This is a genomic window from Petrotoga sp. 8T1HF07.NaAc.6.1 (assembly GCF_016772115.1).
Taxonomy (GTDB): Bacteria; Thermotogota; Thermotogae; order Petrotogales; family Petrotogaceae; genus Petrotoga; species Petrotoga mobilis.
On the sequence record NZ_AUPG01000011.1, the window covers coordinates 1 to 57,671 of the forward strand.

General features: G+C 33.6%; 52 protein-coding genes, 1 tRNA gene, 1 other RNA gene, 1 pseudogene and 1 CRISPR repeat array (1 of these 56 running past the window's edge). Of the genes and pseudogenes, 23 read left to right on the top strand and 32 right to left on the bottom strand.

The window, feature by feature from the left end:
• Nucleotides 1–64 precede the first annotated feature (64 nt).
• Nucleotides 65–1,291 (top strand): adenosylhomocysteinase, encoded by a 1,227-nt coding sequence (locus NAAC61_RS07945; RefSeq protein ID WP_202695658.1) that lies wholly within the window; start codon nt 65–67, stop codon nt 1,289–1,291.
• 29 nt (nt 1,292–1,320) lie between these two features.
• Here the strand turns inward: NAAC61_RS07945 and glyA are convergent, their stop codons facing one another.
• Nucleotides 1,321–2,592 (bottom strand): serine hydroxymethyltransferase, encoded by a 1,272-nt coding sequence (gene glyA / locus NAAC61_RS07950; protein WP_121515257.1) that lies wholly within the window; start codon nt 2,590–2,592, stop codon nt 1,321–1,323.
• Nucleotides 2,593–2,874: 282 nt separating this feature from the next.
• Between glyA and NAAC61_RS07955 the strand changes: the two genes are divergently transcribed.
• From NAAC61_RS07955 to NAAC61_RS07995, 9 genes and pseudogenes are all read left to right on the top strand, one after another.
• Nucleotides 2,875–4,116, top strand: a complete 1,242-nt coding sequence (locus NAAC61_RS07955) for an aminotransferase-like domain-containing protein (RefSeq protein WP_012209271.1) — start codon at nt 2,875–2,877, stop codon at nt 4,114–4,116.
• Nucleotides 4,117–4,140: 24 nt separating this feature from the next.
• On the top strand, nt 4,141–5,229 hold the full coding sequence (buk, locus tag NAAC61_RS07960) for a butyrate kinase (protein ID WP_012209272.1): 1,089 nt from the start codon (nt 4,141–4,143) through the stop codon (nt 5,227–5,229).
• Nucleotides 5,226–6,127 (top strand): annotated as a pseudogene (locus tag NAAC61_RS07965) (bifunctional enoyl-CoA hydratase/phosphate acetyltransferase). Before buk (NAAC61_RS07960) ends, NAAC61_RS07965 begins: the two are co-directional and overlap by 4 nt.
• 20 nt (nt 6,128–6,147) lie before the next feature.
• Nucleotides 6,148–7,215: a butyrate kinase gene (gene buk / locus NAAC61_RS07970; RefSeq protein WP_012209274.1), complete on the top strand. Its 1,068-nt coding sequence runs from the start codon at nt 6,148–6,150 to the stop codon at nt 7,213–7,215.
• 17 nt (nt 7,216–7,232) lie between these two features.
• A complete protein-coding gene (locus NAAC61_RS07975; protein WP_121515260.1) occupies nt 7,233–7,913 on the top strand; it encodes a cobalamin biosynthesis protein CobQ in 681 nt (226 codons plus the stop codon).
• 235 nt (nt 7,914–8,148) lie between these two features.
• Entirely contained in the window at nt 8,149–8,382 is a 234-nt protein-coding gene (locus tag NAAC61_RS07980) for a 4Fe-4S dicluster domain-containing protein (protein WP_012209276.1), read from the top strand.
• 5 nt (nt 8,383–8,387) lie between these two features.
• Nucleotides 8,388–9,452, top strand: coding sequence for a 3-methyl-2-oxobutanoate dehydrogenase subunit VorB (locus NAAC61_RS07985; protein WP_012209277.1), 1,065 nt, complete (start codon nt 8,388–8,390; stop codon nt 9,450–9,452).
• 15 nt (nt 9,453–9,467) lie between these two features.
• Nucleotides 9,468–10,223: a thiamine pyrophosphate-dependent enzyme gene (locus NAAC61_RS07990; protein ID WP_103064491.1), complete on the top strand. Its 756-nt coding sequence runs from the start codon at nt 9,468–9,470 to the stop codon at nt 10,221–10,223.
• Nucleotides 10,224–10,284: 61 nt separating this feature from the next.
• Complete coding sequence (locus NAAC61_RS07995; RefSeq protein ID WP_012209279.1) at nt 10,285–10,827, top strand: 2-oxoacid:acceptor oxidoreductase family protein; 543 nt, start codon at nt 10,285–10,287, stop codon at nt 10,825–10,827.
• 50 nt (nt 10,828–10,877) lie between these two features.
• Here NAAC61_RS07995 and NAAC61_RS08000 read toward each other — a convergent pair.
• The 9 genes from NAAC61_RS08000 to NAAC61_RS08040 form a co-directional block, all read right to left on the bottom strand.
• Nucleotides 10,878–10,968, bottom strand: a tRNA-Ser gene (locus NAAC61_RS08000).
• A gap of 79 nt (nt 10,969–11,047) precedes the next feature.
• Entirely contained in the window at nt 11,048–12,061 is a 1,014-nt protein-coding gene (tsaD, locus tag NAAC61_RS08005; protein ID WP_103064492.1) for a tRNA (adenosine(37)-N6)-threonylcarbamoyltransferase complex transferase subunit TsaD, read from the bottom strand.
• On the bottom strand, nt 12,058–13,287 hold the full coding sequence (clpX, locus tag NAAC61_RS08010; protein WP_202695659.1) for an ATP-dependent Clp protease ATP-binding subunit ClpX: 1,230 nt from the start codon (nt 13,285–13,287) through the stop codon (nt 12,058–12,060). The genes tsaD and clpX overlap by 4 nt, the downstream gene beginning before the upstream one ends.
• Before the next feature lie 79 nt (nt 13,288–13,366).
• Nucleotides 13,367–14,257 (bottom strand): cysteine synthase A, encoded by an 891-nt coding sequence (cysK, locus tag NAAC61_RS08015; RefSeq protein WP_237729839.1) that lies wholly within the window; start codon nt 14,255–14,257, stop codon nt 13,367–13,369.
• An 87-nt stretch (nt 14,258–14,344) separates the two neighbouring features.
• The gene (epsC, locus tag NAAC61_RS11065) at nt 14,345–14,956 is read right to left on the bottom strand and encodes a serine O-acetyltransferase EpsC (protein ID WP_012209283.1); all 612 of its coding nucleotides are present in this window, start codon (nt 14,954–14,956) and stop codon (nt 14,345–14,347) included.
• Between the two features lie 134 nt (nt 14,957–15,090).
• On the bottom strand, nt 15,091–16,161 hold the full coding sequence (locus tag NAAC61_RS08025; RefSeq protein ID WP_012209284.1) for a hypothetical protein: 1,071 nt from the start codon (nt 16,159–16,161) through the stop codon (nt 15,091–15,093).
• A gap of 5 nt (nt 16,162–16,166) precedes the next feature.
• Nucleotides 16,167–20,333, bottom strand: a complete 4,167-nt coding sequence (locus tag NAAC61_RS08030; RefSeq protein ID WP_103064496.1) for a PolC-type DNA polymerase III — start codon at nt 20,331–20,333, stop codon at nt 16,167–16,169.
• Complete coding sequence (gene ruvC, locus NAAC61_RS08035; protein ID WP_012209286.1) at nt 20,320–20,811, bottom strand: crossover junction endodeoxyribonuclease RuvC; 492 nt, start codon at nt 20,809–20,811, stop codon at nt 20,320–20,322. Before ruvC ends, NAAC61_RS08030 begins: the two co-directional genes overlap by 14 nt.
• The gene (locus NAAC61_RS08040; RefSeq protein ID WP_202695661.1) at nt 20,811–22,052 is read right to left on the bottom strand and encodes an aminopeptidase P family protein; all 1,242 of its coding nucleotides are present in this window, start codon (nt 22,050–22,052) and stop codon (nt 20,811–20,813) included. The genes ruvC and NAAC61_RS08040 overlap by 1 nt, the downstream gene beginning before the upstream one ends.
• A gap of 140 nt (nt 22,053–22,192) precedes the next feature.
• On the opposite strand from NAAC61_RS08040, the gene NAAC61_RS08045 reads away from it, so the two are divergent.
• Together NAAC61_RS08045 and fliS are read left to right on the top strand one after the other, a co-directional pair.
• Complete coding sequence (locus NAAC61_RS08045) at nt 22,193–22,807, top strand: hypothetical protein (protein ID WP_012209288.1); 615 nt, start codon at nt 22,193–22,195, stop codon at nt 22,805–22,807.
• A 5-nt stretch (nt 22,808–22,812) separates the two neighbouring features.
• Entirely contained in the window at nt 22,813–23,250 is a 438-nt protein-coding gene (fliS, locus tag NAAC61_RS08050) for a flagellar export chaperone FliS (protein ID WP_121959371.1), read from the top strand.
• Between the two features lie 49 nt (nt 23,251–23,299).
• Here fliS and NAAC61_RS08055 read toward each other — a convergent pair whose 3' ends face one another.
• From NAAC61_RS08055 to NAAC61_RS08065, 3 genes are read right to left on the bottom strand one after another with little or no spacing between them, the layout of a single operon-like run.
• Complete coding sequence (locus NAAC61_RS08055; protein ID WP_103064498.1) at nt 23,300–24,130, bottom strand: carbon-nitrogen hydrolase family protein; 831 nt, start codon at nt 24,128–24,130, stop codon at nt 23,300–23,302.
• A gap of 39 nt (nt 24,131–24,169) precedes the next feature.
• On the bottom strand, nt 24,170–24,709 hold the full coding sequence (locus NAAC61_RS08060; protein ID WP_202695662.1) for a glycosyl hydrolase-related protein: 540 nt from the start codon (nt 24,707–24,709) through the stop codon (nt 24,170–24,172).
• A gap of 1 nt (nt 24,710) precedes the next feature.
• Nucleotides 24,711–25,133, bottom strand: a complete 423-nt coding sequence (locus NAAC61_RS08065; RefSeq protein WP_202695663.1) for a hypothetical protein — start codon at nt 25,131–25,133, stop codon at nt 24,711–24,713.
• Nucleotides 25,134–25,376: 243 nt separating this feature from the next.
• Between NAAC61_RS08065 and NAAC61_RS08070 the strand changes: the two genes are divergently transcribed.
• From NAAC61_RS08070 to uvrB, 10 genes are all read left to right on the top strand, one after another.
• Entirely contained in the window at nt 25,377–26,423 is a 1,047-nt protein-coding gene (locus NAAC61_RS08070; RefSeq protein WP_202695664.1) for a dipeptidase, read from the top strand.
• 72 nt (nt 26,424–26,495) lie between these two features.
• Nucleotides 26,496–27,191 carry a hypothetical protein gene (locus NAAC61_RS08075; protein ID WP_012209301.1) on the top strand — a complete coding sequence of 232 codons (696 nt, stop codon included), beginning with the start codon at nt 26,496–26,498 and terminating at the stop codon, nt 27,189–27,191.
• Between the two features lie 31 nt (nt 27,192–27,222).
• Nucleotides 27,223–27,813, top strand: coding sequence for a thymidine kinase (locus NAAC61_RS08080; protein ID WP_012209302.1), 591 nt, complete (start codon nt 27,223–27,225; stop codon nt 27,811–27,813).
• A 3-nt stretch (nt 27,814–27,816) separates the two neighbouring features.
• The gene (locus NAAC61_RS08085; protein ID WP_202695665.1) at nt 27,817–28,641 is read left to right on the top strand and encodes an aldo/keto reductase; all 825 of its coding nucleotides are present in this window, start codon (nt 27,817–27,819) and stop codon (nt 28,639–28,641) included.
• A 76-nt stretch (nt 28,642–28,717) separates the two neighbouring features.
• Nucleotides 28,718–28,817, top strand: an RNA gene (gene ffs / locus NAAC61_RS08090) — signal recognition particle sRNA small type.
• Between the two features lie 99 nt (nt 28,818–28,916).
• Complete coding sequence (locus NAAC61_RS08095) at nt 28,917–29,594, top strand: methyltransferase (protein WP_202695726.1); 678 nt, start codon at nt 28,917–28,919, stop codon at nt 29,592–29,594.
• 1 nt (nt 29,595) lies between these two features.
• Complete coding sequence (locus NAAC61_RS08100) at nt 29,596–30,348, top strand: energy-coupling factor ABC transporter ATP-binding protein (protein ID WP_121515273.1); 753 nt, start codon at nt 29,596–29,598, stop codon at nt 30,346–30,348.
• Nucleotides 30,339–31,145 (top strand): ATP-binding cassette domain-containing protein, encoded by an 807-nt coding sequence (locus NAAC61_RS08105; protein ID WP_202695667.1) that lies wholly within the window; start codon nt 30,339–30,341, stop codon nt 31,143–31,145. Before NAAC61_RS08100 ends, NAAC61_RS08105 begins: the two co-directional genes overlap by 10 nt.
• A gap of 24 nt (nt 31,146–31,169) precedes the next feature.
• Nucleotides 31,170–32,393, top strand: coding sequence for a hypothetical protein (locus NAAC61_RS08110; protein ID WP_202695668.1), 1,224 nt, complete (start codon nt 31,170–31,172; stop codon nt 32,391–32,393).
• A 44-nt stretch (nt 32,394–32,437) separates the two neighbouring features.
• Nucleotides 32,438–34,414, top strand: coding sequence for an excinuclease ABC subunit UvrB (uvrB, locus tag NAAC61_RS08115; protein ID WP_121515276.1), 1,977 nt, complete (start codon nt 32,438–32,440; stop codon nt 34,412–34,414).
• Nucleotides 34,415–34,512: 98 nt separating this feature from the next.
• Here uvrB and NAAC61_RS08120 read toward each other — a convergent pair whose 3' ends face one another.
• The 5 genes from NAAC61_RS08120 to NAAC61_RS08140 form a co-directional block, all read right to left on the bottom strand.
• The gene (locus NAAC61_RS08120; protein ID WP_202695670.1) at nt 34,513–36,801 is read right to left on the bottom strand and encodes a methyl-accepting chemotaxis protein; all 2,289 of its coding nucleotides are present in this window, start codon (nt 36,799–36,801) and stop codon (nt 34,513–34,515) included.
• Between the two features lie 72 nt (nt 36,802–36,873).
• On the bottom strand, nt 36,874–37,230 hold the full coding sequence (locus NAAC61_RS08125) for a hypothetical protein (RefSeq protein WP_202695672.1): 357 nt from the start codon (nt 37,228–37,230) through the stop codon (nt 36,874–36,876).
• A 17-nt stretch (nt 37,231–37,247) separates the two neighbouring features.
• On the bottom strand, nt 37,248–39,068 hold the full coding sequence (lepA, locus tag NAAC61_RS08130) for a translation elongation factor 4 (protein WP_202695676.1): 1,821 nt from the start codon (nt 39,066–39,068) through the stop codon (nt 37,248–37,250).
• 60 nt (nt 39,069–39,128) lie between these two features.
• Nucleotides 39,129–40,700, bottom strand: coding sequence for a dynamin family protein (locus tag NAAC61_RS08135; protein ID WP_202695680.1), 1,572 nt, complete (start codon nt 40,698–40,700; stop codon nt 39,129–39,131).
• A 165-nt stretch (nt 40,701–40,865) separates the two neighbouring features.
• The gene (locus NAAC61_RS08140; RefSeq protein ID WP_202695682.1) at nt 40,866–41,426 is read right to left on the bottom strand and encodes a hypothetical protein; all 561 of its coding nucleotides are present in this window, start codon (nt 41,424–41,426) and stop codon (nt 40,866–40,868) included.
• A gap of 124 nt (nt 41,427–41,550) precedes the next feature.
• On the opposite strand from NAAC61_RS08140, the gene NAAC61_RS08145 reads away from it, so the two are divergent.
• Nucleotides 41,551–42,801 carry a hypothetical protein gene (locus NAAC61_RS08145; RefSeq protein ID WP_202695684.1) on the top strand — a complete coding sequence of 417 codons (1,251 nt, stop codon included), beginning with the start codon at nt 41,551–41,553 and terminating at the stop codon, nt 42,799–42,801.
• A 64-nt stretch (nt 42,802–42,865) separates the two neighbouring features.
• Here the strand turns inward: NAAC61_RS08145 and NAAC61_RS08150 are convergent, their stop codons facing one another.
• The 14 genes from NAAC61_RS08150 to NAAC61_RS08215 form a co-directional block, all read right to left on the bottom strand.
• Nucleotides 42,866–43,177 carry a hypothetical protein gene (locus NAAC61_RS08150; protein ID WP_121567397.1) on the bottom strand — a complete coding sequence of 104 codons (312 nt, stop codon included), beginning with the start codon at nt 43,175–43,177 and terminating at the stop codon, nt 42,866–42,868.
• A complete protein-coding gene (locus tag NAAC61_RS08155; protein WP_202695686.1) occupies nt 43,174–44,058 on the bottom strand; it encodes an RAMP superfamily CRISPR-associated protein in 885 nt (294 codons plus the stop codon). The genes NAAC61_RS08150 and NAAC61_RS08155 overlap by 4 nt, the downstream gene beginning before the upstream one ends.
• A complete protein-coding gene (locus tag NAAC61_RS08160) occupies nt 44,058–44,408 on the bottom strand; it encodes a hypothetical protein (protein WP_121959386.1) in 351 nt (116 codons plus the stop codon). The genes NAAC61_RS08155 and NAAC61_RS08160 overlap by 1 nt, the downstream gene beginning before the upstream one ends.
• A 4-nt stretch (nt 44,409–44,412) precedes the next feature.
• On the bottom strand, nt 44,413–45,303 hold the full coding sequence (locus tag NAAC61_RS08165; protein WP_121959387.1) for an RAMP superfamily CRISPR-associated protein: 891 nt from the start codon (nt 45,301–45,303) through the stop codon (nt 44,413–44,415).
• A complete protein-coding gene (gene csx7 / locus NAAC61_RS08170) occupies nt 45,296–46,075 on the bottom strand; it encodes a type III CRISPR-associated RAMP protein Csx7 (protein ID WP_202695687.1) in 780 nt (259 codons plus the stop codon). Before csx7 ends, NAAC61_RS08165 begins: the two co-directional genes overlap by 8 nt.
• A 6-nt stretch (nt 46,076–46,081) precedes the next feature.
• Nucleotides 46,082–46,507, bottom strand: coding sequence for a hypothetical protein (locus tag NAAC61_RS08175; protein WP_103064520.1), 426 nt, complete (start codon nt 46,505–46,507; stop codon nt 46,082–46,084).
• Nucleotides 46,507–48,090: an RAMP superfamily CRISPR-associated protein gene (locus NAAC61_RS08180; protein WP_202695690.1), complete on the bottom strand. Its 1,584-nt coding sequence runs from the start codon at nt 48,088–48,090 to the stop codon at nt 46,507–46,509. The genes NAAC61_RS08175 and NAAC61_RS08180 overlap by 1 nt, the downstream gene beginning before the upstream one ends.
• On the bottom strand, nt 48,068–49,672 hold the full coding sequence (locus NAAC61_RS08185) for a Cas10/Cmr2 second palm domain-containing protein (RefSeq protein ID WP_202695692.1): 1,605 nt from the start codon (nt 49,670–49,672) through the stop codon (nt 48,068–48,070). The genes NAAC61_RS08180 and NAAC61_RS08185 overlap by 23 nt, the downstream gene beginning before the upstream one ends.
• A 71-nt stretch (nt 49,673–49,743) precedes the next feature.
• On the bottom strand, nt 49,744–50,871 hold the full coding sequence (locus NAAC61_RS08190; RefSeq protein ID WP_202695694.1) for a putative CRISPR-associated protein: 1,128 nt from the start codon (nt 50,869–50,871) through the stop codon (nt 49,744–49,746).
• A gap of 48 nt (nt 50,872–50,919) precedes the next feature.
• Complete coding sequence (locus tag NAAC61_RS08195) at nt 50,920–51,324, bottom strand: hypothetical protein (protein ID WP_202695696.1); 405 nt, start codon at nt 51,322–51,324, stop codon at nt 50,920–50,922.
• A 38-nt stretch (nt 51,325–51,362) separates the two neighbouring features.
• Entirely contained in the window at nt 51,363–51,923 is a 561-nt protein-coding gene (locus tag NAAC61_RS08200) for a hypothetical protein (protein WP_121959392.1), read from the bottom strand.
• Nucleotides 51,924–52,137: 214 nt separating this feature from the next.
• Nucleotides 52,138–54,069 (bottom strand): DNA/RNA helicase domain-containing protein, encoded by a 1,932-nt coding sequence (locus NAAC61_RS08205; protein WP_202695697.1) that lies wholly within the window; start codon nt 54,067–54,069, stop codon nt 52,138–52,140.
• A gap of 459 nt (nt 54,070–54,528) precedes the next feature.
• Nucleotides 54,529–54,744: a hypothetical protein gene (locus NAAC61_RS08210; RefSeq protein WP_202695698.1), complete on the bottom strand. Its 216-nt coding sequence runs from the start codon at nt 54,742–54,744 to the stop codon at nt 54,529–54,531.
• Between the two features lie 234 nt (nt 54,745–54,978).
• A CRISPR array of direct repeats spans nt 54,979–55,816; the repeat unit is 31 nt; unit sequence GTTTTTATTCCTTAAAGGTAGGATAGACACT.
• A gap of 481 nt (nt 55,817–56,297) precedes the next feature.
• Nucleotides 56,298–57,671, bottom strand: partial view of a UvrD-helicase domain-containing protein gene (locus NAAC61_RS08215; RefSeq protein WP_202695699.1) — the 3' portion only. It continues 99 nt past the right edge of the window; 1,374 of the gene's 1,473 nt are visible here — the last part of the coding sequence; its start codon lies beyond the right edge, outside the window — the gene reads right to left on this strand; it ends in the stop codon at nt 56,298–56,300.

Genomic DNA, 57,671 nt, shown 5'->3' on the forward strand with positions numbered 1-57,671 from the left:
CGGGGAATGGGCGCTATATCTAATGTTTTAGAGTATAATTTTTAAAAATAAGGGGAGGACTACTATGACTTCACTAGCAGAAAGCGGCAAAAAGAAAATAGAATGGGTAAAAAAGCACATGAAAGTCTTAAACTATTTAAAAGATCTATACCAAACAGAAAAACCCTTTGAAGGTGTAAATGTAGCTATAAGCATCCATTTAGAGGCGAAAACAGCCTATTTAGGAATAGTATTACACGAATTAGGTGCCAACGTTGCTATAACAGGGAGTAACCCCTTATCCACACAAGAAGATGTCGTAGAAGCTCTGAAAGAATATGGACTCAACGTACATGCAGAAAGAACTTTAGATGAATCAGTCTATTGGAAAAATATCGATAAAATATTAGAAACTAATCCTAACATAATTTTAGACGACGGAGCAGATTTGGGAATAACCTTGATAGAGAAACACCCTGAAAAAGTAAGCAATCTCTGGGGAATCTGTGAAGAAACCACCACAGGTGTAAAAAGATACAAATCCCTTTTCAAAGAAAATAAATTACCTGTACCTGTGATTTTAATAAACGACTCTTACATGAAATATTTGTTCGACAACAGATACGGTACAGGCCAATCAACGTGGGACGGGATTATGAGATCAACTAACCTTTCTGTTTCTGGTAAAATAGTAGTTGTAGCAGGGTACGGTTGGTGTGGTAAAGGTGTTGCCATGAGAGCAAAGGGATTAGGCGCTAACGTTATAATAACCGAAGTTGATCCAATAAAAGCTAACGAAGCGATAATGGATGGATTTAGAGTTATGAAAATGGATGAAGCAGTAAAATACGGGGATTTTTTTGTAACGGTAACAGGTGACATCGATGTAATAACGAAGAGGCACTTTTTAGAAATGAAAGAAGGTGCGATTCTTTCCAATGCCGGACATTTTGACGTTGAAGTAAAGGTAAAAGATTTGGAAGAAGTTGCGGTAGACAAAATCAACGTAAGAAACGGAGTAGAAGAATACAAATTACCTAATGGGAAAAGCGTATTTTTATTAGGACAAGGAAGACTGGTTAATCTTGTTAACGGCGATGGTCATCCCGCAGAAATAATGGATCTCTCCTTTAGTTTACAGTTAGAGGGTGCAAAATATATAAAAGAAAACCACCAAAATATGAAAGTAAATCTTTCCCCAGTACCTTATGAAATAGACGAAAAAATAGCACAAATTAACCTAAAAACATTAGGAATTGAGATAGACACCCTATCTGAAGAGCAAAAAGATTATTTGAATAGTTGGAAATAATATAAAAGGGGCACCAGTAGGCGCCCCTTTCACTCAATCAAATCTGCATACATTGGAAAACGTTGACAGAGAGAAACAACATCTTTTTTAATTTCTTGTGCTAAATCTTTATCTATATTCCCTTCTTCATCAAGAACATTGTTTGCAACTTTTGCTATCATTGAAGCGATTTCTTTCATTTCTTCTTCTTTCATACCACGTGTGGTAACCGCAGGGGTACCAATCCTTATTCCACTAGTCACGAAGGGTGACAACTTTTCTTTGGGAACAGTATTTTTGTTAACCGTGATATCACATTGTCCTAATGCGTTTTCAAGGGCTTTCCCTGTTATATTAAGCTCAGATAGATCCACCAAGAACAAATGCGTATCCGTTCCGCCTGAGACGATTCTCAAACTTTGATTAGAAAGTTCTTCGCTTAAAGCTTTAGAATTTTTAACAACTTGTTTTTGATATTCTTTGAACTCTCCACTCATAGCTTCTTTAAAAGCAACAGCCTTTGCCGCTATTATATGTTCTAAGGGACCGCCTTGTATCCCTGGAAAAATGATTTTATTGATTGATTTGTAAATATCACTATCGTTTGTGAGAATAATCCCACCTCTTGGCCCTCTTAAAGTTTTATGCGTTGTCGAAGTAACGACATGCGCGTACTCAACTGGGTTTGGATGAATACCAGCGGCAACTAATCCTGCAAAATGGGCCATATCAACCATTAAATACGCACCAACTTCATCGGCTATCTCTCTAAATCTTTTAAAATCTATTATCCTAGAGTATGCACTCCCACCTGCCACAATAACTTTAGGTTTTGCATCCTTCGCTATTCTTTCAACCTCATCATAATTGATTGTTTCCGTTTCTTCATCGACACCATAAGAAACAACATTGAACAACATACCTGAGAAATTTACTGGAGCGCCATGGGTTAGATGGCCACCATGGCTCAACGACATTCCCATTAATGTATCCCCAGGTTTCATAAGCGCTAGATAAGCGCCCATATTCGCTTGGGACCCTGAATGGGGTTGAACGTTCGCAAACTTTGCATTGAAAAGTTCTTTTGCTCTATCCCGAGCAAGCGTCTCAACCTCGTCTATATATTCACATCCTCCATAATATCTTCTTTTTGGGTAACCTTCGGCATATTTATTCGTAAAAATACTTCCTGCGGCTTCCATAACAGATTTTGACGCATAATTCTCTGATGCAATCAATTCTAAACCATACTCTTGCCTTTTAAGCTCTTTTTGAAGAATCTCGTAAACTTCGTTATCAGAACTCTTTAAATCTTCCCACACTGTCAACACCTCTTTTTTAAAATTATAAGATTGCTCATTAAAAAATCATGTTTTTAATATTTTAACACACTATTTAATTTTCGAAATTAATTAAGATCAGCTATCATATATCAATGTTAAAATTTTATTATGAAATATATTTCATGAAATTTTTTTCATATGCCCAATAAATGCTTCTAATCGTCAATAAACGTCTGTAATCGTCTGTAACTGACTTTGACTTATCTCGATTATTTGATTATAATTGAGTTGTAGGATAAATAATGAAAAGGGGGGCAAATTATGAACTACGAAAAAAAGTTTTCAAAAGTTGCAAAAACGGCGAAAGCAAGCATTATAAGGGAATTATTGAAGGTAGCTTCTGAGCCTGAAACGATATCGTTTGGTGGGGGTGTACCTGATCCAGAGACTTTTCCTCGAGAAGAATTAGGAGAAATTGCGGCAAAAATTGTTAAAGAAGAATACAAAATAACACTACAGTATGGTCCTACCGAGGGAGATAACGAATTAAAAAACGCTTATATAAATCTACTAAAAAAACACGAAGGAATAGAAGGGGTATCTCCGGAGAATATGTTGATAACTGTTGGTTCCCAGCAAGCCCTACAATTGATAGGTCTAGCACTGCTCGATGAAGATTCTTACTGTGCTGTAGGAAAACCAGTTTATTTGGGTGCAGTCAGCGCTTTTAGACAAATGTTTCCTAAATTTATGGAAATACCTTTAGAAGATGATGGAATGAATGTTGATATCCTTGAAGAAAAATTAGAAGAGTTAGTAACTAAGGGAGAAATAGATAAGTTTAAATTCGTTTACGTGGTGCCTACATTTCAAAATCCTGCTGGGGTAACTATGTCGTTAGAAAAAAGAAAGAAATTAATTAACTTAGCACATAAATATGATTTTTTAATTCTCGAGGATGATCCTTATGGTTCGTTGAGATTTGAGGGAGAACCAATTCCGTCAATTTACTCTCTTGATCCAGAAAGAACGGTCTTATTAAACACATTTTCTAAAATTTTGTGTCCAGGTCTGAGAATTGGGATAATTGTTGCATCAAAAGACTTATTAAGAAAGCTAACAATACTTAAACAAGGTGTAGATCTATGTACACCATCTTTGACCCAGAGACTAGCCGCTAGATACCTCCAAGCTCACGATAGGATCGAACAGTTAAAACCCACATTAGAACTTTATAAATCAAAAAAAGATACGATGTTGAAGGCGTTAGAAGAGGAATTCGGTGATATGCAAGGGGTAAGTTGGACTCGCCCGGAGGGTGGGCTCTTCATATGGTTAACTTTTCCAGAATGGGTAGATACTATGGAAATGTTTGAAGAAGCAAAGAAGAACAAAGTATTGTACGTTCCGGGAGAGGCATTTTATGTAAACGAGGTGGAAAAAAATCACATGCGATTATCTTTCTGCCTTCCTTCACACGAAGAAATAAAAGAGGGTATAAGAAGATTGAGAAAAGTTGCAGAAAATTATGTAAATGCGAATTCTATCCGTAGCAAATCCTAAAAAACTGATTATGGGAGGAGCTTTATGTATAAAATATTGGTCATAAATCCAGGTGCAACGTCTACAAAGCTCTCACTTTTTGAGGATGAGAAAGAAGTAATCTCAGAAAGTATAGAGCATTCCGTTAGCGAGATAGAAAATTGTAAAACGATTATGGACCAACTTCCTTTTCGTAAAAAGTGCGTAGAAGATTTTCTAAAAAGATACAACATATCTATCAATGAATTAGATGCGATAGCTGCTAGAGGGGGGATACTTCCTCCTATGAAAAGTGGAACTTACCAGGTGAATGAGGATATGGTTAATTACCTAAAAACCAAAACAAGAGTTGAACACGCATCGAACCTAGCTGCTGTAATAGCCTTTGAACTATCAAAGAATTCCTCGAAAGGCTTACCTGTTTTCATTACTGATCCTATTTCTGTTGATGAGTTTATCCCCGAGGCGAGAATTTCTGGAATACCACAACTTGAAAGACACAGTTTATTCCACGCTTTGAACATGAAAATAGTTGCAAGATTCGCTGCTAAAGAATTGAATAAAGAATATGAAAAATGCAATTTTGTCATAGCTCACTTGGGCGGTGGAATCTCTGTTGGTGCGCAGAGAAAAGGCCTTATGATCGACGTTAACAACGCAACAGATGAAGGACCTTTTAGCTCACAAAGAACGGGAGAATTACCAATGGGGGACCTTGCAAAATGGATTTTTAAAAATATGCATTCATACTCCAAAAATGATGTCAAATCAACATTTGTAGGAAAAGGAGGTTTGTTTGCATATTTAAAAACAGCAAGTTTAAAAGATGCTTTAAAACTTGCCGAAAAAGATGAATATGCAAAATTAATTGTAGAAGCCATGGCTTATCAAGTCTCAAAGGAAATAGGTGGGATGGCAGCAATTCTGGGTGGAGATCTCGATGCAATTATCTTAACTGGTGGAATGGCTCACAGTGACTACTTTGTTGAATTGATCAAAAGAAGGATCGATAAGTTAGGGGTGGTAATGGTTTACCCTGGAGCTTACGAGATGGAAGGACTCGCCTTAGGAGCCTTGAGAGCACTCGAACAGTTGGAAGATACAAAGATATGGGAGGGTGAAAATATTTTATGAAAATTGAGAACATTAGACAGATTATCGAATTAGTAAAAAATGAGCACAGATCAAAAACGATTGCGGTGGCAGCTGCCGAAGATGATGTTGTCTTGAAAGCTGTTCAAAAAGCTAAGGAAATTGATTTATGTAACTTTATCTTGTACGGAGATAAAACAAAGATCCAACATATATCAGAAGAAATTGGACTTGATACCACCAACATAGAAATCAGAGATGCTTCAACCCCTCTTGAAGCAGCAAAAGGAGCAATACAAGCCGTTGCCAATGGAGAAGCCGATCTTCCTATGAAAGGAAAACTTAACACCTCTGAGATTTTATCGGTATATTTAAAGGATGAATATGGTTTAAAAACAGGAAAAACGATGAATTTAGTCTGTGTCTTTGAAATACCCAGATACCACAAGTTGTTGATAATCTCTGATGCTGGTATGGTGATTGCTCCGACTCTTGAACAAAAAGTTGATATTATAAACAACGCTGTGTCAGTAGCCCATAAGTTAGGTATAGAAACACCAAAAGTTGCCGTTGTAGGGGCATTAGAGCAGGTTAACCCCAAGATGCCTGCAACAGTAGAAGCGGCAATATTAGCACAAATGAACAGAAGAGGCCAGATAAAAGGATGCATAGTAGACGGACCTTTTGCTATGGACAATGCCATTTCTAAAGAAGCTGCTACACACAAAGGAATAAACAGTGAAGTCGCTGGAGATGCGGATATATTAATCATGCCCGATATAGAAGCGGGAAACATATTGTATAAGACCTTAGTATATTTCGCCGATGCAAAGCTGGCGAGTTCAATTGTAGGGGGCAAAAACCGGTAGTTTTAACCTCTAGAGCCGATAGTGATGAATCCAAACTCAACGCCATGGCGTTTTCAATCTTGATGTCTTAAATTTAAAAAGGAGAATTCATATGTATAAAATTCTCGTTATAAATCCAGGGTCCACATCGACTAAAATTGCTGTTTATGAAGATGAAAATCAAAGGCTAAAAAAAGTCATAGATCACGATGTGAACGAATTGAAAAAATACAAGACTGTTGCCGATCAATACGAATTGAGGAAGAATACGATTTTACAGTTTTTGAATGAAGAAGGAATAAACTTACACAGTTTTTCAGCCATCATTGGGCGCGGAGGACTCTTAAGACCTATACCAAGTGGAACTTATGAAATAACCGATCAGATGTTAGAAGAGTTACAAAAAGCCAAATACGGAGAACACGAATCAAATTTAGGGGCTCTTATAGCAAACGAACTAGCTGAACAGATTGGTGTAAAAGCTTACATAGCCGATCCCGTTGTGGTGGATGAGATGGAAGATATAGCAAGAGTTTCAGGTCACCCTTTCTTTCAAAGAAAATCGATTTTTCATGCTTTAAATCAAAAAGCAGTAGCAAGATCGCTCAGTGAAAAATTAGGCCGTGATTATTATGACTTGAATCTCATCGTTGTTCATATGGGCGGGGGGATATCCATCGGAGCACACAAAAAAGGCAGGGTAATTGATGTGAACAATGCCCTTGATGGAGATGGCCCTTTCACCCCCGAAAGATCTGGGACGTTGCCCCTTGTTGGGTTTATAGACCTTTGCTACTCAGGAAAGTATTCTGAAGGTGAAATAAGAAAGTTCATAAAAGGTAATGGAGGGTTAATTGCTTATTTAGGTACTAACGATGTGAGAGAGGTCGTAAAAAGAATAAAAAACGGGGATAAAAAAGCCGAATTAGTATATTCTGGGTTGATACATCAAATCGTTAAATGGATAGGTAAAATGTCAGCAGTTTTGAATTTTGACGTTGATGCCATAGCTTTAACTGGCGGAATGGCATACGAAAATGAGTTTCTTGTTCCTCAAATAAAAGAAAAAGTAAGTTTCATCGCCCCAGTGTATGTGTTTCCTGGAGGAGACGAAGAAAAAGCCTTAGCCTTAGCGGCGCTTAGAGTATTAAAAAAAGAAGAACAAGCAAAAACGTACTAATAAGGAGCTCTAAATACATGTTGAAAAATTTATTAAAAGATTATCAAGTTCATATTTTTGTTGGGATGTTTGGTTCTGGAAAAACGGAAGTTTCTATGAACGTAGCCTTGGAATTAAAAAAAGAGAACAAGAATGTAGCAATTGCGGATTTGGATATAATAAGCCCGTATTTTCGGGTAAGAGATAAAATTGAAGAATTGAATCGAAAAGATATTAAGGTAATCGCTCCCCCAGAAAAATACATGCATGCAGACGTTCCCATTGTACCTGGTGAAATAGGAGGATACATAACAAACCAAGATTATAAAACGGTAATAGACGTCGGGGGAAACGAAGATGGTGTAAAAGTTTTAGGATCTTTAAAAAATTATATAGATAATGCAAAATGTGCTCTGTATTTTGTAATCAACACGAGAAGACCTTTTATGGATACTAAGGAATATATAATAAAAAATTTGCAATCTCTAGAAAATAGTTCACGATTAAAAATAAATTATTTAGTTGTAAATTCAAACATTCAAAATGAAACAACTAAAGAAATCATAGAAGAAGGAGAAAACATAATAGGAGAAGTATCCAACATAACAAATATTCCCATCGCATTTACAGTAGTAACTAGAGATTTAGAAGATAAGATAAACGCTAAGTTTGAAAAATTTGTGATTCAAAGATTTTTTGGGAACTATGGTTTTTGCTGATCTGTGCAAAATAGTTTGTTTGCAATGCTTTAGAAATGTCTCCCAAAATCTCGTTTGCTACGCTTTTGCAGCTCTGTGCAAAAAGTTTTTTTGGGATAAATTTAAATTTGGGGGTTCTTAAGGGGGTATCCCCTTTTGCGGCTCTGTGCAAAAAGTTTTTTTGGGATAAATTTAAATTTGGGGGTTCTTAAGGGGGTACCCCCCTTAATGCCAATAAATGATTGGAGGGAAAACGATGAAAGAGACAAAGTTTGCAATTGATATCGATAAAGAAAGGTGCAAAGGGTGCGGTCTCTGTATTCAAGCTTGTCCCAAAGATGTCCTTGAATTTTCTAAAGGGTACAACAACAAAGGGTATCATCCAGCACAAGTTAAAAACATCGAAAATTGTATAGGATGCGGTTTTTGCTATCAAATGTGTCCCGATGTATGTATAACTGTAAAAGTACTAGAAAAGGCAAGGAGTTGATTTTTATGGAAAAAACCGAAAAAGTTATGGTTAAGGGTACAGAAGCAATAGGTGAAGCTGCAATAAGAGCAGGATGTAGATTATATTTTGGTTACCCAATTACTCCTCAAAGTGAATTAACAGAATACATGGCAAGAAGATTACCTGAAGTAAATGGGACTTTTTTACAAGCTGAAAGTGAAGTTGCCGTGGCAAATATGATATATGGAGCAGCTAGCACCGGAAAAAGGGTTATGACCTCCACTTCTTCTCCTGGATTCTCTTTAATGCAAGAAGGGGTTTCTTACATAGCAGGGGCTGAACTCCCATGCGTTTTTGTAAACGTGATGAGAGGAGGACCTGGCTTAGGAGATATTCAACCAGCGCAATCAGACTATTTTCAAGCCACAAAAGGGGGCGGACATGGCGATTATAAATTGATCGTATATGGTCCTGAATCCCTTCAAGAAGCTGTTGAATTGACCATTCGTGCTTTCGATGTAGCCGATAAGTACAGAATCCCAGTGTTAGTGTTAACAGATGGATTACTTGGTCAAATGATGGAGCCAGTTTCATTCCCTAGCTTTAAAAATCTAAACACTTTACCCGATCATTCGGATTGGGCATTGACTGGAACAAAAATGCAGCGAGAAGTACACAGAGTTACATCTTTTGATTTGGACCCTGTAAAATTAGAAAAAATGAATATTCAAAGACATGAAAAATACAAAACAATAGTAAAAGAAGAAAAACTATTTGAAGAATACAAATTAAACGATGCGGAAATTGTGTTGGTTGCCTATGGGACGATGGGAAGAATAGTAAAATCAGTTGCAGATAGTGCCAGAGAAAAAGGCGTAAAAGCGGGGGTATTTCGCCCAATAAGTTTATGGCCCTTTCCATATGAAGAATTAGGAAGATACGCTGAAAACGCTAAATTGTTCTTCACAGTAGAAATGAGTTTTGGTCAGATGGTGGAAGATGTAAGACTGGCAGTCAACGGAAAAAAGCCTGTAGAATTTTATGGAAGAACAGGCGGTATAATTCCAACCCCGGGAGAAGTATTGGCAAAATTAATGGAAATAATTTAAAAGAAGGTGAAGTTAATGGCCTATGCAGAAAGGTTTAAAGCACCAACATCATTAAGTGGAAAAGAGTTTACATATTGCCCAGGATGTTCTCACGGAATTGTTCATAGATTGATCGCTGAAGTAATAGACGAACTTGACATACAAGGGAAAACTATAATGGTTGCACCTGTTGGATGTTCCGTATTTGCTTACGAATTTTTTGATGTAGATGGCACTGTAGCAGCTCACGGAAGGGCACCTGCCGTAGCTACTGGTATTAAAAGAGCCAGCCCAGATAATGTTGTTTTTACATACCAAGGAGACGGTGATTTAGCAGCTATTGGAACCGCAGAAATAATACATGCAGCAAACAGAGGAGAACGTATTACAACCATTTTTATAAACAATGCTATATACGGTATGACAGGAGGGCAAATGGCACCAACTACCCTTTTAGGAATGAAAACTACAACTACCCCATATGGAAGAAGAGAAAATATTGAAGGGTATCCCATTCATGTTTCAGAAGTTCTAAAAGAATTGTCAGGAGTGGCGTTTCTAGCTCGTACAAAAGTTACAACTCCACAAGACGTAATAAAAACAAAAAAGTATTTAAAAAAGGCTTTTTATGCTCAACTCAATAATATAGGTTTTGGTTTAGTTGAAGTTTTATCAACATGTCCCACTAATTGGGGATTAACACCCATAGAATCTATGAAGTGGTTGGAAGATAATATGGTAAAAGAGTTCCCTTTAGGTGTATATGTTGATAAAGTTGGAGAAGTTCACTAATCATCTTATATTCCCTTGTTCTTACAAATATCAAAGGGAATAAATAAATGGAGGTGTTTTTATGTCATACCATGGATTAATAGCCGCCGGCTTTGGTGGACAAGGTGTCATGCTTTTCGGTCAGATAATTTCTTTAGCGGCTATGATTGATGGAAAATATACCACATGGCTTCCATCCTACGGACCTGAAATGCGAGGTGGAACAGCTAACTGTACGGTAATAATCTCTGATGAATACATTGCCTCGCCAGTTTTAGACGAACCAAATGAAGTTGCTGCCTTCAATATTCCGTCTATGATAAAGTTTGAAAAAACATTGAAAGAGAATGGGCTATTGTTGATCAACTCTTCTGTGATCGATAGGAAACCAGAAAGAAAAGACATACAGTTAGTAAAAGTACCAGCCAATGAAATAGCAGACGAGCTTGGGAATTTAAAAGTTTTAAATATGGTTATGCTTGGAGCTTACTTAAAAGCAACTCAAGCGGTAAGCTTTGAAGCCGTAGAAGAAGCGTTGAAAGAAAAGTTGACAGGGAAAAAGGGAAAATTGCTAGAAATAAATTTAAAAGCAATAAAAGCAGGAATGAAAGAAACTGTAAAATAAGAAAATAATATAATAAATGCTGGGAATTTTCCAGCATTTATTATTTTTAATGGCGGAGAGAGTGGGATTTGAACCCACGGACAGCTTTTAACCGTCACACGCTCTCCAGGCGTGCGCCTTCGACCACTCGGCCATCTCTCCATAATAGTTATTAACTTTTCCGAAAGTTATTATATCATAATAATCCCTTACCGTCAACCATCCACAAAACTAAATGTCGTTATATTTTAGATAATCCCAAATTAGGAACAACATCCAACTCTAACGTATCAAACATGTTTCTTACATATTTTTCGTATCCAGCCCGGCATATCATTGCTGCATTATCAGTACATAACGATTGTCTTGGATAATAGATATTCAATTTGTCTTTAAAAGCATTCAATTTTTCTCTCAATAGAGAGTTTGCAGCAACTCCCCCTGCTATTACAATATCTTTTATACTTTCTTTAATTGCAAATTTAGTAACTTTATGAACAAGTGTGTCTATTATCGCTTCTTGAAATGAAGCGGCTATATCTTCTTTTTTTGCCTGCGGATAATCTCTTACAAAATACAAAACAGATGTTTTTAAGCCAGAAAAAGAAAAGTCGTATTCTTTATCATACAAGGGTCTAGGAAAATCGTACAATTTTTGAGCCTTTTTTGAAATTTCATCTATAACTGGTCCTCCTGGATAACCCAAATCCAAAATCCTTGCGACTTTATCAAAGGCTTCTCCTGCCGCATCATCACGTGTTTCCCCTATTATTTCAAAGTCCAAATAATCTTTAACTAGCAAAATTGCTGTATGTCCACCGGAAACTAATAATGTGACAAAAGGAGGTTTCAGATTTGGGAAATCGAGAAAGTTAGCGTATATATGCCCCATTAAATGATTTACACCAATTAACGGTTTCCCCAAGGACAAAGACATCCCCTTAGCAAAACTCACCCCGATAAGTAAAGCCCCGATTAATCCAGGGCCGAAAGATACACTAACTGCATCTATGTCGTTTGGGGTAATTTGTGCCTCTTCGAAGGCTTTCAAACTTAGTTTGTACAAAACTTCGACATGTTTTCGAGCGGCAACTTCTGGTACAACTCCTCCAAATACCTTATGAACATCGATCTGTGAATTAACTAAATTAGAAAGCAGTTGATCTTTACCTTTTAATATCGCCACAGCCGTTTCATCACAAGATGTTTCTATTCCAAAAATGATTGGATCTTTTTCACTTTCTAATATGTTCAAGCGCTTTCTTTCCTTTTCACGGCTGGTTTTTTCTTAGTTACAACCTCTTCATCTATAACAATTTTATTAATTTTATTTTTTATCTCCGGAGCTTCATACATTACATCGAGCATTATCTCTTCAAATATTGTTTTTAAAGCCCTTGCACCCGTGCCTCGTTTCAAGGCTTGCGAACATATCTCTTTCATAGCTTCAGCAGTAATTTCTAGCTTTATACCTTCTATTTCCAACATCTTTTGATATTGTTTGAATAAAGCATTCTTTGGCTCCATGGCGATCTTAATGAGGTCTTCTTCATCCAAATCGTTGAGGGTTGCAACGACAGGGAACCTACCAACAAATTCTGGAATTAACCCATACTTAATAAGATCATCTTGGACAATATTTTTTAAGACCTCACCATCTCTCTGTTTGTTGTTACTTTTTATGTCGGCTCCAAATCCTAAAGAAGAATCCTTTACCCTGTGTTTTATTATGTCTGTCAAACCGTCAAACGCCCCTCCTGCAATAAAAAGAATCTTTGAGGTATCTATTTGGATAAATTCTTGGTAAGGATGTTTTCTTCCTCCTTGAGGGGGAACGTTTGCTAAAGTCCCTTCAACAATTTTAAGTAATGCCTGTTGCACTCCTTCACCAGAAACGTCCCTGGTGATTGATGGGTTTGGCGATTTCCTTGATATTTTATCAATTTCATCGATATAAATTATCCCTTTTTCAGCTTTTTTTACATCATAATCACAAGCTTGCAAAAGCCTTAGTATAACGTTTTCAACATCTTCTCCAACGTACCCAGCTTCAGTTAAAGTGGTAGCATCTGCAATGGCAAAGGGAACATCTAATATCCGAGCCAAAGTTTGAGCGATCAAAGTCTTTCCAGTACCTGTGGGACCGATCAATAAAACGTTAGATTTATCTAACTCAACATCATTGATATTCTTTGAAGAATATATTCTCTTATAATGATTGTAAACAGCAACAGAAATTATTTTCTTAGCTGTTTCTTGACCAATTACATATTTATCCAGTTCTGATTTTATCTGTCGTGGAGTTGGAAGGGGTTTAACTTTTGTTTCAGTCTTTTCCCCGTTTTTTGTTTTATTCTCTTCAACTAACTCTTGAAAAAGATTAATACACTCGTCACAAATATAAATACCGTTAGGACCGGCAATTAAAGCTTCTGCTTGGCTTGCTGGTTTCCCACAAAAAGAGCAATACTTTTCTGACATCAATAATTCCTCCTGTTCTGTGTTTCTTTACTCTGTTTAAGATCGAGACTAATTATACCATGTATATGTTAACATAAATTCACAATAAACTCATATATTTATCCCCACTATCGGGGGCAATGGTAACAATTCTTCTACCTTTTCCCATTCTATCGGCTAATTTGATCGCTGCCAGTATATTTGCGCCTGAAGATATCCCTACAAACAATCCTTCGTCTTTTGCAAGTTGTTTAGTCATTTCAATAGCTTCTTCGTCATTTATCTGGATTACTTCATCTATTAGATTCTGATCCAAATTATCTGGAATGAATCCCGCTCCTATACCTTGAATCTTATGTTTACCAGGGTTACCTCCAGATATAACAGGTGAACTGGTTGGTTCTACTGCCACTATTCTAACACATTCTGAAAATGCTTTTTTTAACGCCCTCGCTACCCCAGTTATTGTACCACCGGTTCCTACTCCTGCAACAAAAGCTTCCAAAGAATAGTCCATCTGTTTGATAATTTCAGGTCCGGTAGTTACTTCATGTGAATATGGATTGGCAGGATTTGAGAACTGATTGGGCATATACCCTTTTGTTTCGTTCACAATCTCTAAAGCCTTGTTAATTGCTCCTTTCATTCCTTGATCGGCGGGAGTAAGTATCAACTCGGCACCAAAAAACTTTAAAATTTTCTTTCTTTCTTCACTCATACTTTCAGGCATAGTTAATATGACTCGATAACCTCTGCTTCTACCAATTGCTGCCAAAGCTATACCGGTGTTTCCACTCGTTGGTTCTACAATTATATTTTGGCTTTCATTAAGTTTGTTCTTAATTTCACCATCTCGTATCATAAAAAATGCAGGCCTATCTTTTACACTACCTGCGGGATTATTTTTTTCTAATTTAACAAAAACCCTTCCAGGTTGAATAATCTTTGATAATGTAATAATTGGAGTGTTCCCTATCGACGTGTAAATCAAAAGATCACCTTCCATATGTTTAATTTTATTTCAGATTAGATTCAACAAAAAAATCTTTCACTGCTAGATTTTTTTAAATAGAATCATTTAAATTACAAAATCCGAGTTTATCGTATTGTTTAAGTCATAGTAATTAGAAGAGGGACAATTGATTTTTTTGATTTTTGCCGGTACCCCAACTGCCAATGATTTAGGCGGCACATCCATTAAAACGACAGAGTTAGCGCCAATGACCGATTCATCTCCTATGTATATATGTCCAAGAACTTTAGCTCCAGCACCGATCATAACATTTTTACCAACTATTGGGTGTCTTTTTCCGGTGGTAACAGTTTTAGCTCCCAGAGTTACCCCATGATAGATCAACGTCCCGCTACCAACGCTCGCAGTTTCTCCAATAACAACGCCAAAACCGTGGTCAATGACTACTCCAGGTTCAATATAGGCTGCGGGATGTATATCCATAGAATGTACTATCTTACTCAACACATATATAATGTAAGAAACAGGATATATCTTGTACCTATAAAAGAAATTAGCAAAACGGTAAGCCATCAACCCGTGAAAAGGGATGGAAGTGAAAAATACCTTCCACTTGTTTTTTGCAACCGGATCTTTCTCGACGTACATATCTAAATCTTTTGATAAAGACTTGAAAATTCTTCCAAAATCCCGAAAGAAACTTAAAATACTTCTCATACATTTCCTCCCCGACTAAATTAAATATAACTAAAATTGTCGCTATTACAACAAAATTATATCCTAATTTCTTTTCAAGAGAACGATGTTTTTCTAAATTACTGTTAACGCTTTATCTCGGGGAGATAATTTAGTTAAGTTAACTTTCTGAACTCTTGAACTAAGAAACTGGCCCTTTTTTCGTTTTTCTTTTCTACCAAAACTAATTCTTTGGGGGATAAGTAAAATATTATATTTTCTGACATTCTCGATAAAATTGAGCGAATTTTTCTAATATGTATCGTTATTAAATATTGATTTTCAAAAGAATAGGGCAATTTAAAAGATATTTTTGAATTGTTGTTTTCTTTGTAAATGTAGCTGTTTCCTTTATTTAAGAGTAAATAGGCAATATTACTTTCAGAAAATGTTACATATAGTTTTGACAAAACCTTTTTTAATTCCCTTGTGTTGATCTCTTTTTCTTCGACAAAGCTCTTTTGGGTTACCAACAAATTTTTATTGTAAGAAGGCATGGACGAACATATTTTAATGAATATTCCTGGCATTCTTAATACAATATCTTTTTTGTCTATACCAAAATCGAGGATAGAACTTTTTTTCAAAAGGTTTAAAGATTTAACTATATGCCGGGCGGAAATAAACGGAATTTCTCTATGAAACTCTTCCCGGACATTTCCGTAGATGCTGTTCAATTTATAATAATTACTCATATAACCAAAAATTAAGTTATCATTGAACGTAAAAAAGTCAATGACATCTCCTTCGTTGGCAGAAGCAGAAACAAAATCAAGTTTATTAAGAAAAGATCCTATTTCTTTCTTGCTTAATAAAGTAAATTCTCTACTAACCTCGATTTGTTGGGTATCCATCTTTTCGATTTTACTATTCAATGTGATCCCTTGAATTTCAAAGGATATGAGCTTATCTTCTACAGTTAATTTAACCAAAGAATCATCTTTTAACTTCGTATCCCTTATAATTCCCTTTAAGTATTGAATTGGAACGGAGGCAACCCCATCAAACGGAAGGAATTCTTTGGTAATATTCAGATATATCTTCGCACATCCATCTGTCGCATAAATTTTGAGAGCCCTGTCATAATAAAAGTAAGCATTTCTGAAGGAAGGTTCAACGGAACCACAGAATGCGTCAAGAAGTTTTGTAATATTTTTTAATTCACCATAAGTCAACCAACCTTCCATTTATTTCATCCTTTAAATAGTGACATTTGATTTGTTTCTGGCAAGTCTTTCAATACTCCTAATTCCCTTAAAGTCTCAACGTTCGTTCTGTTACACCCACTCTTTGCAGCAAAATCTTCTATGGATTTAAACCCGCTCTCTCTTGATTTAATAATATTTTCTGCAGCTTTTTCGCCTAGATTAGGTACCTTGATAAAAGGCACAACAAGAGAATTTCCATCTATCAAAAACTTTTTTGAATCAGACTTGTTCAAATCAACCATTTTAAAATTATAACCTCTGAGCATCATTTCCAATGCCAACTCTAATACGACCATCTCATTTTTTTTGCGAACATCCAAATCCATATTACGCAGTTCAAATATCCTTTTTTTGATTGCATCTCTACCGGAGAAAATGACTTTTAAGTTGAATTCATCACCTTTGACGGTAAAATACGTAGAATAAAAAGCTAAAGGATAATGAACTTTAAACCATGCGATTCTAAAGGCCATACTAACGTAAGCAGCCGCATGAGCTTTTGGAAAGAGATATTTAATTTTTTGACAAGAGATGATGAACCATTCAGGCACTTTTAATTCTTTCATTAGTTCAATGTCTTCTTCGTCGATACCTTTGCCTTTTCTCACCTTTTCCATTATCGAAAAAGCACTTTTGGGTGGAGCGCCTTTGGATAGTAAATAATTCATTATATCATCTCTACAAGAAATTACCTCGTCTAAAGTTGCAATCTTCCTGTCTATCCAGTTTTTAGCTATTCCAGCCCATACATCGGTGCCATGTGATAAGCCAGATATTCTTACCAATTCAGAAAAACTCTTTGGCCTTGTGTCTTCCAACATCATTCTGACAAAAGTAGTACCAAACTCCGGGACCCCTAACGTTCCAACGGTTGTACCCAATTCATTTTTTAAGTCTATTTTCAATGCTTTTGTAGAAGAGAACAAACTCAAGGTTTTCTTGTCGTCCATGGGAATAGTCATAGGGTCTACCCCAGTTAAATCAGACATCATTTTAATGAATGTAGGGTCATCGTGCCCGAGTGCGTCTAATTTTACAAGATCGTTATGTATTACGTGGTAATCAAAATGAGTAGTTTGAACATTTGATTTATTATCATTGGCGGGGAACTGAATCGGTGTGTAATCGTAAACTTCCTCTTCTTTTGGAACTATCATTAATCCACCCGGATGTTGTCCTGTCGTTCGTTTTACCCCTGTTATCGCCTTGACTATTCTCATTATTTCACTATTTTTTACTATCCCCTGCTCTTCGCAATATTTTTTAGCGAAGCCAAAGGCAGTTCTATCTGCAATTGTTGATATAGTACCCGCTCGAAAAACATGATCTTCTCCGAACATTTTTTCTATGTATTTATGTGCCATGTTTTGGTAATCTCCAGAAAAATTCAAATCTATATCGGGTATTTTGTCACCTTCAAATCCCATGAATGTTTCAAATGGGATATCTTGGCCATCTTTTTTCATTTTTGCTCCACATTTTTCACATTTTTTATCGACAAGATCATACCCAGAACCTATTTCCTCTTTATCAAAAAACTCCACATTTTTACAACTTGGACATATATAATGAGGAGGTAGAGGATTTATCTCAGTTATTCCCAACATAGTAGCCACCAAAGAAGAACCAACGGAACCCCTGGAACCAACCAAGTACCCATCTTCTAAAGATTTTTGTACGATTTTTTGGGCAATTAGATAAAGTACCGCATAACCATGTTTTACGATGGATTCTAGTTCTCTATTCAATCGGCTTTCAACAATTTCTGGTAAAGGATTCCCATATATTTCATACGCTTTTTTCTTCGCAAGTTCTTCTATCTCTACTTCTGCATTCTCTATTTTTGGAGGATGAAGTTTGTTACTAAGAGGCTTTATTATTTCTATTTGATCTGCAATCTCATTAGTATTGGTTATGACAATTTTCTCGGCAATTTCTTTATCCCCAAAAATTCTTTGAGCTTCTTCTATCATCTCATCCGTTGTACGCAAATATCTGTGTGCAGAAGAAGTCTTTCTCTTTTCCCCTACTTTTAATGCGTTGTAAAAGATTTGATCTTCTTTATCTAAGTAATGAGCGTTTGAGACCATTACAACTGGCATGTTCAATTCGTTACCAAGGTTATATATATCTTGATAGATCTTTTTTAATTGTTCTTCTGAAATAGTTTTATCTGATAAAGCATCCAATGGAGTTAATTCCAGATAATCGTAAAATTTGGCGATTTCGATAATTTCATCATGAGATCCACCTCTGAGATAGGTCTGAAAGATTTCTCCATCTTCGGTTCCACTACTACCTATAAGCAAACCTTCTCTCATTCGGGATAGTTCACTTTTTAAAATCCTAGGTACTCTGTAAAAATATTTTACATGGGCATTTGAAACAAGTTTATAAAGGTTTTTAAGACCGGTTTTGTTTTTGACCAAAATAGTCGTATCGTTCGGTTGGATTCTCTTAAAATCTATGAATTTTTTTAATTTTTCAAGATCAGACAACATTTCCACATTCTGGGATTTTGCCATTTCTATAAGTTTTAAAAACACCAAAGCGGTTATATTAGCGTCTTCATGAGCCCTATGGTGTTCAAAACTACCGAGTTTTAGCTCCTCAACTACCTTAGCCAAGCCATAGCTTTTCAAAGTTAACAAGGATTTTGAAAGGGCTACGGTATCTATATAAGTTTGCTCAAAGTGTTCATTATAAACTCTTCTAACCCATTCCCGTATAAAACGGTAATCAAAAATTGCGTTATGTGCAACTAAAACCGCACCTTCTATGAAACTCAAAAATTGAGGTAGGACTTCCTCTATCGGTTTTTCAACTTCCAGCATCTGATTCGTTATACCTGTGAAATTACTTGTAAAGTTTGAGACAGGTTTTCTTGGCTTCACCAAACGATGAAACTTAGACACGATTTTCATATTCTTTATTTTCACGGCACCAATCTCAATAATTTCGTTCATGGCAGGTTCTAATCCAGTGGTTTCCAAGTCAAAAACAACAAACTCAGTTTCACTTATTTTTTTATCTTTTGTCAGCAAACTTATAATATTTACAAATTCATCAACGACATATGCTTGAATCCCAAAAATTGGTTTAATACCTACTGCGACCGCTTTTTCATAGAATTCTGGAATACTTTGAACAACACCAGAATCAGTTATAGCTACCGCCTTATGGCCCCAATTTTTTATGGTCTTCACTATTTCGCCCACATCGAGTAAACCTTCCATAGCACTTAGTTTTGAATGCAAATGAAGCTCCACCCTTTTTGTGGGGTAGTTATCTTTCCTTTCGAGAGTTTCTTCTTTTAACTTAACTATATTTGTAGGTCTAATTGCAAATTCATGACTAAAAGAATCATAAAAAATGCTTCCTTCAATTAATACGTTATCTCCCTCATCTAATTCATTGTTTAAATTATTAGCCGTTTCAGAAAATGTTTTTACAACCGCGGAACTTTTTTTATCAGTGATATAAAGAGTAGATATAGGACCTTTTTCATTGTACTCTTTGTAAAATATTTTCCCGTTAACTACCACGTTACTTCCTTCATTTGAAGGAAGTAACGATAACGGTTGTGGTACCTTTTTAAAATCCCTTCCCATAATTACGACTCTTTCTGTATCATCTAATTTTTTGGAAATATCTGAATTAGACATCAAGTTACTATCCTCGGTATCAGGCCTGTGATAACTATCATCGATAAAAGTGGGTTTTAAACTTTCATCTATCATGATTTGATAAGGGATTCTGTCACCGAGATATTTAAATAAAATATTATCCAATTCCTCTTTTTCTTTTGTTAGCCTGTTTATTACTATCGGTGAGTACGTTTTAAATACTATTTTGTTTTTTTGGTTATATTCTGGCTTTAAAAGTCTTAGATAATCTTTTAAACGATGATTCATTATCAACTGTTGCCAATTTCTTACGATAAATTCAGGTCCTTCATCATTTGTAAAAGAGATTTTGACTTCTCTCTTGAGAAGTCTACTAAAGAAAAGCTTCAATGAAGCTTCATCGATATCTTTACCTATATCCTGTAAATTGATTTCTGCCTCTTCGTCTTTTACAATGATTTCTCCACTTAGTTCAAAAGGAACAAAACCTACATTTTCCATCAAGAAATTTTTAATATCCTGCATTTTTGAAGCTCCTCCTAAAATTTCCATGACAAAAAGCCGTGGCTAATGCGTCTGCTGCATCATCTGGAGTAGGTGTCTTTTCCAACTTCAATAATAATTTTAAAGTCCTTTGAATCTGTCCTTTTTCAGCCCTTCCATATCCTGTAACAGCCTGTTTTATCTGAAAAGGTGTGTATTCATAAATTGGTATATTTTCTTTTTCTAAACAAAGTAGTATAACACCTCTAGCCTCTCCTACCTGTATGGCGGTTGCAACGTTTTTAAAGAAGTACAATTTTTCTACAGCAGACTCATCAGGCTTATAGGTTTCTATTAAGTTTCTAAGCTGTTCGTCTATGTTCAGTAACCTTTTGGGAAGTTCGTCTTCTTTGCTGGTGTATATTACACCATAATCAATTAAGTTGAACATGTTACCTTTTTTTTCAAGGACGCCGTATCCTATCCTTCCGTAGCCTGGATCTATTCCCAAAATTACCATTAAAGCACACTCCAAATACATTCAATTTCTTCTATTTCTTTGGGGATTTCTCTGGACAAGTTTTCGCATCCATTCTCAGTTATTAGAAGATCATCTTCTATGCGAACGCCGATACCCTCTTCTTCTATATAAAGGCCTGGTTCATTGGTAATAACCATTCCTGGTTTTAAAGGAATATTCTTATCTCCTACGTCATGGGTATCCAAACCTAAAAAGTGACTCACAGAATGAAAGTAATATTTTGAAAGTTCTTCATCGGTTTTAATCAATCCTATTTTTTTACAACTTTCTGCTAACGATTTCTTAGCAATTTCATTCAATTCAAAAAGGGTCAAACCTGGTTTTACTTGTGACTGAACTTCTTTCTGGGTATTTAAAACAATTTGGTAAATTTCTGCTTGTCTTGGGGAAAACTGTCTAGTTATGGGGAAAGTTCTTGATATATCCCCACTATAGTAATTATATTGTGCCCCCAAGTCCAACAATACTAAATCGCCCTCTTGTGTTTTTCGTTCGTTGGCAGAGTAATGTAAAATCGTAGAGTTTGGTCCTGAAGCTACTATTGGTTTAAAAGCTAAATCTTTTACCCCACTTTTTCTTAAAGAAAAATCGAAATATGCTTCGAGCTCGTACTCGTACATTCCAGGTTTTGAATTTTTAATTATGTTCAAAATCCCTTCTCTTGTAATTTCAATAGCTTTTTTAATATTATTGATTTCTTCTTCATCTTTAATAGTTCTCAATTCTGCGATTTTTGCTGAAACATCTTTTACACTGACATATGGAAATAATCTTTGTATTTCTTGAGCAATTAGCTTTTCTTTTGTCAAATTTTCCCAATGAGGAGATTTTAAATACAAATATAGGCTCTTAATGTTAAACCTTGATAAGGTGTCTCCAATATATCCATTTAATTCATCCAAAAAAGATATATCTTCTTCTTGAATTTTACTAAACTTAGAACAATGTTCTTTGCTTGGTTTTTCACCAACCCACCTAGCTAACTTTGGATCGTTTCTTTCTATGAATAGTTTTTCAACTGTTTTTGATTCGGTTTTGTGAATTACTAAATAAGCGTTTTCTATATCTAAATCAGTAAAATAATAGAAGTTTCGATCCGGAGTAAAGCTATAGGTTTCGTCTGCGCTTTTTACTGGACTCTTTCCTGAGTAAAGAATCAACATCGAACCTTCTTCCAAACTGCTGCTTATTTTCTCTCTTCTACTTTTCACATCAGCCATATTGACCCCTCCTAATCCCAAAAAATCTGTTTTAAAATTCCTTTTTTATTATATCATTAAAATATCATACTTTTATTTAAAGAAATAACTTTTTTAGACGATTATATACTAGAAGTTAATCTAAAAAAGGAGTGAGTACAATGTTTGATGATGAGAATATAAAGTTAAAAATAAGTGGTGTAAAAACTGATAATTTAGATATTCCAGTAGATAAGTACAGTACTTTTGAAGAAATGGTGCAAGACTACATTAACAAAACGAAAGGCGTTTTAACTAAAATAACCATCAATGAAAAAGAAATCCCTTTGAATTATTACGATGAAATAAAGGATTCTTTCTTTGAAGGTGGAGAAGAGGTAGAGTTGGAATTCACATCAAAAAAAGAAGTTTTGTTCGATCTTATCTCCCAATCACTTGAATATATTAGTAAGGTTAGGGAAAATTTAGAAAGGGTTTCAAAAGAAGTTTTGCTTAATACAAACGAAGGGCATAAAATGCTTAACAGTATTGCAGAAGGTTTGCAAGCACTATTAGACGTCATAGAACAAACACGAGCTTTCAGCGAGGAAGATTTTTACAACCCAGGAGACTTAGACGACGTACAAAATGTTGTCCAAGATATAATTAGATCTCAAGGTGAACAAGATTATTTGGAGCTTTCAGACATCATTGAATTTGATTTCAGTGAAGTTTTGTCTACCTTTGAAACGATTTTAAAAAATGCTCAAAAAACTCTTGAGAAAAAAGGGGTGTAATTTGAATGTACAATAATAATCAAAACGCTAACTATTATTTTGAAAACAGTATAAAAACAGCTAGTCCTGCAAAGTTAGTCGAACTTTTGTATCAAAATTCGATCGAAAGAATAAATAAGGCAATAAAAGCTATTGAAAGCAAAAATTTTTCCGAGGCCAATAAACAGATCATAAGAGTTGAAGACATAGTCACAGAACTCAACGTTTCTTTGAATCTTGAAAAAGGTGGAGAGATAGCTAAAAATCTCAGAGCACTATACAATTACATGTATCAAAGATTGTTAGAATCAAATACCAAAAAAGATACTGAAATTTTAAAAGAAGTAAGATCTTTTCTACAAGAGCTCTTAGATACTTGGAAAGAGATTTTGAAAAAAGAAGTCAAAACTTCTCGAGAGTTAAATGCCAAATCCGTCGACCCTAAATTTGATCTTCAATATTAAAAATTCAAAAACCCTCCAAAATCATAAGCGACTTTTGGAGGGTTTTTGTTTAATCAATTCTGAAATCTATCCCATCGTAGATCTTCAACATCTTTATTTCGTGAAGTGATGGCTCCAAAAGCCTTTCTTCAAGAATTTTATCGGTATCTATACTTACGTTTGCAATGACGTCTTCTTCGTCTCCCAATTTAATTAGGGTATCCCCGTGCGGATCTACAGCTATGGAATTTCCACAGAAAGGGATCGAATCTTCAGAGGGCTTACCAACGGCGTTTACACCGATTGCAAACAATTGATTATCTTGTGCTCGTGCGGATGTTCTTACTTCCACTAATTTTTCAAAACCTTTTGGAACAGCAGATGTAATTATTAGTATTTGTGCCCCTCTAAGTGCCATTATCCTATATAATTCAGGAAAGGCATGATCATAACAAATTGATAAACCTATTTTTATACCCTTCCAATCTATTATCTCAATAGACGTTCCTTCGGAAAGTCTAAACTTTTCTTTTGGAAAAACAAAGATTTTTCTATACTTACCAAGTAATTTACCTGATTCATCTATTAAAATCGAGGTATCGTAATACTTGCCAATTATTAAAGGGTCTTTTTCTAAAATGTTTGCAACAATAGAGATGTTGTATTTTTTTGCTATTCTTACAACTTCTTGAGTTGTTTCTCCGTCAGGTATAATTTCGGCAAGATTTTCAGCGTAATTGTTAATACTTTCAAGATCGTATCCTATGTTAAAAAACTCTGGTAGAATGTATAAATCCGCCTTTTTTACTTCTTTTGAAATCAATGAATCTAACTTTTTAAGGTTTGTTCCTTTGTCGTTCAATTTTGAATTTAATTGTACTAAACCAAATATTTTTTTCATGTTGATGTCCCCCACTGTATAATGTGTATGGATGTGAAACTATTTGAGAGTGGCTAGTAAAAACTCTATTCCCCTTCTTTTTATTCTTACATCGTTCAACTTTACAATTATATGTTCTATTTTTGAAGAATCCACACGTTCAATTTTAGATCTGTTATATAACGAGGATAACTCTAATTCTAACGCTTTTCTCATTAATTTATACTTTTCAAAATGCAATTCGTATCTACTAATACCTTGAGTTTCCTTTATTTTCTTATCTACATCCTTTATTTGTTCTTTAAGGTCTCTGACTTCTCTTTCCATTTTATTTATTATACTTATATCCGGTTTTGAAAGATCTTCAGAGATATCCCACGTAAATTTAGGATATACGATGTTAACTTTTGAGCCTTGATCATCAGAAAAAGTATTTAAAGATAGCTTAGGTATTTTTAACGTTAATATCTCTTTTGGCTTGATCGTCCCATCAAATTCTTCTAATTCGTTCTCTAACAAATCGGTTTTTATTGCTTTTTGAGGTAATCTTATCTCTTTTTTCTTGTGAGTAGGATTAAATAACGGTAGGGTTATCTCCACTTTATTTATTGAAGGAGAATGCTGCTAACGCAGAAATTATAACACATATTAGAGTTGCTGAAACCGCTACTATAATACTAATCAGAAAGCTTCTCATCATTTGTTTACCTTGAAAAAGCAATGGATAATTTTGAAAGGTTACTTCTTTAGGAATTAAAGTAGAGAGAAATGCGCTTGCTTCCTCTTCAGAGAAAAACATTATAGATTTAACCGTTGAATTGTGAATAAGTTCTTTAGTTAAGTTATAAGCACCTAAGTAATTATCAGACTGAACGAGTGGTTTTCTAATATCGTTAACCGTTTTATCTACAAAAACCATAGGAAACTCTTTTTTTAATAACCTTTTGAAGATTTCATCTTCTACCAATTCTTTTGTAGGAAGGATTATATATCCTTTTGGGTTAGAAGAGAGAATATATTTCATTTTTAATTTCGTTATAGAGGAATTAGAATCTATAAACTGAACGAAAGGTTCGTACTCTGTGATGTGATAAGCCTACTCAATCCCCGCCAATATCTCAGAGGTAACTATTTGTAATAAGATGGATTTTCCTCCATTTTTTTAAAGAATTAGAAAAAATTATGAAAATAATAGTATAATTAAAAAACCTGATATCCCTACAACTGCAACCGCAAAAAAATAACAAAAGATCGAGGAGGAAATATTTTGACTAATTTCAAAGAACAAGCTCATAAAATCTTAGAAGAAAGTCTTGTAATCGATGCACACTTTGATTTACTAATGGATGTAGCAAATCAAAGGAAATATGGGATTCACAAAGTTATAGAAAACGATCATCTTGACAATTTTCGTAAAGGTGGATTAAATGCCGTAGTTTCCTCTTTGTTTATCGAAAGCTTTTTAACCCCTGAAATCTCATTAAGAGAAGCTTTAGACCAAATCAGTTCATTTTACAAGGAATTAGAAGAATCAAGCGATTATTTAATGTTATGTAAATCCTACGAAGATATAATTAAAGCAAAAGAAAGTAATAAAATCGGAATATTTTTATCTTTTGAAGGAGTTGAACCTCTATACAACGATTTAGATTTACTCGATATCTTTTACCGTTTAGGTGTAAGATTTGTCGGGCTGACTTGGAGTCGAAGGAACTACGCTGGTGATGGAAGCAAGTTTCTACCGCCAGACCCCAAGAAAAACTCGAACGGTTTATCTGATTTTGGAATTGATTTAGTTAAAAAAGCTCAAAGCTTAGGTATGGTAATAGATGTTAGCCATTTAAACGACAAAGGATTTTGGCAAGTTATCGAGCTTAGTAAAGGACCTATAATAGCTTCCCATTCTGATTGTAGAAAGATAGTAAACTTAGAAAGAAACCTCTCTGATTCACAGATAAAGGCGATAGCAGATACCGATGGAGTAATAGGAATAAACGCCTATAACAAAATCGTATCGAATGATCCGGAAAAAGCCAATGTTGATGATTTAGTTAAACATATAGATCATATTGTAAATTTAGTAGGTATTGAGTATGTTGGTTTAGGATTTGATTTCTGTGAGCACCTAAAAAAATTTAACCCCCAGTTTGTGAACGAACTTAATCCATCCCCATCTTTTCAAGTTTTAGATAACCATTCAAATATTGTATTACTCGTTGAGAAATTACTACAAAGGGGATATGGTGAAGAAGATATAAAGAAGATATTAGGAGAAAATTTTTCAAGGGTGTATAAAAAGGTACTAATTCATTAGAAATTTTAAATTAGTAATTTATAAAAATATGATAAAATAAAAAAGTACAAAACCATATTAGGGAGTTAAGGGATGCCAGGATATTTAACACACATTATCTTCGGTCATAAGATTTTTCCAAACAGTTTGAAAAATGTGAAGATGTTTAACCTTGGACTGATGGGCCCAGATATTTTTTATTACAATATTTCTGATCCCAAATATCACATTATTGGTGAAACGTTGCATAATGTTGATTTAACAAGGTTAATAAGAGAGATTCAAAAGGAAAGTCCTGAGTATGCCTTAGGTTTATATCTACATTCTTATCTTGATATGAAAATACATCCACGGATACATATCATAGAAAGAAACACTGGCAAATCACATACTAAAATAGAAACCTTGATCGATGCAGCTTTATTAAAAAAAGAGTGGAACACCACTGTTTTCAGGTTAGACAAGCATTTTTTCCCCAACAAATTACCAGCCAGGTTTATGAGGATCTTTGATGAAGTTTTGTATGAACATTACGAGATAGAAGATGTGAATATTAAAAACTTGTATGATGTTTTTTTGAAAAACTTTTTCTTCTTATACAAATGGTATCCTATCAAGGCGGTTGCTTCATATGTGCTCTACGTTGTTTCCGTGGGAAGATTCAATTACAAGGACTATTTTATATTCAGAACCCCTTCCTTGGATATTCTGAATGATTTTGGAATTGAAACATTGTGGAAAGAGTCTTTGGATGAGATTGATCAACTACTATCCGAAAAATTTAATTAAAACTAATGAAAAAGGGATGTGAAACTTTAATATGGCAACAGGTAATTTAGTAGTAATTGTTGGACCTATGTATTCCGGTAAAACTTCCGAATTAATCTCTTTCATTGAAATTTACACACTTGGTAAAAAGAAAATAAAAGTCTTCAAACCTTTGTTAGATAACCGATACAATGAAACTTACATTGTATCCCACTCTAATACATCTGTTAAAGCCATTCCCATCAATAACTCCGCTGAAATTTTGCCTAAACTTGATGGAGACGAAAAAGCGGTTTTTATAGATGAAATTCAGTTTCTAGACGAGCCCCTTAGAGAAGTTGTTGTCGAGATGATCAATTCAGGTAAGGATGTTTATTGTGCTGGTTTGGATTTGAGTTATAAAAATAATCCATTCAAAGTTACTTCACTTTTAATGGCTCATGCAGACACGGTAATTAAAAAGAAAGCCGTTTGCCATGAATGTGGGGAGTATAGAGGTACAATATCTTACAAGATCGTTGAAAATGGTGGAGAAATAGATGTTGGGGGATTTGAAAAATATATCGCCGTCTGTAGAGATTGCTACTTGAAGTTGAATGAAAAAAAACAAAATCAAGATAAAAAACTGAAACAAGGGGGTTGATCTATGAGAATTACAAGCATCTATGATAACACAGAATTAGCCAATAAAGTGAAAATCCCTTGGTTGGGCTATGGGACGTACAAAGCCCATGGAGATGAGTTGATAGAGGGTGTAAAGTACGCTTTAAGTATAGGATACAGATTGATAGATACTGCAGAAATGTACGAAAACGAAGAAGAGATAGGTAAAGCAATCAGGAAAAGTAAAATACCGAGAGATGAAATTTTTATAACCTCCAAAGTATGGAATACGAACCAAGGTTTTGAAAGTACTTTAAACTCTTTTGAAAATTCATTAAAAAGATTGGGAACAGATTATTTAGACTTATACTTAATTCATTGGCCTGTAAGTGGAAGATATATAGAAACCTGGAAAGCTCTTGAAAAGCTGTATAAGGAAGGTAGAGTAAGAGCTATTGGTGTGAGTAACTTTTTAATTCATCATCTCCAAGATATAATAAACAACTGTGAAATTACCCCTATGGTGAATCAAGTAGAATTTCATCCATACTTACTGCAAAGAGATCTTTTGGATTTCTGTCAAAGAAATAAGATACAGCTAGAGGCTTGGAGTCCATTAATGAGAGGAAGAGTTCAAAATATACCTCAGATAGTTGATATAGCTAAAAAGTATAAAAAAACTCCCGCACAAATAGTATTGAGATGGGACTTGCAACATGGGGTGGTAACCATTCCAAAATCTGTGCACAAGGAAAGGATAAAAGAAAATGCTGATATTTTCGACTTTGAACTAACAGAGGAAGAAATGAAGATAATAGACAATTTAGATCAAAGTAAAAGATTTGGGGCAAATCCCGATGATTTTTAAGGTTAACATAGCTTTTAACAAGATTAATTGATTTTTCAACAATGAAATGATATAATATGAAAGCGTCATTACAGGAGGCTGGGTCCTGCGCAATAGGAACCCGCGAAACTGGTCAGGCCTGGAAGGGAGCAGCCATAAGCGGAGATTTCTATGTGCAGCAGGGTTACCCAGCCATCTTTAATAATTTTGGAGGTACGAATAAATTGGCTCAAAAAAAGAAAAATAATAACGAATATGAAGATGTTCAAATATACGGTCCTGAAGATATTGCTTTCATGAAAGTTGACGAAGTAATAAAAAAAGTTAATAACGATCTGAACCCTGTAAAAGAAAAAGAAATCAAAAGAACACCCTCTTTTGAGCATTACTACACCGAAAACCCAACTTCAGAACTAACGGTAAAAGAATTAGTTTTAATATTAAGAAATGGGCATAAGTATCTTTTTAAAGCCCCTTCTGGAGTGTATGGAAAGAAAAGGATAGACAGGGCAAGCATTTTATTAATCGAAAAAGTAGAATTAACAAATGAAAAAGTTTTGGACATGGGATGCGGATATGGTGTAATAGGTATATCCTTAAAAAGAGAGTTTCCGGACATAGATCTGTATATGAGTGACGTAAACAACAGAGCAGTTGATTTTTCTAAGATAAATGCCAAAAATAACAACGTGAACGCTGTGATCAAACAAGGAAATCTATTCAAACCATGGGAAGATGACTACTTCGATGTTATTGTTAGCAACCCTCCAATAGTTGCAGGTAAAGAAGTATTATATGAACTAATCGAAGAATCTTATCACCATTTGAATGAAAATGGCAAGATATATTTAGTTGCTTACCACAATAAGGGTGGGAAAGCATTAGAAAGTTACATGGAACAAATCTTTGGCAACGTAAAAGAGTTGGAAAAATCCGGAGGTTTTAGAGTTTATCTTTCGATAAAGAGGGGCTAAGATGTTTTTTGGATGCAAAAATCTTTCTTTCAGTTATTATGAAAAAAAAGTACTAACGAATATAAATTTAGACGTCAAAAAAGGCGAGTTTATCGGATTAGTTGGGAGTAATGGAAGTGGGAAATCTACGCTTCTAAAGCTTCTATGTGGTATTTTATTCCCTCAAGAGGGAGAAGTAATTATCAAAGACCAAAAATTAGATGAACATAATAAAATAAAGGTCGGTTATATTTTTCAAAACCCAGAAAATCAAATTATAGGGGTCACGGTTGAAGAGGATGTGGCTTTTGGGTTAGAAAACATAGGGGTCCCAAGAGAAAAAATGCTAGAAAGAATCGAATGGGCACTTTCAACGGTAGGGTTGGAAGGGTTGAACCACGCAGACCCAAATGCATTATCTGGAGGGCAAAAACAAAGACTTGCAATAGCCTCCATTCTGGCAATGGAACCTGAGATTATACTCATGGATGAACCTACTTCCATGTTAGATCCAAAAGGTCGAAATGAAATCTATAAAGTTATACGCAATCTCAGAGAAATAGGAGAAACGATCATAATTGCCTCTCATCATTATTCTGACCTGGAGCATGTAGACAAAATAATCGCTCTCAACGATGGAGAGATTGTTTATGAAGGGGAGAAAGATCAATTTTACAAAAGTAACGTTATTCAATCTGAACTACCTTTCAACGAAAAAATAAAAAGACAATTTAATGCTGATTTAAAAGAGTTGGTTGATGAAATATGTCGATAATGTTTGAAGATGTAAGTTTTACTTACGCATTGAATACACCTTTTCAAAAGACAGCCCTAGCAAATATAAATCTGGAAATAAAAAAAGGGGATTTGTGGTTATTCGTTGGACATACAGGATCTGGGAAAACTACATTGATAAGTTTAATGAATGGATTACTTCTACCCCAACAAGGAAAAGTCTTAGTTGAGGGATTATCCACAAAAGACAAAAAGGTCAACATAAAAGATATCAGAAAGAAGATAGGCATAGTTTTTCAATACCCTGAATCCCAATTTTTTCTTCCCACTGTAAAGGAAGAAATAATGTTTGCACCAAAAAATTTTGGGGTTCAACTAAGTGATGATTTACTAAAGTATTATTTAGAGTTGGTAAAGTTACCGGAATCATACCTCGAAAAAAATCCATTCGAACTCTCAGGTGGAGAAATGAGGAAGGTAGCTATTATCTCTGTTCTCTCATATAACCCTGATTATATAATCTTTGACGAACCCACTGTTGGATTAGATTACGTAACAAAAACTTCTATATTCAACCTTATAAAAGAACTTCACAACTTGGGAAAGACCATAATAATATCAACCCATTGGATAGACGAATTCGCCAGTTTGAAACCTAACGTACTGCTGTTAAAAAATGGAGAAGAAGCTTTTAAAGGCAATTTTGACGAATTTGTTTTACTGGATGAAAAAACTCTCTTGGAAGCTGGTATAATATTCAATGAAAAGATGCAATTGTATAAATGTGCTATAAAAACCGGGAAAAAGGAATTGGCTGAAAAGATTTCATCTATTTAAATAAAATTGAGGGGATGATGAAAATTGAAAAGGATTCTGATGTTATCTATTTTTGTTTCAATCTTTTTATTGCAGTTATTTTCTCAGTCTAGTGAAGTTATCGATCTAAGAAGAAGTTTTTTGATTTACACAGAAGGTGATTCCAGTATTGGTTCTTTGTTAGAACAATATTTAAAAAATGATCTCGAAGAACAAGGCAAATATAAGGTATTATCAAAAGATGATCTGTTATTAGAAAATCTTAGAGAAATGCTCGAAAATGAAGATTACATGAAGAAAAATCTAGATGCGGATTTTTTAGTTTATATTCAAATACTTGAAAGCTTCCCTAACTTAGAGAAAACCGAAGAATTAATATGGTGGGAGTACCGTATACTAGCGAAGGTCAACGTCGTCAAAATTTCCACAGGAGAAAACATCTATTCTAAACTTCTCACTTCAAGTGGCACCTCATATATAAATGCTAGTACAAGTGATTTTGAAGCGATATACTATTCAAGAAGATCCGCTGCCAATAATCTTGCCTCTTCTATCTCTACGGAGTTGAACAAACTTTTTAAAATAAAAGCCAATATTATATCTATAGAAAATAAATATGTTCATATAGATGCTGGCAGAAACGTTGGAATAAGAGAAGGTACGATGTTTGAATTTGTAATCACTAAAGAATTGAATGGAGAGTTCTATGACCTTCACGGTGGGAAATTGATAGCCGAAGAAGTCTGGGATAACAACAGTTTGTTAAAGATACTCGAAGCCCCAAAAAATTTCAACTACCGAGATGAAAATGTTTACGTATTAGAAAATCCAACTCTCTCTCCAATAAGAACCATCACAGGAATATATTACGTGAACGAAGGATTTGAAAAAAACGGTGTCGGGTTCGAAGCTGGATTCGATAACTATGAACACTTATATACTGGATTCTCTTTTGTATTTTTGTTCGATGAAAGCACATTTGATGGAGATTTTGATTTCAAATTAGGTTATCTTAACTATCTATCAGAAAAGGACGCAACCCTTTTATTGGGGATCTTAGTTGGGGTGAAAAGTGTTACAGCTTCGGATGACGCATCCGCTGTTTACTTTAAACTATCACCAGTTATAGATTATAGTTATTATATAAACGAAACCTCTGGACTATACATAGAAGCGGGATATAATTTCCTATTCCCCATAGAAGAAGTAGGAAATATCGAAACGACAAATGATTTTAAAATCAGTGCAGGATTCACTTTTAGATTCTAATATATTAGAATTTAAAGCAGAGGTTTGATGGAGGTGTGTTTATCATGTTTAAGCTTCGTTCCGAATACGAACCTCAAGGCGATCAACCAAAAGCAATAGAAGAACTCTCTTCTGGGATCAATAAAAATTATAGGTTCCAAACTTTACTGGGCGTTACTGGATCTGGTAAAACCTATACAATGGCTAATATTATTGCAAACGTGAATCGACCAACTTTAGTACTATCCCCTAATAAAATTTTAGCCGTTCAACTATACAACGAATTCAAAGAGTTCTTCCCGGAAAATAGAGTCGAATTTTTTATAAGTTATTACGATTACTATCAACCAGAAGCCTACATCCCCTCTCGAGACATATACATAGAAAAAAATGCAGACATAAACGATATTTTAGTTAAAATGAGGCTCTCAACGTTAAAATCAGTTTTAACAAGGAGAGATGTAATTGTAGTTTCAAGCGTCTCAGCTATCTATGCCTCGGGCAATCCCGATGACTTTTCAAACATAAACCTTTATCTGAGAGTGAATGAAGAGTATTCTAGAAGAGAAATCTTAATTAAACTTGGTAAAATGCAATACACAAGGCAAGAGAAAGATTATCTCGGTGGAACGTTCAGATGGAAGGGTGATGTTTTAGAGATATTCCCTCCTTACGAAGATTTTGGAATAAGGGTAACTTTTTTCGATAACGAAGTCGAAAAGATCGAAGCACTTGACGTATTCAACAGAACCATAATAGAAGAATTTGATAAAATTACTATTTATCCAGCGAAAGAATTTGTAACCAGTCAGGAAAAGATTTTTTCAGCTATTGAAAGAATAAATGCCGATCTGCAAACCCAAATAGAATATTTCAAAAGGGAAGGTAAACTTTTAGAAGCTCAACGAATAGAGCAAAGGGTAAAACAAGATTTAGAATTCCTTCAAACATTGGGATACTGTAAAGGGATAGAAAATTATTCAAGGTATTTCGATGGTAGGAATCCTGGAGACTCTCCATGGACACTTTTGGATTACTTCGATGAAGATTTTGTTACTTTTATTGACGAATCTCACATAGCGGTACCACAGTTAAGGGCAATGTTCAGAGGGGATTACGCGAGGAAGAAAAACTTAGTTGACTACGGATTTAGATTGCCGTCAGCTTTAGATAACAGACCTTTAAGATTCGAAGAGTTTTTGGAAAGAACCAATCAAATTATCTTTGTATCAGCTACCCCAGGCCCATTCGAAATGGAAGTATCAGACCAAATAGTTGAACAAATAATCAGGCCTACGGGACTTGTAGATCCAAAGGTTGAAGTAAAATCGACAGAAGGGCAAGTAGACGACTTCATTTCCGAAGTAAAAGAGGTTGTAGAAAGAGGAGAAAGGGCTCTAGCGGTGGTTTTAACGAAGAAAGATGCAGAAATCCTCTCAGACCATTTGAACCTAATGGGCATTAAATCACTATATCTACACTCTGAACTCGATACAATTGAAAGGTCAGAGGTAATAAAAAAAATAAGAAACGGCGAAATTGAAGTAGTTGTTGGTGTAAACTTACTTAGAGAAGGGTTAGATTTACCCGAAGTTTCTCTTGTTGCCATAATGGATGCAGATAGAGAAGGATTTTTAAGGTCTGAAACTACGTTGATTCAAACGATTGGTAGAGCTGCAAGAAACGTTCAAGGGAAGGTATTACTGTACGCCGACCGAATAACGGAGGCGATGAAAACTGCCATCGATGAAACAAACAGAAGAAGAGAAATACAGATTCAATACAATATAGATAACAACATCACTCCAAAAAGTATCATTAAAAAATTACCAGAAGACATGTTTGCACCATTCAAAGATAACGAGGTAAAAGAAGAAGATTATATATTCGCTGTAGAGGAGAACCTCTCTCCGGATGATTACTTGGCTATGCTTGAAGAAAAAATGTACGAAGCAGCCTCCGAATTAAAATACGAAGAAGCAGCGAGGTACCGGGACGAGATCAAAAGGATAAAAAGAAAATACAACATTAAACAAAATTAATTTTAAAAAACAAAAGAAGGCAGGAGGTAGATGATTCAATCATCTACCTCCTGCCACACGATTGTATGAGCTACTTGGTATTACACATAGAGACATTTTTATTTCAGTTTAGTTATCATATTTTGTAGGCTTTTTTCCAAGTCACTTGAAATCCTTTTTACTTCAGAAAGCAGTGCTTGTTTATCTTCTCTTGTTCCAAGTTCTTCAGCTTTTTTATGCAATTGGGAATGTAATCTTAAGAGCTGTGCCCAATCATCAGCTAGTTCTTTTTCGATATGAAATGTTTTTGAAAAAATACCGAAACTACATCTATCTGGATTACTTTCTAAATCAATATTAGGATCCTTTAACTTCTTTTCAAATAAATCAACCCAATTTTGATGAGCTTTTATAGCTTTTTCAAACTCTTTTATTTTCTCCTCGTTATTGTATAAACTAAAAGTTGATACAGTTTCTATAAGTGCATTAAGTCCAGTAAAAACATGCTCTGAAACATTAACTAAATTTTCACTATCTTTGGATAGAATATCCGTATCTTTAGTAATACCCTCGACACTATTTCTTATTTGATCGACCATTTTTGAAACAGAATTCATGTTTGAACTTATTTCTTCTGCTGTAGCAGTTGTTTCTTCAGTATTGGCAGAGAAATTTTCAATTATTTCGTTCATTTCGGATATTCTTGAATTCATCTCTTCAAACTGTCCCAATACATTTTGAGACTCATCCTCTGTTTTTTCTATGAGATTTGATGTTTCTTTATTGGAAAGATTTGTTTTTTGAGATATTACAATTAGATCAGTTATTATTTTTGCTATGTTTTCTGTGGCTTCTTTACTTTCTTCTGCAAGTTTTCGTATTTCATCCGCTACTACAGCAAAGCCTCTTCCAGCTTCGCCAGCTCTAGCTGCTTCTATGGCAGCATTCAAAGCTAATAAATTGGTCTGTTCAGTTATACTATCTATTGTGTTTATTATTTCTTTTATTTCTTCAGAATTTTTGGATAGGATTTCTGAATTTTTCATTGATTCTTCAGCTTTTTTTACAGCTTCGAACAACATTTCGTTCATTCTTTCAATATTTTTTACTCCTTCATCTGAACTTTGGTGTATTCCATTTGATATTTCGTTTAGATTTTGTGCTGATTTTGCCTGATTATCGTTTGCAGTGGTTAAATCTTCGATACTTTGACGTACCTCATGAATTCTCTCATCTGTATCTTGTGAATTGTAATTGATGTCTTTTGTTTTTTGACTAGTGTTATCCAAATGCTCTTTAGAAATTTGTGAAGATCTCGCAAGATTGGCACTTAAAATTCCAAAGTCTTGAGAGATTTGAGTTATTCTCATCATTGAATTTTTGAGCTTATTCACTGCTTCTTTGATTGAGTTAGCTATTATCTCAAATTCACTATCTAAATTCATGTCAGAAAAGTCCAAAACCAAATTACCATTTGAAAAATCGTTTACTTTATTTTTCAAATAATTAACTTCTTTAACTAGTTTTCTTGATATAAGTAGAGTAACTAAAATAATTATAATCAAAATAGCAGAACTGATAATTATAGAAAAAAATATCCCGTTGTTATTGTTAGAGATAATTTCACTGTAATCTATTTTTGTCCCGACATATCCTATTACTTTATTACTAAAATCTACTAGGGGGAACATAGCCATTAAATAATTATCTTTTATATCGTAGAAAAAATCATTTCCCGATTTTATTGATTCTACATTGTTGGTAAATAAAGAAAGATCATATTTATTTGATTCAAAAATTTCTACTTCACCACTTAAGTCATTATCGAAAATTTTAAGGACAGAGTCTCCTTCGATTTTCTCTAAGAGTTCCTTGTTTATTGATAAACCCAATTCTGCTGTACCTTGAAATTCATTATTATAATACACTGGAGCTACATATCTAAAACCTAATCCAGCTCTTCCAATTTCAGGGCCTGAAGTAGGTTCTTTTGTTTTGTTTACCTGATTTATTGTTTTCCTGAAAGAACTCAAATCATCACCGTATTGTCCTGTGTCATGTAATCTCAAAAAAGTAACAGAGTTTTTGTGAAATTGAAATTGCTCAATATTATTTTCCCTTAGCGTGTTCCAAATCGGAAGGGTCAGTTCTTGAAGCTTTTGACGATCATTCTCTGCAAAAGCTTTTGCAATCTCTTCATTTGCCAAAATAGAATCTAAAGTTCTTTTTAAAGAGTTTTCAAGGTTTTTTAATTCGCTTAAGTAACTATAATTTACCTGTTCTACAAAGTTTTCATTTTGAAAATCATAAACCTTCTGTTGATAAAAAATAGATACAAGAATTATACTTATAACCCCGACTATTACTATTACTGGAACGAAAAAGTTTAACTTTGTTCTAATTTTCATATGTGTTCCCCCCTATATAATTTGTGGGACGGGAAACTTAAAAAATGATACTATAAATCTGACCTTATGATTTTACCCTTCTCGATTGTGATTTGCGTGTAAACTTCGCACCTTCTTTCTCAAAAATCTATCCGTATCAAAGAAGAACCTGAAAAGAGCCCAAATGAATATAAAAAAGATACATAATGTAACCCACAACATTTCAACTTCTCCCATGGCTCCAAAAATACCTGTACCTCTTATACCAGTGATGATAAAGGCTAACAGCCACTCTTTACTCAAAAGAGCTACAATGGTTATAGCAAAAAGAATCCACGGTTGGTTAATAACCAAAGAAAACACAAATAAAGAAGCCAGTCCGCCAATCCATAGGATTATTCTGTAGATATTTCGACCTTTACTTTTACTCTCTTTTAAATCTCCTGCCAACTCTGACACCTCCAAATTTATTCTTCATCTTCGTTAACCTTCAACAAAGCCAGGAAGGCCTCTTGAGGAATATTGACTTTACCAATCTCTCTCATCCTTTTTTTACCCTCTTTTTGCTTTTCTAACAATTTCATCTTTCTGGTCACATCTCCACCGTAACACTTTTGAAGGACATCTTTTCTTAAAGCTTTAATAGTGGATCTTGCGATTATCTTACCCTTGCAATATGCTTGGATAGGTATCTCAAACTGATGTCTGGGAATTAAATCTCTTAATTTATCCACTAATTTTCTTGCAAGTGTATAGCTTTGACTGTCATGAACAACGTAAGATAAGGCGTCAACTTTCTCTCTATTTATTAAAATTTCTAACTTCACTAAATTAGACTCTTTGTACCCTGTTATCTCGTAATCCATAGAGGCGTAACCCTTACTGATAGCCTTCATCTTATCGAAGAAATCGAAGATCAAATCAGCCAAAGGAATTTCAAAATGCAAAACCACCCTATTTTTACCTGCATTTGATACATGAGAAAAATTTCCTCTTTTTTCGACTTGAGCAAGATTTATCAAATCTCCCATATAATCAGGTGGCGTGATAATATCCAACTTGCAAAAAGGTTCGTAAACTTTTTCTATCAAATCTTCATCTGGAAACTCTGAAGGATTTGTAATTTCTATTTCTTCCCCATTTCTTAGCTTAGCCTTGTAAATTACACTCGGAACAGTTAGGATAACGGCGAGCTCAAATTCCCTTTGCAAACGTTCTTTAACCACATCCATGTGAAGTAAGCCTAAAAAACCTACCCTAAAACCATATCCCATAGCAGGGGAACTTTCAGGTGTGAATACAAGAGACGCATCATTCAATTTCAACTTTTCAAGAGCCTTTCTTAACTCCTCATAATACTCGGGTAAACCTGGATAAAGTCCCGCATAAACCATTGGTTTTACCTCTTTGTACCCAGGAAGAGGTTTTTCTATGGGATTCAGCGCATCGGTAATTGTATCTCCCACTCTTGCCTGCTCAATATCTTTTATTCCGGCTACAATGTAACCTATTTCGCCAGCGGACAGGTCCTCTGTCTCTATCATCTCTGGGTGAAAGATCCCAACCTCGGTAACCTCATAGGTTCCTTCAGATGCCATTAATTTAATCTTGTCACCTTTTTTTACCTTGCCACCAAATATCCTACAATAAACGATGATCCCTTTGTACTTATCGTACTTAGCATCGAATATCAAACCTTTCAACTTATCTAAAACATTGCCTTTACTAAGGGGCGAAGGAACCTTTTGAATAATCAATTCCAGTAAATCTGTGACACCCTCTCCGGTTTTAGCACTAATAGGGATTATTGAGTCAGCTTCAATACCAACCAAATCATTTATCTCCAACATTGTTTCATCGATATTTGCAGTTGGAAGATCTATTTTGTTTATTGCACCAATGATCTCCAAATTGTTTTCCATGGCTAAATACGTGTTAGTAACGGTTTGAGCCTGAACACCTTGTGTGGCATCGACCAGTAAAATAGCACCTTCACATGCTGCCAAACTTCTCGAAACTTCATAGGTAAAATCAATATGCCCAGGAGTGTCCAAAATATTCAGCTCATATTCATTTCCATCCTTTCCAGTATAAAAAACCTTGACCGGATGTGATTTTATAGTAATTCCTTTCTCTCTTTCTAAGTCCATTGAATCTAAATACTGTTCTCTCATATTTCTTTCGTCTATCGAATGTGTCAATTCCAGTATTCTATCCATCAAGGTTGTTTTTCCATGATCAATATGTGCAATTATTGCTATATTTCTAATAAAATTGGGATCAAACAAAAAAGAAAGCACCTCCACAAACCTAAAAATATAGAAATATTATATCATAAAAAAGAGAAACTAAAAAGACTTACTGCTGATAGACGACTCTATATCTTCCAATTGTCTTGAGTATACATCAATTCTTTCTTTTAGATTTTTGAAATGTTCTAGGTTATTTATCTCCTTTTTAAATGCCTCGTAGTTTTCAAACATACTTGTTTGCATTTTTACCTTTAAGCTATTTAAAAAAGATTCAACATTAGATTTAAGTGTATTTTCTAAAGCCTTCATTTGATTAGAAATTTCATTATCCAATCTTTTTTGAACACTTCTTGAGATGTATAACCGGTTCAACAGATTTTTGTTTTTAAACGTCACTGTTTTAAAGGTTCTATCTAAAATTTTGTTGATTTCTTTTTCTAAATCATTGGAAAAAATAATAAACTCTTTATCAACATCCAACTTTAACTTTTCCCTTAAGAAAGGATCGATTCCTAATCTATCTACAACTTCCTTCTTATCAAAAAATCTATTTATTCTGCTCTTTTCTTCATCCCTAATGTTTAAAATCTCTCTGGTTATTCTATCGTTCAGGGTTTTTGATACTTCTTTTTTGAATTGAGAAATCTCATACTCGATATTTTCTTTCACTTTTTTCTGCGTCTTATAAAAGTTTAAGATTGAATCTTTCAAATCAGTTAACTTATTCAAGTAATAATTTTTTATAGCATCATTAATTGAATCAAACCTAATATTAAAAAAAGAATGATTCTCTCCCAAAAACGCATTAAGGGTTTCATAATATCTCTCAAGAACTTCCAATTCATCGATTTTTTCGTTCAAAATGTTGCTATTTTGGTCAACGGAAAATCTAATCTTACCTATAATTGTTTTCAACTTCATTCTTTTCTTGTCATGACTACCTATTTCGTTAAAAATATAATCTCTAACCTGTTGGAACCCACTATCAGGTTTAGACTCAATTTCTAGCTTAGCTGAAGTTAAAAAGATTTTGGGATCTTTCAAATCTATTTTGTTGCATCTATTTATAAGCTCTTTTTTAGCCATTTCTATCTCTTCTTGTGAAGCTCTATCCTTCTGGGAGAGAATAAAGATGACATCTTTTTTCAAATCCTTGATGATCTTTTCGATCAACTCCCAATCGCTTTTTGTATATATATTTTTCGAGTCGAAAACAAACATTATCAGATTGCTATTTTCTAAAAAATCTCTGGTAATCTTTTCATGTTTCTCCATTATTGTGTCCGTTCCTGGGGTGTCTATTATCTCTATTCCTTCCAAAGAATCCAAATCTTTGTAGATTGTAACCATATCACCTCTTGTTTCAACGTTCCCTTGACCCTTTCGAACGATTGTTATTTTGGAAGTCTGAGGTCCTGGTCCGACCTCGAAGATACTCTCTTCTCCTTCTTTAATTCCAAGTAAAGCGTTTAAAAAGCTACTTTTACCAGCTTTAACTTTGCCTACAACCACAAAATTGAAAAGTGTTTCAAATTCGCTCTTCACTTCGTCAATTTTATCTTTAATCAAAAAAGAATTCCCATTGATAAGGTCTAAATAATCGTTCAACAAGGCTTTTAACTTAGATTCTTCTTTCTTGAATTTATCGCTAACTAAGGGTATTCCCATAGAACACCACCTCTCATTTTTGAATTCAACTTAATTATAATACATAAGTCATTGATTTTTTACTGCTTAATACTTGTCTGTCGATCCCCTAGGTTTTCTACCTTGAACCCCCTTCGGAGCGTTTCCTTCTTGGAGGTAGACAGACAATTTGAAAATTAAAAAATCCTAAAAATCTTCGTCATCTTCTAAAAGCAATTCATCAGATAAATCTTCGTTAATAACTAGTGTGTCTGAAATATAACCCCTGTCCTCAAGTTCTGCCTCAAAATCCCAATTGTATTCTAAGTTATTTTCTTTAAAAAATTTATAAGTAATATCACTAAAAATAGTCATATATACATGGTTTTTAATTCTATTCGGTAGGGTTTCAAAGAAAGCAGGATCTTCAAACTCTTTAAAAGATTTCACATATTCTTTGAGGTACTTTTGATCTTCATACCCTTCAAAGAGTGCCTTAAATTCTTCTTCTTTCAAATTGTGAATTATATCTTTAAAGTCATAATCTTTGGCGTCAAAACGACCAATATAAATAGCTTTCCCGGATCTTACTTCACTAGCTATGGTATCTTTTGATGGTGAATTTACTGTATACACTTTACCGTTTTCATCAAGAATTACATCAACTATCCCTTCTTCAATATCTAAAGCTTCACCAATAGCCCATTCAACTAGAATCCTTAAATCATCTATATATTCTTCTATCAAACTTTTCCACTTTTCATCCATTTTAAATTCCTCCTTTTATAGAGTTTCTAATTATTATGGTGGCACTTTCTCTCTTTAATTGTTTGCATTAATGTGAATAAATATAATATAATTACCTTATATAAAATGAAAGGAAGGGTCTTTCATGAATATTTCTGACTATGATAAATTAAGCAACTATGAATTATCCCAAGAAATAAAAAGGTTGAGGACGGGGAACCAACTTGATGAAGCTGAGAAAATAGGAAAACAACGTCTGGAGCAATATACACATGAATCAAAAGATAATGATAAAAGCATTAATTTCGTAAAAAATCAATATTCTTGGGTACTATATTTCAAATATTTTAAAAACAAGCCTAATTTTCATGTAAAATACTACAAACAATTAAAAGAACTTTTAGAAATGTACAAAGACGGTGCTGATAAATATTCTTCGTATTCAGCAACGGTAGATTTACTCATAAAAAACATTAAAAATAGCCAAATCTCCTTGGATCAAAAAATTTACTATTTATCGTTAGTTAATCCTGACAACCTAAGCAACGAAATTAGACAGTATGAAAAGAATGGCGAGAAAAAACAATTGGACTCTGTTTTAGCTAGTTATGTTAGTTATACTGCAAAACTTTTACATGTAAAAGATCTAAATAGGTTTCTTAGCTTTTATGAAAAGGCTGAATCAAAAAAACCAAACTTTGCAAATAGGCAAAATAAATATTGGCATATGAGTAAATATTACCACGCGAAGGCTCTTCGTGGGGATCTAAAAGAAGCTATAACTTGGCTTAAAATTCTCAGAAACGAATTAAAAAATGGAATTATAGATCAATACATTGCTGAAGCATTGAAAAAGAAAGACAAGAAAAAAGCTTTGTGGTATTATATAAAATCAGTTAAAACGGATGCAAATCTTAATATTTTGTACAAATCTTTCTGGTATATTTCAAATCTTTTGAGAGAGCTTGGTAAGGTAGAAGATTCAAAATTATTTTACTTTTACTTTAAAAAAGTAATGGACAAATACGGCTACAAATTTACAGACAATTTTGTAATACAAGAGTTTGAAAAGGAAGTTCTCAATGTGTCAGATAAAGAGGCAAGGAAAAAGATCGATGAGTATTTTTATGAGCTCATGCCTAAAGAAGAAGGAACAATAAAGATATACTTTAAAGATAGAGGGTTTGGTTTTATTACATCAAAAAACAACATTGAATTTTATTTTAAATCTAATAATTTCATAAATTTGAAAGATACTTCAGAGATCATAGCCCATAAAAAAGTTAGTTTTTTACCGGAGGTAAAGCTTAATTTTGATCCAAAGAAAAATCAGGAATTTTCATATTTTGCTGAATACGTTGAGTTGATAAATACAAAAGCTGAACCTAATACATAAAAAATAGTCAAAGAAAAATAGTCTGTTGAGGCCCCAACGGGGTTCCAACAGACTTTATTTAAGATTAACTTTTAGATTTGAAATACGTTAATTCTCGAGCAAGATATCCTAAAAAACTTAAGAGTTCTTCTTTAGTGTACTTGGCTTTTCTTTCTTTAACAACATCTTTAAGCATTTTGAAGGCTGATCGGTCTCTAATGATATGTTTATCTACTTTATTTTCATTGATAGCTAAAAATTCATCAACGTCATAATTTTTAATAAAATTTATGTTGCCTTTTATAGTGTTGATAAATCCGTTAAGATCATCTATTTTTACTGCGAAATTATCGGCGATTCTCTGGGCATCCTTTATTATCGCTTTTTTGTTTGTCATTTGCCATCACTTCTTTTTGAGTCTTCTATTATTTGATTAAGATTTTCGTTGTTCGCTTCACTCATATTTTTAAGATATGCATTACCGCATGAATATATGAATTGGGCTAACTCTTTTTCTGCGTAAACTTTTCTTGTGTTTTTGAATGATTTATTCGGTTGAATTAACTTTAAAGGAGTAAAACGTACTGATCCCATATCTAAGTTTTTACCCCTTCCAATTTTGAGGTCAAATTGATATTTAGGAACAATTCCCGTCGCCAAAAACAACAATCCCATTTCAACCTTTGTCAGCCCTTTGATGAGTATTTCAAAATCCAAGTACGTTTTAGTGGGCAAAACCTCAAATAGAACTTTGTGATCCAAATCTTCGTGATCATTGTGGCTGTACAAACGGATCGATGGGTAGCGATTTTCAAGTTTTTGATTCCATTGTTGCTTTCCATCAATAATTTTTGTTTTTGCTTTTTTTTCATCAATTATTATATCGTTGAAGAGAAGCCTTGAAGCATATTTCCCTCTTCCAGTTATTGCGTTCACTGGGTCTGGTTTTATGTTTTTAGGATCTCTTTCAATTTCTTCATCGTATGACTCGCTTAAAGCCTGCATGTATGTTTTTATAGCCCCTTTTAGTTGGGAACCTGGTAGAACGATTTTACCAGCTTCTCTTTGTAGAAGGTAAGTAGGTTTCTCATTTTGAAATTTAAACAAGTTTTGGGTGAAACACAGAGGCTTGAGTGTCTTTATGTATCCAATTAAGGTTCCATAGAATAATTTGGGATCTTTGTATATATCGGAATGTTTTACCGTCGTTGCTACAGGGGCTGACGGTTCTTTTCGCTGTACATAGTAGTACCCTTTTGGAGATTCGTATTCTTGCATTAATCATCATCTCCTTGTATATAACCCATCCTAAAATAAACATGAAAATTATCCTTTTTAACGCCATTGACATTTGTTTTGGGTAAGTTTTTAATCTTGGGGTTTAAGCATAGTTTCTCATTTGGTTCTATACTTTCCAGATCATAAATTTCTTCACCGTAATTATACATGTAGTCAAATTCTTTTGCAAATGCTCTAAAGTAGAAATCTTTGTAGTTTGTGGATTTTAATTTATCAAAGATTTCTTTCGCTTCCTCCACTGTCAACTTTAAATAAACGAATTCTTTGTAATCATTGTAGATCACTTCGCATTTTAACTTTTTATCAAATTTATCAAATATTATATTCATCTTATCACCAACTTTCGGGTAGTTTTGTCAACATTTGATCAAAATAACTTTTAATTTCATCTTTGTTGGTAATCTTGATTTTTAAACCTATTAAATCTTCTTCCTTTTCTGCATTTTGGAAGTTGAATTCAACGTTTTTGTTCATAAAGCGACCATTTTCAAATGTAGTGAAAGTTATGGCATTTTTATTTGTAGAATATATCTCCAACGATTTGATTTCAACATCTAACTTTCCTAATCCTCTAGATTTTTTACCGCCAACTTTAACAAACCCATCATTTATATTGTTTATCGTTTTGTAGAACATCAAAACTTGCCAAATTTCAGGATTTTTTAGAAGTACATTACCATAAAAATTTCCACCGTTTAATACTTCAAAGTCGTATAATGCACCTCCTACAGTGCTCCCTGTAAACCTGTCAATCTTAATTCCGTTTCTTACAAAAGTGTATTCTTCTATTTCTTTTATTTTTTTGGCTTTTTCATCATCCCCGTCATCACTTTCAAAAGGGAAGAAGTCTTCAAATCTCACAACAGAAGCCATTTTCATGTTTCCAAACATTTTACATGCATAACATACTTGTGGATATATTTCTTCAGCTTTTTCAACCTTTTTTAGCTCAAATTTGTCACCACAATCTTTATTACGGTTTATAGAAAGTTCACAAACTTCTTTACCCATAGATTTAAGTAAAGCTTCTGCGTCTGCTCTAAAAACACCTTTTAAAGAACTTCCTGGTATATGTACAGTTTTTCCCCAAGGTGTGTTTAGCCTTACAAATTGTGCATCGGTAGCTACTGGACTTATATCTATGTCACCAGAACCTATGTGAAAACCACTTTTGGGGGTTATCTTGAGATGGAATATATGAAAATTTCTTATCGTTTTAAACATTTTTTTCACCAGCTTTTGCTAAATAATCTAAAGTTGCCTTTTTTATTTCTTCTATTCTAATGGGATCTAACGGTTGGGGTTCGAATCTACCCTGAGTGATATCTTCTAAATCTATGGAGCTAATTTTATAATTAAATTTTAGCTTACCTAAGCCTACTGATTTTTTACCACCAAATCTTACAAGTCCGTTGTTCACCATATCTATGAGAAATAGAATGTATCCAACTTGATAATCTTCTACGTTTTCCATCAAAATGTCAGTTTTAAAAGCTGTTCCGACAGATACGATCTCGTAATCATATTTGGCCTTGTCTGCAGTTATTTCGGTGTCTCTTCTGATCTTTATACCATCTCTATTTTCTATGTTTTGCCGATTTTGATCTGCTATCGCATCACTGAAAAAAACCCTAGAAGAAAAAGAGTTAGAACCAAAAAGATTGCAAACTTCGCAAATGTTTTTTTCTATGTGGGCAAACCATTCATTTTCAGTTTTATATTTCTTCCTTTCCTTTTGATCGATGCATGGTTTACCATTTTCTTCTTCACAAACGTTGATATTTTTGGATTTTAGTATTTGCTCTAAGGTTGATCTAAAAACACCTTTCAAAGTTGAACCTGGTATCACAGCGTTCCCTTGTGAATCTTTTAGTACGCTGTTATCGACTTCTAATGGGGATAAACCTTCCTCACCTGATCCCACATGTATTGGTGTTTGGGCGATGATTTCTACATTGACATAGTACTTATTCACAAATTTATCAAAAGCTAACATTTACAATCATCTCCTTTTCCCGTATTCATTAGTCTTGTTGGGGGGAAAATTCTTTTTATTAGGATAATTGTTGTTTGCGGGGGATTTCTGATTATTTCGATTATGATTTATCTCATCGAGATATTTTTTATACCTCGCCATGTAACCAAAGAATAACCCCAAGGCTTTGAGGTACATTTCATCTGATTTAAATCTCTTTTCTATTTCATTTAGTTTATCTAAAACAATCATTAAATAAGTTTTTTCATCATTATTTGAAGCTCTTCCAATTTGGTAGTGTAGATAATTTAAAAATTCCTCTTTACAATCTGATTTAATTGCGGTAGCTGCGTATTTTCTAATCTGCGTATTTTTTGGAGCTTTTTTGCCATGCTCATCCATCAGTTTCTTCATCTCATTTATGAGATACGTTTTTTCTTCTCCTGACAACATTATTTAACACCTCCAACGGTATTCAATTTTGAATAATCTACTACCAAAAAACTTCCAAACCCGCTTCCTGTTCTGTGCCCCAAACCATCTAAAAACATTTGCCAAATTTCTTCTATACAATTTTCATTCTCAGATTCCAAAATGATTACCGATCCTGCTTTTAATGTTTCATAGAAAGTTTTAGTGTTGTTTGTTCCTGTATTCCATGAGGAAAAAGTGTCTTTTCGATAAATAGTTTGATTTATCTCAAAACCGCTAAATAGATCTTTTAACTCTTTACCAACAGGAACTATTAGATCAGATGTGAGTAATAGTGGAATATATGTGCTCTCAGAATTTATATGTCTTTTTACACTTTCTGTGAAACTTTTTATATTTTTTTCGAATTGCTCTTTTAGATTGTGTAAAGGTATTATCTTTGCCTTCATTTTTCCAAAACCCCTAGTTTTTGAATTTCCAACGGAGATGCTATCGATCCTGGCAAGCATTTCTATATATTCTTTATTTGAGGATCTTATTATCCCAACCATTTTTTCGAAGTGTTCAGTGATGTAACTTCGTAACTGTCCTGCTTTAGTGGCTCTTGTTTGCCTGGAAACTGCAGTTTGAGTATACTGTTTGGTATCTGATTCAACATTAATTATTGAATTGTTGAAATAATCGAGGTAACCCCCAACATTTTCAAGTCTTTCCCCATCAGTCGACATATCTTCTAAAGACAGTAAATTTCTACCTATGTTTATATTGTTTTCGACCATTTTTGCCAAAGCCAAATCGAAGATGCCTGTATCAGTACTCTTGTACTTTCTTTTCATAGTGGTGGATGGAGAGGGAGCCATTAACTTATCTTCTTTGGATGGAACCACTGTTGGGAATTTTACTTCTTCGTTTAAAACTATTTTTTCAAATAAAGGATCGGTGGAAATTATTTGAGCGTAAGCCCCTCTAATTGTTTCACCGTAGATAATTTTTGATGATTTGTACATATAGTTTTTTGATCTCTCTTTTATAGCTAAAAAAGGTTCTAATGGTTCTAAAACAAGAAGTGCGTAATTTTCAAAATCTGTACTTACTTCGACTTTTGAGTTACTATCTTGATATTCAAAGGAAATATCAACCAATCCATAACCTGCTGATTTCATCCCACCGATTTTCTTAACCATTTTTGTCAATCCATCCAATAACTCTTTTTCTTTAGCGGTTAATTCACCATCGACATAAATATAACCTTCCAAAATATTACCGTTAGCCAATGCGTTTGTACTAAAAAGCTTGTTGTGAGCATGGGTTTTGGTTTTTCTATTGAGTACTACGTGTGTTTTTTCAATGTATGAGGGATCCTTACAAATTATCTTAGAGAACTGTAATTTCCCTTGCTTTGAACCTTCCATTCCAAAGAGGCTAAATACTTCTTGTTTGTATGGGGTCAATGTATCGGCGGTTTCTCTTAAAGCACCTTTTAATGCAGAGCCTGGTATGTAAGCTGAGTTTATGTCTCTTTTTTGTGATTTGTTCCAGATACTAGAAACCTCTTCAGAAACTAACAAAGGGGACTTTGTTTCAATGGCCACTTTTATTTTCATTTTTCTCCCCCTCTTCAATAAAATTTAAAAGATCTATAGAGCTTAAGACTCTTGTTCTATTTTCTTCTGGAAAAAATATATATGTGTCCAATTCCTTTAATCTTTGTTCGTGTTTTACGTTTTTAATGTTTTTTACGAAGAAATAATTAATGTTCAACTTAATTACAGGAGAGATTTCATTCATCAACTTCACAACCTTTATTAAGAACTTCTTCTCGTCACTATTTAAACTCTCCAACAACTTTAGATAACTTTTGAAATAACTAATCTCCATTCCTTCTGCCATAATTTCTTTAATATCGTTGTTAGGGCTGAAAAACTCCTCACTTTTAACTTCTGTACTATTGTTCCATAATACCCTTGTAGCTATGTAATTTTTCTCTGTTTGACCGTTTTTATAATCGTTGTAGAACTTAGACTTGGCTTGCCTTAAAAGATTGCTCGAAGCTTCAAAAATCATTTTTAACGGCATACTCTTTCTACAAAAAAGTATCGAGCCGCAGTAACTTATGCTGTTTCCTTTGCCATCGATATTCCCGAATTTTTCCGATAGAATTTCGTCTAACCTTAAAAATATATCAAATGCTAACTTTGCTGGAATAAAAAGCATTATGTCGTCTCCTCCAAGGATCGGAGCAGCATATTTATTTTCTAAATTCATTTCTCTAATTACTTGATTGACAGCGCTTTCAGATGCATTTTCGATGTTTTCTGATAATGTGATGTATTCTTTGTCAGTTTTTATTCGGGAATACACTTTTCCTAAGTTGTTACCATCGATGTAGATGACCCCAAGCCAATCCGTCTGATTTTCTTTAACATGCTCTGTGTCAATGTCCAAAAGTGAGTCTGCGAACTTTTCTTTTTTTATTTTTTCTTCTCCTGAGTCTATCTTCTTTTTGCATATTTCACATACTTTCATTGTATTGGATTCGTTAGGATCAGCTGCTCTATGGATAATTTCTGAGGCGGGATAAGTGTTGCAAGCTTCACAGAGGTCAAATTCAGGGGTGATTCTTTTCATCTCCGTACTTTTTGAGTTTTTCTCTTCCCTCATATTTGAGGCTAATAAAGAAAATAATTTATAAAAATCAGTCTGTTCAGTGAGGTTGTTGAACTTAAGATTGAACTCTTTTTCTAATTGTGAGGTGTTTAAATCCACTTTTTCTAAACCGTGTATCAACTCTGAAGGGGAAAAATCAACCTTTGAAATTGTTAAAAAGCCACCTGGTACAATCTTTTTAAAGATTTGTCTTAACTCTTTCTCAATTCTTTCAGAATCGTCTTTTAAAATTATTGCTAAACCTGTTCCACCAACAGCATGAACCAAGTATGAATTTTCCTTCTTTAAGATCTCTTTGACTTTTTGATCGTAATCTGAGACCATCTTGCTTGCACCTATAATAGCCTTAAACTCAGATGAACTGAAGATATAATTCTTGATGCTGTCCACATCGTAAGATAAAACGGTCAGAGGTTTTTCCATAAAAAAATCGTTATTTTCTATCCAATCTTTGGGTAAATCTGAATAACGACTTTGTAGAATCTCATAAATCTTTTCCCTACTGAAAATATCAGGCATGATTCACCTCCTGGATTTTGACATGATTTTTACGTAATTGAGAAAATTATACCACAATTTATACATTATGATCAAAAATTGTCATTTATAAACTCTTCTATCTTTTCTTTAGCCAAAAGCATTTCTTCAGGATTTTCCGCCGTTGTTGATACTCCAAGATACAGTGTACCTTTTTTTGTATTTAGGACAATTTTGATTTCGTCACCAAAGATTTTTACTTGATTACGTTTTCCGGATACCTCTTTTTCGTTACCGCCCTTTACGTAAACTTTCTCTATGAAATCCAGCTTTTTGAATTTGTCTTCTAAATTGTATTCTAAAATTATTTTTTTCGAATGCTCTTCGGAGTTGGAATATTGCATTATAAGATCATTTTTTCTATGCTTTAGGCTTAATTGATCTTTTTTTGTCAGGTTGAAAAATTGTTTAGCAGATTCCACAAAAACTTGTCCCATAGGATTCAGTTCTATATATTTAAGGTTATCTAAATTCCCTATGTCAAACAAAGGCGTTAACCGTTCATCCAAAACTTTGTACTGATTAGCTATCTCAGGAGTGTATTCAATAAAACCCTCATCATCAAATTGATCGATAAAATACAAGTAGTCAAGATACAGTTTATAATCAAGACTTAATGGTAAGGGAGGCAATTTTATTACAGTAGGGAATCTTTCAAATTGATAATAAACCGGTATATTCATACCTTGACCAAGAGCTAAAGCAAATGCTATTTGAGCCTTGTATCCCCCAGTTGCATTTATAATCGTAGAAGGTCCATGTTCTTTAAGTATAGCAGACATACTTTTTACCAGATTTTTTAAGCCATATCTTTTAAAATCTTCTCTTTTTTCATCGTTCAATCTTTCTATCTTCTTAACTTCTACTTTTTCAAACGAAGAGTCTTTTGAATATTTAAAGTATGCTTCTAAAAGCTTACCAACTTTTTCCCCAGTTTTTGTATCAGATATAAAAAAGTACAAGTTTTTCCTTTCCTGAATGTACCCTTCTTTTATAATGCTTTCTACAGAGTTAATCTCAGCCCCTAACATCCTTTCATTTTCTTGCTTTATCTTGTTATCTAAAAGTTTGTCTGCTAGTTCTTCTAGTCTTTCTGATTCATACAACTTTTTTAGCTCATCGTCTTTACTTATGTTTACATACAAACTAGCTCCAACCGTCGCTATCAAAGTATCAACCATCTTTAAACCCTCCTTTTATGTTAATTTTTTTGCTGCCTAAGGCAATTATTATTCTAAATCATCTAATATTCTGTTAAATATTCTTATTTTTTCAGTATTTGGGAGACTCTTTTCTTGTATTAATGCTTTTGCCAAATCCAATTTTGCAGTATATCTTTTTGTTTTTTCTTTTTCTTTTGTTTCTTGATAGGTTAAATTTTTTATTATCTTTTTTGTTTCATTATTTGATTCATTTATCAATCTTTTTGTTTCTTGACCATAATTAATTCTATCACTTCTTATTTTTTCTCTCAAAACTCTGCTTTCTTCTTTTATCCTTTTCTTTTCATAACCGTATCTCATACCAGATTCTATTGTATCCAACGTATTTTGAATAACATTTATACTTCTTAAAAAGTTCTGATTTTTTGGTTCTATTCTAGTTAATTCACCAATTTTTTTAGATTCTTCCATACAAACTCTCCTTTCATTTTTTATTTATCTTCTATTTTCTATCTTCTTCCTTTTGCTGTGTAATTTCTGTAATACCATTCTCTTCCTCTTTGTCCACATGTTTCTTTTATAAGAATTTTATATTCGTGAGTAATTCTATTATTTTCTTTTACTTTTTCACAGTATTTGATTTTTTCTGAATTTAAATTTCTTATTTCTTCTACTGTCTTTCTATGCATTTGGATTAAGCTATTTTTTTCATCTTCTAGATTTTTGTCAAGATAATCAAGATTGTTAATTCTTTTGTTTAGCACTTTTATTTCATTTGAAATTTGATCAGCTAAACTTTTTAGATTACTTATTTTATTATTTATTAGATTCTTTATTTGATATAAACTATCTGCTCTTCTTAATGATTGATAATGTTTATCTATTAATATTTTGTAATTAAGTTGGTTATCTCTATATCTCTTATATTTTTCTAATTCAATTTTTGCTTGTTGAATTTTTTGATACTCATTTTCAAAAACAGCTTTGTAATTATTTTCCATAACTTCTTGAACAAACATATTAACAATAAACGAACCTGCAAAAATAAATCCATACAAGAAGAAATTCATATAATCACTCCTTTATTTGTATTCATTATATTAGCAGGCAGTTATTAAAATATTAACCATCTTTAGACTTTTGTATGTTTCTAAACGAATTAATCCCCCCAAAGCCCTGCTATAATGTCATCTATATAACCTGTACCTCGGTATAAAATATTGCAATATGACTATTTGTTAAGATTATACATGTATGTTACCATATTTATAGTGCTTTGAATTTTTAATTTATTGTTTTAGAAACGCCCTTGAGTTCGGGTTTGTAAGATTCAAAAAAATGTTTATAAATTTGTCTATTTTCTCTATCTAAATCAATGATTACTAGGTTATTTAAAGCCCTTGTCATGCCTGTGTATATCACTTCTTCACTGTCTTTGGAATCTATTATCAAAAATACAGTATCTAGCTCTAATCCTTTAAAACTGTGAGTTGTGCTTAACTTAATTGAATTGTTTTTAAAATTAAAATTGTATTTCTTACTTTTTCTAACTTTATCAAGTTCCATTTTTAATCTTTTTTTAAAGTATGGTTCACTGGAATCTTTGAGTTGTTTTTTGAGATTTTTTACTATTTTCTCAAATGTTTCTTGATCTTCAAAGGTTGTATGTGTGCGTGATTTCTCTTTTTCAATGTAAATTTTTTCCAACCTTCTAAGAATTCCAACCTGGGAACTAAGAATCCCAACATTTTTTGATTTCACGTTAGATAGTTCTAATTCATTGAGTAATATTTTGAAAATTGTATCTTCTACATTTTGTTTTACTCCACCTAAGTAATAATAATTATAATAATAAGAGCCAAAAAGTATTTGTTGATCTAAATATCCTCCGATTTGTTCGAATATGTACTTTTTACTTAGGAACTCTTTCTGAAAACTATTTATTATTTGAATCAATCCATTATTAATTCTGTGTGTGTTCTTCAGTTCATACCATCTATAGGGAATGTTAGTTTCTGGCTTTTTATCCTGGCCCATCTTTCTTTTATAAATATTTTGTTTTTCATCTGCAAAGAGAACATACTCACCATTTTCCGCTAAAAAACAATTTTTAATTATTTTAAACCACTCGTATTCAAAATCTTGAGCTTCATCGATGAATATGGCTTGAAACTTTTCAAATTTTGCCTTATTCTTTTCAAAAAAGTCCACATCCTCATATATATCTAAGCTTTTTATAGGAAAACAAGCGTTGTTCAGTTGGGACGTTAAGAACTCATGATAGTTAATTATTATAAAATCGTTCCATTTAAATTTTTCTGGTATATTACTCAATATTTCCTTTATGTAATTGACTAACGTTATATTGTAAGTAAGTATTAAAACTGGACTTTTAGTTCTTTTATAAGCATTTATAGCTCTTTGAGCCATGATTAAGGTTTTTCCTGAGCCAGCAACCCCTCTTATCTTTTGAGCACCTGGTCTGCTTGCGGTAATTGGTAATTGTTCGCCTGAAAAGGCAGTTTCATTCTTACCGTCTTCCATATAATGATAGAAAGGGTACAAAATCCTTTTGAACTTACCATATAGATCGTCATTAAAACATTTATTCTTAACTTCTGAATCCATATAAGAATCTTTCATTACCTTTGAAAAGCAATCTCTATTTAACAGATCCTGAGTTATTATATAACTATATCCACTTTTTATTAGCCCATTTTGCTGAGTGATATATTTGTTAAATTTCTCCTTTATTCTTCTGGTGTTTTCGTTGCTAAAAAATACAGCTGTTTTTATTACCCCATAAATTTTGGGATTTTTAATTGCCTCTTCTGCCAACCCTTCAATGTGCATGTTGAAAATTGTATCTTTATAATTCTCTACTTGTCGGAAAGGGGAAGAAATTGGGGTCAGATCACTTTTTAAATTCCAATGAGTGTTTCTTAAATTTTCGCTATTTTTGTTGTCGTTGGTATTGTTAGGGGGAGTAATGTAGTAATTATCTAAATTCCAGTCTTTCACTTCTATAATTAATACTCCATACGATTTTTTCATTAATACAATGTCTGGATTATCTCCGTTTATATTTGGTTGAAAAAAGACTTCTAATTCGTTGTCTGGATATGCTTTCAAAAAATTTAGAAACTCCCATTCACCTTTAGTGGGAGGGACTTTCATTTCTCTTATTCCCTCAAACGAAGGGAAAAAATTAGCCACCAAACTTCAACCTCCTTTTGGCTGATTCGGATTTTTTGCTAACTATGACCATAAACCTGTTAACCACCACCTTTTCAAATAGATGTTGATATCTCAAATACCTTCATGTTATTAGGAGGCAGTTATGCCATGCTTTAGTCTTTTCACAATTAAATCAATGTTATATATGCTCATCAATTTGCTAATGCCTAAAATAAAAAAAACGCCTAATAAAGGCGTTTTGAAAAAACCAGCAAAATTTATTCCTTAAGGTGGGATAAGACTTTAAACTATTATTGGCACTTTTGGTTAAAAAATAGTCAATTAATAGTCCATTTCTTGTTTTAAAACACCAAAGTAAACAAAATTGTTCACTAAAGTGTATAGAATAGAATTGATAAAAAAGTCGAACATTTGTATAAATCTTGCATATATAGGAGTCTTCAACTTGAATGAGTTTTTAAGCTATTATCTCAAAAATCAGTTGTCCTCACAATCATCAAAATAATGATCTTCTAGTTCTGAATTGCAATCTTCTTCCAATATTTTATATATTTTTTCTTGTTCTTCTTCAAAACTATCTATATAAAAACTATCTGGATAATTTTCACAACTATTTGTAATTCCTTCTATATTTAACCACACTTCGTTAGTTTCTAACTTTTTATATTTCCTTTTATCTATCTTTTTACTCATTTTACTTACCCCTTTATTTGTATTATCATAAAAATTTTTTTAAAACTTTTTGAGTTTTTATTCCTTAAAGGTAGGCTAAGACACACACGTTATTTGCGGGGCAAATGAGAGTTTTGAAATTTTTTCAAAAGCATTGCAAAGAAAGCATTTTTGCACAGATCAGCAAAATTATTCCTTAAAGGTAGAGTAGACACCCTGTTTAGGGAGAATAAACTCTAATGTAAAATGGAGAGCGTTTTTATTCCTTAAAGGTAGGATATACACTCCGAAACTTTGGAAAGCCAAATTAGGGAGAAGAGTTGCGTTTTTATTCCTTAAAGGTAGGATAGACACGTTTATTGTTATAATGCTTATGTTGAATTAAGATTGTTTTTATTCCTTAAAGGTAGGATAGACACAGGGAAAATCCTAGACTTATTTTCAAAATATTACAATGTTTTTATTCCTTAAAGGTAGGATAGACACCATGTCTTATAACATAATAATAGCTTTAGATGAAGAAATGTTTTTATTCCTTAAAGGTAGGATAGACACTTTAAAAGCTATAGCTGAAGAATGCTCTGAACTTACAGTGTTTTTATTCCTTAAAAGTAGGATAGACACTTTTTGAAAATCAGCTTCTCCCATATCTATTATTTTCGTTTTTATTCCTTAAAGGTAGGATAGACACAAGGTACTTTGCCTTTTGCTTTTGAAGGATTAAAACTGTTTTTATTCCTTAAAGGTAGGATAGACACTAAAGCAAGATTTCCCAAAACTAATGAATTGTATGTAAAGTTTTTATTCCTTAAAGGTAGGATAGACACTCTAGGATTACGTATTAATGTTGGTACAAGAGATGGGTTTTTATTCCTTAAAGGTAGGATAGACACTTCTTTGAGGAAGATGTACCATTCGTTGTCAGAAATGTTTTTATTCCTTAAAGGTAGGATAGACACTCTAATTTTTTTATCATTTTTTTTAATTAATTCTATCGTTTTTATTCCTTAAAGGTAGGATAGACACTTAGAAAGGGAGGTAGTTAAAAATGATATACTTGGGGTTTTTATTCCTTAAAGGTAGGATAGACACGCATGGGTTCACGATAAAAAGTGTATCATAAAAAATTACGTTTGTCAAGCAAAACTTTGAGAAAATGTTAAAAATCAAATCAAAGGCTTATGAAACGAGCCTTGTGACTTTTAACACTTGTCTGTCGATCCCCTGGGTTTTTTACCTTATTGGAGGTCGACAGACGTTTTTTTATATCATTTTCTGTTTTAGGTTAAATAGATAAATATTTGTTTATTAGAAGTTAAGTTAAACAGTGTTTTCGCTTAACTTAAAGTTATATAAGCAAAATTGATGGATATTTAGGTTCCATATTTGTTAGAAATTGGATATGATGCAGATCTTGGGGCAAGGAATTCTATTATTTCCTAATATATCTTTTATTTTGCTTGGTGTTGGATCTTTTTGATTAGATGTCTGATTGGGTTTTATTATGTTTTCTTCAACAATTCGATCTTTTGTTTGAGTTGTCTTTTGTAAGGATGAACTCTGTTCTTCGAAATCTATTCTTTTACGATAAAAATGTTCCTTTTTACCTTTTCGACCGTGAAGTCATTAATAATGTAATCTTTATCAATCTCAAGTTTTTCTTTTGCTCTTGTAATAGCAACGTAAATTAAATTAATCTCTTCCTTTTTGAGTATGATTCTATTTTCTTCTAGCATTCTTGTAAGATTTGCAAAATCATCAAGAATTTTTACTCTATTCCACTCGAGGCCTTTGGATTTATGCCCGGTAGTGAGAATGACTTCTGCATCTTTTTGAGACGTACTTCTACTTTCAAGTTCTGTGACAAGTTTGCTGATATTTTCGTTTTTATGTTTTAGAACAATATCAATCTTGGTTTCAAGATCGATTTCATTCGCTTCATGTGCATATTCTCTAAGTTTATCAAAAGATTCGAAATTTTTCAAAAATTTGTCGTAAATGGCCTCCCTTCTTTGAAAAATTAAATTTTGAATATCAATTAAATCTTGGAAATTATAGCTGTTGATGCCTCCGACAAAGTGGAATTTTACACTGGGGTTTTTTTCCATTTCGTCTACAGCATAATCAAAAAGCCCGGCGTTTGTTCTAGCAATCACAGCCAAAGGATCTTGTATATCTGATTGATCAGCTTTGAACAATCCTTTGAAGGGAACAGAAGCATTAAGCAGTTGTAAATATGGATTTGCCTTTTGTACTATGTCGTGTCTACAACGAAAAGACTGTGAAAGATAGAGTGTTTTTACACCATCTATTGTTGAAAGCATCTCTAGACTATTAATTGCTCCACGCCAGCTATAAATTTGTTGATACTTGTCCCCTATAAATACTTTCTTTGCATTTTTTTGAGAAAGAACAATATCTATCATTACACCTGAAATATCTTGTGCCTCATCCACCATAATAATAGAATACGGTAAAGTAGGATTTGAAAGCTGATAGAGTTTGAGGTAGAAGTCATGCTCAAAAGGAAGCGATGAATCGTTTACAATTCTTTCCCAAATTTCAGGAAGCTTACTCAATATATAGCGCTCTGTTTTTATATCTAGTTTCCCAAATCTTTCGACCTTATTATATTTTATTTCTTTATAAGCTTCCATATCGTAGGCTGAATTTGCAAACTCTCTAATATATGAAAGTAGTAGTGAGGCTGACTTGTATCTGATACGTTTAGTTACGTCATCTAAAAAGTCCATTAAATCGTAAGCCCGAAGTTTGCCAAATCTTTCCTTATAGTTCTTTCCAATGGCACCATAGGCGAGAGAATGCATCGTCTTGACAGTGACGTTGGGCAAGTGAGCAAATTTTCTTTCTCCTTCTTCCTTCATGGATCGGTTGTAAGCCAAAACAAGTATCTTTTCTTTTGGCCTTGCTTGGGCAAATTGAACAAG

What these genes read in the sequence shown, in the direction of transcription:
- NAAC61_RS07945 (WP_202695658.1), top strand. Translation starts at nt 65, where the DNA reads ATGACTTCACTAGCAGAAAGCGGCAAAAAGAAAATAGAATGGGTAAAA.
- NAAC61_RS07955 (WP_012209271.1), top strand. Translation starts at nt 2,875, where the DNA reads ATGAACTACGAAAAAAAGTTTTCAAAAGTTGCAAAAACGGCGAAAGCA.
- buk (WP_012209272.1), top strand. Translation starts at nt 4,141, where the DNA reads ATGTATAAAATATTGGTCATAAATCCAGGTGCAACGTCTACAAAGCTC.
- buk (WP_012209274.1), top strand. Translation starts at nt 6,148, where the DNA reads ATGTATAAAATTCTCGTTATAAATCCAGGGTCCACATCGACTAAAATT.
- NAAC61_RS07975 (WP_121515260.1), top strand. Translation starts at nt 7,233, where the DNA reads ATGTTGAAAAATTTATTAAAAGATTATCAAGTTCATATTTTTGTTGGG.
- NAAC61_RS07980 (WP_012209276.1), top strand. Translation starts at nt 8,149, where the DNA reads ATGAAAGAGACAAAGTTTGCAATTGATATCGATAAAGAAAGGTGCAAA.
- NAAC61_RS07985 (WP_012209277.1), top strand. Translation starts at nt 8,388, where the DNA reads ATGGAAAAAACCGAAAAAGTTATGGTTAAGGGTACAGAAGCAATAGGT.
- NAAC61_RS07990 (WP_103064491.1), top strand. Translation starts at nt 9,468, where the DNA reads ATGGCCTATGCAGAAAGGTTTAAAGCACCAACATCATTAAGTGGAAAA.
- NAAC61_RS07995 (WP_012209279.1), top strand. Translation starts at nt 10,285, where the DNA reads ATGTCATACCATGGATTAATAGCCGCCGGCTTTGGTGGACAAGGTGTC.
- clpX (WP_202695659.1), bottom strand. Translation starts at nt 13,287, where the DNA reads ATGTCAGAAAAGTATTGCTCTTTTTGTGGGAAACCAGCAAGCCAAGCA.
- epsC (WP_012209283.1), bottom strand. Translation starts at nt 14,956, where the DNA reads ATGAGAAGTATTTTAAGTTTCTTTCGGGATTTTGGAAGAATTTTCAAG.
- NAAC61_RS08025 (WP_012209284.1), bottom strand. Translation starts at nt 16,161, where the DNA reads ATGGAAGGTTGGTTGACTTATGGTGAATTAAAAAATATTACAAAACTT.
- NAAC61_RS08030 (WP_103064496.1), bottom strand. Translation starts at nt 20,333, where the DNA reads ATGCAGGATATTAAAAATTTCTTGATGGAAAATGTAGGTTTTGTTCCT.
- ruvC (WP_012209286.1), bottom strand. Translation starts at nt 20,811, where the DNA reads ATGGTAATTTTGGGAATAGATCCAGGCTACGGAAGGATAGGATACGGC.
- NAAC61_RS08040 (WP_202695661.1), bottom strand. Translation starts at nt 22,052, where the DNA reads ATGGCTGATGTGAAAAGTAGAAGAGAGAAAATAAGCAGCAGTTTGGAA.
- NAAC61_RS08045 (WP_012209288.1), top strand. Translation starts at nt 22,193, where the DNA reads ATGTTTGATGATGAGAATATAAAGTTAAAAATAAGTGGTGTAAAAACT.
- fliS (WP_121959371.1), top strand. Translation starts at nt 22,813, where the DNA reads ATGTACAATAATAATCAAAACGCTAACTATTATTTTGAAAACAGTATA.
- NAAC61_RS08055 (WP_103064498.1), bottom strand. Translation starts at nt 24,130, where the DNA reads ATGAAAAAAATATTTGGTTTAGTACAATTAAATTCAAAATTGAACGAC.
- NAAC61_RS08065 (WP_202695663.1), bottom strand. Translation starts at nt 25,133, where the DNA reads ATGAAATATATTCTCTCTTCTAACCCAAAAGGATATATAATCCTTCCT.
- NAAC61_RS08075 (WP_012209301.1), top strand. Translation starts at nt 26,496, where the DNA reads ATGCCAGGATATTTAACACACATTATCTTCGGTCATAAGATTTTTCCA.
- NAAC61_RS08080 (WP_012209302.1), top strand. Translation starts at nt 27,223, where the DNA reads ATGGCAACAGGTAATTTAGTAGTAATTGTTGGACCTATGTATTCCGGT.
- NAAC61_RS08085 (WP_202695665.1), top strand. Translation starts at nt 27,817, where the DNA reads ATGAGAATTACAAGCATCTATGATAACACAGAATTAGCCAATAAAGTG.
- NAAC61_RS08095 (WP_202695726.1), top strand. Translation starts at nt 28,917, where the DNA reads ATGAAAGTTGACGAAGTAATAAAAAAAGTTAATAACGATCTGAACCCT.
- NAAC61_RS08100 (WP_121515273.1), top strand. Translation starts at nt 29,596, where the DNA reads ATGTTTTTTGGATGCAAAAATCTTTCTTTCAGTTATTATGAAAAAAAA.
- NAAC61_RS08105 (WP_202695667.1), top strand. Translation starts at nt 30,339, where the DNA reads ATGTCGATAATGTTTGAAGATGTAAGTTTTACTTACGCATTGAATACA.
- uvrB (WP_121515276.1), top strand. Translation starts at nt 32,438, where the DNA reads ATGTTTAAGCTTCGTTCCGAATACGAACCTCAAGGCGATCAACCAAAA.
- NAAC61_RS08120 (WP_202695670.1), bottom strand. Translation starts at nt 36,801, where the DNA reads ATGAAAATTAGAACAAAGTTAAACTTTTTCGTTCCAGTAATAGTAATA.
- NAAC61_RS08135 (WP_202695680.1), bottom strand. Translation starts at nt 40,700, where the DNA reads ATGGGAATACCCTTAGTTAGCGATAAATTCAAGAAAGAAGAATCTAAG.
- NAAC61_RS08140 (WP_202695682.1), bottom strand. Translation starts at nt 41,426, where the DNA reads ATGGATGAAAAGTGGAAAAGTTTGATAGAAGAATATATAGATGATTTA.
- NAAC61_RS08145 (WP_202695684.1), top strand. Translation starts at nt 41,551, where the DNA reads ATGAATATTTCTGACTATGATAAATTAAGCAACTATGAATTATCCCAA.
- NAAC61_RS08150 (WP_121567397.1), bottom strand. Translation starts at nt 43,177, where the DNA reads ATGACAAACAAAAAAGCGATAATAAAGGATGCCCAGAGAATCGCCGAT.
- NAAC61_RS08155 (WP_202695686.1), bottom strand. Translation starts at nt 44,058, where the DNA reads ATGCAAGAATACGAATCTCCAAAAGGGTACTACTATGTACAGCGAAAA.
- NAAC61_RS08160 (WP_121959386.1), bottom strand. Translation starts at nt 44,408, where the DNA reads ATGAATATAATATTTGATAAATTTGATAAAAAGTTAAAATGCGAAGTG.
- NAAC61_RS08165 (WP_121959387.1), bottom strand. Translation starts at nt 45,303, where the DNA reads ATGTTTAAAACGATAAGAAATTTTCATATATTCCATCTCAAGATAACC.
- csx7 (WP_202695687.1), bottom strand. Translation starts at nt 46,075, where the DNA reads ATGTTAGCTTTTGATAAATTTGTGAATAAGTACTATGTCAATGTAGAA.
- NAAC61_RS08175 (WP_103064520.1), bottom strand. Translation starts at nt 46,507, where the DNA reads ATGTTGTCAGGAGAAGAAAAAACGTATCTCATAAATGAGATGAAGAAA.
- NAAC61_RS08180 (WP_202695690.1), bottom strand. Translation starts at nt 48,090, where the DNA reads ATGAAAATAAAAGTGGCCATTGAAACAAAGTCCCCTTTGTTAGTTTCT.
- NAAC61_RS08185 (WP_202695692.1), bottom strand. Translation starts at nt 49,672, where the DNA reads ATGCCTGATATTTTCAGTAGGGAAAAGATTTATGAGATTCTACAAAGT.
- NAAC61_RS08190 (WP_202695694.1), bottom strand. Translation starts at nt 50,871, where the DNA reads ATGGTTGATACTTTGATAGCGACGGTTGGAGCTAGTTTGTATGTAAAC.
- NAAC61_RS08195 (WP_202695696.1), bottom strand. Translation starts at nt 51,324, where the DNA reads ATGGAAGAATCTAAAAAAATTGGTGAATTAACTAGAATAGAACCAAAA.
- NAAC61_RS08200 (WP_121959392.1), bottom strand. Translation starts at nt 51,923, where the DNA reads ATGAATTTCTTCTTGTATGGATTTATTTTTGCAGGTTCGTTTATTGTT.
- NAAC61_RS08210 (WP_202695698.1), bottom strand. Translation starts at nt 54,744, where the DNA reads ATGAGTAAAAAGATAGATAAAAGGAAATATAAAAAGTTAGAAACTAAC.